Source organism: Methanococcus voltae (assembly GCF_024807655.1).
GTDB classification, from domain to species: Archaea; AGJL01; Methanococci; order Methanococcales; family Methanococcaceae; genus Methanococcus; species Methanococcus voltae_D.
The window spans coordinates 1-56,774 of the sequence record NZ_JANUCR010000006.1; the positions used below are offsets into that span (position 1 = coordinate 1).

Sequence of the window (56,774 nt, forward strand, 5' to 3'; positions counted from 1 at the left end):
TTTCTTGAATGTCCAGTTTCTTTTATCATTGAAGCCCGTAAATTTGTTATTGTTATTACTTTTTTGTAACGTCGCACTTGTGCTATCGCAGTTATCAAGTAAAAGGGTTATGCCTTCTTGTGTCGTGAGGTAACCGCGTAGCGGGGCGCGCTGTATATAACCTTTATTTTCTAATTTTAAAATCAATCTGTTAAGCGTTGAGTATGATTTATCGTATTTTTTGTTATTTATGAAAGCGTCATATAGTCCCTGTGCTAAAAAATTTTTATTTTTACAAAGTTTTAATATACTTATTACTATGTTTGCATCTTCTCCAAATTCTGCAAGTTCATTGTTGATGGTTGTATGTTGGGTAGGTTCTTCTACTGAAATCATTGTTACACCAAAGTGTAAAACAAACTATTTATAGTACATTTAATAGACTATAAATCGGAAAAGCTTGTTTTACTTTTTTTATTTTTTTGAAAAATTAGTTATTAAATTGTTAATTTGTTATTTAACGCGTTTTTTATATCGTCTAAGATTGATACGATTGCCAAAGTACAAACTACAATTATATCATTCGAATTTAAGCCAACGCCCCATATTTGAGTTATTATTTTACCGCCAAGCCATAAAAACAAAAGTATTATAAATAGGGCATAAAATCTATTATTAAATATATTCTCCATTGTTTAATCCTCCTTTTTAGGTTCCCAGCTTATTATATAGAGTTTATCGGCGTTAGATGTGTATAAGGTTGATACGTCGGTTATTTTTCTTTCAAAGTATTGTACTGTTTCTTTATCCACGATACGAATAAATAAACCTTGTTTATCGTATTCGCCCATCATAAAATCATCTAATACTTTAAACCTTATATCGTTCTCATTTTCTTTAAATTCTCTTATTGTGTTGTTTTTTAGTCCTGATACTTCATTACTCCAGTTTTTATGTTCTGAATTAAATTGTACCATTTTGTACATTTCTTGTACTGGTTCGGGGTTCAATAGTCTTTTAGCTTTCATTTTATGCCTCTGTTTCGTATATTGAGCTTATAGCGTTTTTTATTTCTGTTTTTTTAAATTTAGAATTCATCATTAGCATAAATAATATATCGTTAAATGTGCTTAGTTCTGAACTTTTAACATCTGTATCAAGCTTAGAATTGTACAATATGCTTAAAAAGTCTATAAATGAATTTCTAAGTTTTTCAACTTCTAAATCTTGTTTTTTTAAATATTTTTCCGGTTCTTCTTCGGATTTGAAAGCGTTTTCAAATTCTTCATTTATTTTAAATCCTTTCATTTTTTAGCCTCTTTTAATTCTTTACTTTTAAAATTATATTCTAAGCCGTAATAATCTAACAATGATAAAATACTACGACCTAAGGCGGTATTTTTCATAAAACACTCAAAAGAAGGCGGTTTTTCTACCTTCATTTTTTAACCCCTGTAGTTTTCAAAGTCACAAAATGCGTATGTTCCGTATTCCATTGTTGCTAAATTTGGCATATCTGGCTTATAGTCACCATAATTTACAATTTTTAATATATCCATATCCACAACTTGGTTATTTTCAACCAATACGCTAATATCTGCGGTTATTCCGTCTTCAAATTCATAATTATAAATAACGTGGTGTCCGTTAGGTATTTTAATCATTTTTTAACCTCTTTTATTAATTTTATAAATTTTAAATCCTTTACATACTGTTTACGTAAATAGTATTTTAAAGCCTCTTTAAGACTTTTAAACCTGTTAGGATTAGTTTTAAGCGTATGAACGATTGGTACATCGATATTATCCTTTTTACCTAAATATTCTTTTAAATATTCTGCTGGTGTTTTGTCATTTATTGTACAATTTGCGGTTATTTTCATTTTTTAACCTCTTTTTTTAAATTTGCATAAATAAAGCTTAACATAGCAAATAATACTATAATTTTATGGTCTTGAATTTTAAGCTTACAACCGTGATTATTACTCATTTTTTAACCTCTTTTTATAAATCTTTCATATTTGGGACTATTTCGCTTAATGTTAACTTTTTTGAACTTCTTTTTAATTTCGTTGTTTTCAAGTTCTACGACCTGAATTAGAACGGATTTTCCTATAAAACCCTTGGGAACTGCTACACCTCCGCTATTTCCCCATTTTTTAACGGTTTTTTTAATTTTACTAACTTGTATGTTATCACCTTTTAATTAACTAACATAAATGTGTGTTAAAAATTTTACTACACCTTATGTATGTTTAAACATTTTAGAAATAGTATTATAAATAAGTATCTTTTTTGTGTGTTATCCAAAATTTATATAGGATAAATTAATAATACCACAAAAATTATTGTACTAATATTTATGTTAATAAAAAGATAAGGTATAATATATAGAATAGGTGAAAATATGGAGCTATCACGGTTATTATTTAAAACAAATGTTAAGGAAATTTTATGTTTATTAAATCAAGAGGGAGAACTTTATTTTTCCGAAATATCCGATAGATTATTTATACAACATGGGAGTTTAAGCAGACTTTTAAAGCTCCTATATGATGCTAAATTAATTGATAAAAGAAAAGATGAGGAAGACGAGCGGATACTCCCAAAAATGTATTATAGCATAACTCCTTTAGGTGTGCGAATACTGGAAGTATACGAGGTTTTAAATTCAATAGAAAATGAAATGAAAAGAAAAAATAAACGTAAAAATTCTAAGGAACCTCAACCAAATAATAAAAATAAAAATTCAAACAATAACATTAATATTACTAATTCTAAAAATGAAAATGTAGAAAATAATTTAACATTTCAATAATTATTATAATTATAATTTTTATAATTATATTAAATTAAATTCTAAAAAAAAAGATAAATAAATTTTAAATTAATATTATTTTTACCTTCAGTATTTACCTTCAGTATTTACCTTCAGTATTTACCTTCAGTATTTACCTTCAGTATTTACCTTCAGTATTTACCTTCAGCAAAATTTACTAAAAAAAAGATAAATAAATTATATTAATTTTGTTTGTTTTGTTTTCTTAACTTTTTTAGTACTCTTTTTAGGTTTAGTACTCTTTTTACTCTCTGTTTTAGCTTTCTTTTTATCATTGAATACATATTTAACTATTTTTATCATTCTTGAACCTCTTCCGCCGGTTCTGGTACATAGTCCGTTATAGTCCCGTCTTCATTTAATTTTTGATATTTTTCAAGTTCATAATTATAATATATCATTCTACCACATCCACAAAGCTCACTATATCCGTATTAGCAGTTATTGCCGTGCCTATCTCTTTTCTAAACGTTCCGATGGCATAAACGCTAATGTTATGACCCACTAAATAATTTATTGTTTTTGCCGAGTTTTCCGTAAGGTCTGTTTTAATCCAATTTGAAGTATCCCATTTAATTAAATCCCTTGCCCCATCGTAATTAAACGTAGCTGTATAATTTCCCTGCTCTAATATAATATATAAACCCGCTGTGGGTGCTGTATTCGTATAAACTTGTGTACCGTCTTTATATATTGTTATAGTGCCCCCTTGACTGTTTAAATATATTAAATTAATAGTATCTTGTGTTAATGTACTAATATCTGTAATGGTTCCATCGTATGGTAAACTTAATGTACTCGTTTGTGTAGTCTTAGAGCCACTATAAACAGAACCGGAACCCCTTAAACATAATATGTCGGTAGGGTATGCTCCATCTTGTGCAATAAATGAAATTTCATTAAGTGTTATTTCTTCACAAGATACACGTTTATATTTATTTATAATCATTTTAACCCCTCCACTATTCCTATTATTTTAGTTGTTATACCGTTATTTTCTTCTAAAATTGTTAATTTATCGTTTATTGTCGCTATTTCTGTATTAATTGTATTAAGTGCGTCGGGGTCTCCTGTCGACGCTTCCAATGTTGTAATTTTTGTATTAAGTGTTTCAATGTTATTATTAATATTGTTTAGTTCGGTGTTTAACGTGTTTATTTCCTCACTTGTTGGGATAGTTATAAACCCGTCGCTAAAAGTTAGTTTTAACATATCTTAAACCCCCTTATATGCTCTCTAATGTAGGTATTTTACTTAATATATTTTGTTGAGTTTCTGCAATATTATTTAATAAAGTAACAATATTGTTAAGTACATTTATTACGTCCGTGTTATCTACCGTTATGCTTGCTAAATCTGCGGTAAATTGTTTCTCATTAATTGCTGTTTTTATTTCGCTTAAATTAGTTAATACATTGAATGTATTACTTGCGTTAGCTGTTTTTAAATCATTTACTTTATCAATCAAAGAACTATCATATACATTAAGCTTACCGGCGTACATAGTAAATGGTTTATACGTTGAACCCTCCAATCCTTGCACTTTAATAACCGAAAGGTCGCCAAGTTCTGGAACTTCCATAATAGTAGGGCTTAAACTCATTCTATCATTTACGGAGCTGGTTGGCATTTGGTCGCTTGCTAATTCACGTTTTAAGTTTATCCAATCTCGATAATTTATGTTCATTAAAATGAATTCCGTAAACTCTGCGTAAATAGCCGGACTTTCTTTATACTGATATTGCTTATTATTTAAATAGTCCCGTACTCTTGCCGTTTCTTTTGCTGGGCAATATATAAAACATCCCTCTACGTTATCCAAAGGGTTAATATTGCTTAAATCACTCGTTGAGCCTGTTAACATCTTTTAACACCTCATTTATTTTTAGTAAGTATTAATTCTAAATTGTGCATTATTCGAGATTCCATAATTTGCAAATCTTCTTTTAAAGTCTTTTTATTATCTTCGTTATTTTTCTGTAATTCTTTTCTAATCTCTTTTATCTCGTGTCTAATATCTTTTATATCTTCTTTAATTTCTTTATCCTCATTTTTAAGACTATCAATGTCTTTTTTAACAAATATGAAGTCATAAACGTTAGATACTATAAGCATAAAATTAGATATTATAGTTTTATTAATATTGTACATATTCCCACCGTGTTTTATTTGTTTTAAAAAAATAAGTAAAAAATAAATTATTTTATTTTGATTTCTTTTTCTTGTTATTAGTGAAGTAGTAGACCCCACCCACCAACAACAAGAGACCCGCCCCGTACATTATGTATTTTTTTGTTGGGTCTTCTTGTGGTTCTACTTGGGGTATTGTTGAGTCTTGGGGTTGGTATGGGTCGTATCCATAACCACCGCCCCCACCCCCTGAACCTCCATAATCGGAACTATCAGAACCGCCACCCGTTAACCATTCCCAAGGGTTCGGCTGTTCGGGTTGTGTCGGTGTCGTGTTTCCCCCGCCACTCCAAGGATTAAGCCAATCAGGTACTTTAAATAATTCTTCATATAATTTTTGATTCGCTCCTTCAAAAATATTATTGGGCGTAGGTGGTTTTGTAACGTTTCGCTCGTTTGCTGTCATTCCGTCGCTATTTGACACTTTTGAGCCATTCATTAAAGTATTTGCAAGACCTAACGCACTACTTCCCGCCATCGCTACTGGGGAGACATACGGAAGTACAGACATAGCAGTTTTTACCCCTGTGTCAATTAAAGAACCTGCCGTATTTGCAATAGCTCCCGCATTTTTAGTAAGCATTGCTACCGGCGAAACATAAGATAAAGCCCCAATAGCATTGCCTAACCAGTCATTTGATTGAGCTTGTTTTGTGGTTGTAGATACTGAACCATCAGCATTTAATACAGCCATAGGCGCATATGCACTAATATTTTGCTTAGAAGTATTTGTATTTATATTGTACAATTTATCTAAATTATTGTTAGATTTTTTATTAGTATCTACATTGAAAAATACGTCTAATTTAGAACTTCCGGAAGAGCTTGACGACTTTGTAGGGTTCGGGTTGGTATAACTTCCTGATGTGCTGTTTTTCCAACCTGTTTTACTACTTGCGGACGTTGTAGGGTCATAGCCTAATTTACCACCTGACGCCCACGTTTTTTTATCATTAAGGGTTTTAAAACTTAAATTATTACTTGAGGAACTTGTTTTATTACTTGTTTTATTTTTACTTTTAGAATTTCCAGAGCTTGAAGAAGAGGAAGAGCCGGAAGAAGTCTTTTTATCTTTTGAACTTGACGAGCTTTTTATACTACCGCTTGTACATCTGCCAAAACTTGGCGGAACATATCCCATTTTTATCCTCTCCTTTTAATAATAATTAAAATTACAAATAAAAGCACCAAAGCCCCGAATAGTAATAATAAATTCTTATTTTGTTGTTTTTTCTGATATTCTAAAAGTTGTTTTCGTGTTTCTTCCTGTTGTTTTTTCTGGTCTTCGTTTCCGAGCCATTGCAAGCCTAAACCGCCCGCAGTTCCACCCACCGCAGTAAGTGCCATAATCAATGGGAGAATGGGAAGTGGCATATTATCCCCTCCTTAATAAGTACATAACCACCGCTACGATTACCAAAATGATAATAATACCCATTGGGTTAATATTGCCCTCTTGGTCAATTGGATTAACTGCTTCGGTCATTTGACTATACAAACTTTGACCCGCAATAGTACCAACAGCACCGCCCCCAACTAAAGCCCCATTTCTTATTAAATTTGGATTACGTGCGATAATTCTCGAACCTTGATTGATGGCGTTTCCAAGTTGTTTGCTTAATAAAGAGATACTAAACATAATATCACCTTTAATCGTTTGTAGCTTCGGCGGTTAACTTTTCAGACTCTAACACTTGTTTAGCTTTTGGAGTAGCCATATGCTCAATTCTAATAACTCTTAATTTGCCGTTTGTTTTGTTATGTGTCGCTATTTGGAATTGGTCCTTAGTATAAAGATATTCCTTAAATCCTAACGATTGGTTAGTTATTTCGCTCTCCATATCAATTATTACAACACCCAAAAGTGGTTTTATATCATGTTCCACTGCGTCAAGATATTTCATAGTTAGGTAATCTTGTTTATAATATTCAATAGAGTTGACTGTATCCCTGACGGCTATTTCTGAGTTAATACCGTCGCTTCTTGCCCCTGTTGTATCTACAAAGGTACAGATTAATTTATCTAATATGTTACCAATTGGAAAAGCTTGTGTATCGTCTAAATTTGTATTTTCTGATAAATTAGACGTGAAAACCGTCACTTTTGGTTCTACATAAACATCTAAACCAGTACCATATTTAAAATAATAATCGTTCATCGTTTCGAATTTATCTTTATCCAATGTAACAGTTATTTCAATATCTGAAACCGTGACCCCGTCAATAGCTCCCAAATCATAATCAACATTTAACTCCAAAGCTTGTTTTTTAAATGCTAAGATATCCCCACAATCTAAAAGTAATAGAGTTTCGAACGTTGTTTCAGTTGTACCGATTGTAAATGTATCATCAAGCGAAACCGTACCATTTACGCTTAAATTTTTACCCCTATTCATATAGTGGTTGATTTTTAAAATGTCGTTCATTCCTACCGCATAATGTGAAATAGCGTTATCACTTAATACGTTAAATTGGGAAAATATTTTACCGATTTCTTCGATTTTAACCGTTTTATTAGCCGTAGCTTTTAACTTACATCTTACTAATAATACTATTTTATCGATAACGTGTTCAGTTGGCAAATCAATTTTTTTAAGTTCTTTCGTTAACTTTTGCCCCATGACCTGCTTACCAGACGTTATGTTTAATAATTTTTTTACAGTTTTTTTATCCATGTTTCCACCTAAAAAATTTAAAATTTAAATTTAAAAATTTACAATTTACCCGCAAGAACTTTATTATATACAATTAATGCTAATACCATTCCTACGAATACAGCTATTATTAAGTCTTTGTTCATGTTTCCACCGTGTTTTATTGTGTTTTAGTTTTCAGTTACGTAACTAAGATAGTATTATGAAAGTAAAAGAATATAAACCGGAATTACAGCTTTTTAAATTTAAAAATAAAAAATAATTTAATAAAAATATAAAATTAAAATAATTTAAAATAAAAAAATAGATTAGTCATATAATTTATATAAAATTCCGTCCTTTAAAACGGTGGTAACGTATTTATTTTTAGAGTCTTTTATTAAGTCTGATACGTGTTTATTTAGTTGGTTATAAACTTTATAGTCGTTTTCCCAACCTTGTTTTTTAAGTACATGAATTGTACAAGAGGATAATATAGTTTTTGAGATTAAAGAAGCCCTTTGACCTGCTACAATTATTTTAATACCTCTTTTACGCCCTCGAATAAAAAGGCGTTCTAAACTTGGGTTTAAACTCTTTTCTCTTCCACCTTGGCTATTTATTTCATCAATAACAAATATTATATTTTTAAGATTTTTAAACACAAAATCATAAATCATATTTTGTTTTTCTTTCTCTTCGGAACCTTGCACCCTTAAAACATTATGCCGTTTAAAGTCTTCTTTTAGGTTTTTAAGGTTAGTTCTTTTAATTCCTGTAAAATCTCCCTCTATATCCATTACTAAACATTTTACATTGAGTTTATCAAATTTTTTTAATTGTTGTTTTAAGTAGTAAGTTTTACCGGTTCCGGTTCTTCCGATAACTGCGGTATGTGATACCATTATTTAATCGCCACTATGTTAATAGATTTAGAAGTTTTTAAAAGCTGTTTAATAAAATTAATAATATCTCCAATATTGCCCGCTCCTGTAAATTTAGAAAATACCCCCATTGACTCAAACATATTAACAACAGAGTCGCCAACCTCCATAAAGTCCTTAACTTCTTCTTCTGCAAACTGTTTTTTAACTTCTTTCGTTCCTTTTTCTTCGTCATACTCAATGTATACTATTTTGCTCATAGTCGCACCCCTTATATGCTTGTAATTGTTCTTTTAATGATAAATTTTTATTATTTGGTTCCGGTTCTACTGTTGGAACTTCCAAGACCTGTGGAACTGGTTCCGGTTCTTTAATTTCATTTTGGATTTTAGTTTCTATATTAGTCATAAATGTTATTAAATCCATTAAAAAAACTATTTCTTGAAGATTTGAAGCCATTCCATTTATTAGTTTTGAACGTTGGCTATATTTATCAATTAATAGTTTTAACTTTTCAGCTATTCGCTCCAATATTTTTTTATTTTCGTTTTCTATCTCTTGAGCCAATTTATTTGCTTTTTCTAAGCTTTTTAAACGATAATAGATATAAACCGTTAGTACATACGATAATAAAACCATCACGCTATCTAATTCTATGTTTATATTAGGTAATTCGTTAAATTCTTCTATTTCTTCCGGTTCTTCTTCGATATATTCGACTTTTGGAACTTCTTCCGGAATTTCTTTAATTTCTTCGGTTCGTGTTAATTCTGCGATTTCTTCCAAATCTAATAAATCCAAGTTGTTATTATCGTTTTTAATTTCTTCTATTTCTTCCGGTTCTTCTTCGATATATTCGACTTTTGGAACTTCTTCCGGAATTTCTTTAATTTCTTGTATCTCTTCCGGTTCTTCTTTTTTCCTAAATCTCCGTTTATATTTGTTAACTTGTTTATATGCCATTGTTTAACCCGATTAATTTATTTTCTGCTTTTTCATATTCTAATACTTCGTAAAATTGACTAATCATAAACTTAATAGTTTCATTGTATGAAGAAGCTTTTAAAGCTGTTTTTATAAACTTTAATTTATTGGTATCCTCTTCATTTAATCTATAGGTCTTTTTTTTGTTATCGCTATTCATAGGTACCCCCGAATTAATACTAATAATAAATAGCATACTAAAAGCATATAAACCCGAATTACAGCTTTTTAAAATTTATAGTGCTTGTGTAAATTGTTGATATATTGTTAAAAAAGCGTCATTTCTTGCCTGCTAATCCCGTTGAGCTCTGCTCAACCCGCGTTCAAATCGCGGTCTCCGCGTTTTTTCTGTTTTAAAGGATTTTTAGAAGTTTAAATTTTTGTGATTTTTAAGAAATTAACGGGATAATTTTTGTAACTATTCCGTTTTTCATATAAGAAATAAGACTATATTAGGTTTATTATTGGATTTAAAAGGCATTTTACATTTTTCGTTTTCGGAAAAGTTCACGACAGTGCAACGGGATTAAGACGAAGTTCTCACTTTTATGTCTTATAAGAAAAAATAAAACTAGTAAATTTAATATATTTTTTTTAAATTAAAATATCCCTTAGTTTGAGGTTCTCGGGAAGTATAATAAAAACCTTCAATCTTATTTTCTGAAATTATTTTTAAAGTAGTAGTACCGTCATGAAATTGCATATCTTTTAAATCATGTCTTTTATTTTTATAACCATAGTAAAGAACTTTATGAAGTATATCTTCATTTCGAACATATGCAAAAGTACTTTCCGATTCTGAGTCATTAGCTCTTAAATGGATAGATATATCATTAAAATTTTGATTTATCTCAATATTTATACTATATTCTTTACGAGAACCATTTTCTTCATAAGAGGATATACCATTTCCTTTCCATACCCCTGTAAAATTAGGTATATTAGTAATTTTACTTACTATTTTATATTTCCAAATATGATTATTCCATAACCAAGAATAAATCTTATAAACTAGGGCTAAAGATACAACTACTGTAAGACATGGTATATCCCACGATCCTATTATATATTGTACAAATTCATTTAAAATATAACTGCTAATTACACTAGCAATAACTATGTAAAAATTAACTTGAGCACGTATATTGTTAGATAATCCGTAATTATGCATATTACACCTTTTTTGTAACTTGGTTATAAATATTATTTATAAAGTTTTTACAGTCTTCAGCATCCCAAACTGTAGAATCTTTATAACTATTACCAATTAATTGAGTAATTCCATTTTGACTTTTTAAATTACTAATATCTTTAGAATCTAAATCATGTAACCAAGTAATACAATTGTAGAATGTAGTTGTTAAATCACTCTTAAAGTTAGAATCTGGGACATTAGATAATAAACATTCTATAAAATATGAAGGTACATTTTGATTTTGAGGTTCCAATATTTTATAATTTACATTTTTGAAAATCCTAACTATTTGTTTATAATTTTTCCCAATAACATCTTGATTTTTCTCCCCACCGTTTTGTTTATGTAGTTTAGGATAATTAATAACCTTATTGCCACTAAGGTCCGTAATACAAATACCTTCAATAAAATTATTTGGGTTATGGGGATAATCTTTAGAACATTTTTTATATACTCTATATTCTATACACGGTACGATATCTACATTTAGATAATGATCTGGTAAAGTTAGTTTTAAGCATTTATTTCCTTCTTTTATAGGTATACTTTTATTCAAAAAAATAGTTTTTAATGTATTTTTTAAATCAACAGCTCCTATTGAGGATTGACCAGTATTGTTATTATATACTTCTTTATCGAAATATGATAATTTAGATATATCTGCATGCCATACGTCTTTTAGCATCACTACTACATCAATATCGCTATTTTCACGAATATTAGTGTGATTAGCATAAGAACCTTGTAAAAATATATCAAGTTTCTTATTATCTAGTTCTGATTTATCGTAATTATTAGTTATAATATTTTGGATATGGCTATACGTACGTTCAGATTTTTCTAATGCACCAGTATTACTCCACGTTTTTAATTGATCATCTGAGATCATGATATATCACCTCTTTAGAATAATAATATTTTAAAATTAACATTATATATTATTACTGTATAACTGTCGGAGTATAACTACAATATTGGGTGAAGAACTTACTTCAAAAGTGTAAATTTATAGGTCTGCAAAATGTTTGTGTGTATAAAATCTCAGGTTACCAAGTTACCAAAAAAATAATACTCAAAAAGGAAGACATATAATAGGGTAATCAAAAAAATAAGCGTAAATATAAAAAATAAAATGGTAACCTAAAGGTAACTTGGCGAAGTTACCATTTTTCTTGCATACTCCTATAAGAATATTATTAACAAAAATAATAATAAATGTGAATAATTAACGATTAGTATGACGAAAAGTAAAAAAGTAACTTGGTAGGTTACTATCTAAGTTACTATACAAGTTACTAAAATAAAGACATATAATAGAGATATAATTAATATATTAATAATATAATAATATAATATAAATGGTAACCTGGTAACCTGGAATTTTTGACTTTTTGATAAAAATATATTTTAGCTATTTTATGGTAACTTGGTAACTTGGTAACTTTAACATATCCTCTAAAAATACCCTATTATTAAAAATACATTTAAATGTATTGATATATTATTTTTTTAAAAAAAAATAAATAATTATTTGATGCATACATGAACTTCTCCAACTCTTGGTTGTGAGATATAACTTTTATAGTTCAGGTTCTTTATTGCAAGTAATACTTCATTATCTTCAATCTGAATATATTCTTTTACTTTTTCTATAATAATATCTATTTTCACATTGTCATTTTCATCTACATTTTCTAAAATTGTTTCGTACACTGTTACTGTTGTATCATTATATTCTACTTCAATATTCTTACTATGTTTATTTTTAGGTTCTGCTTTTTGTAGTGGCATCCATATTGCTTTTACTTTTCCTCGTCCTTTTATTGCAGTAGTTTTATAATCCCAGTAAGCTTTTAATTTACCAACTTCAGCAACATTGTATTTATCAATATCTAAAATATCATAAGCATCTTTTGATAATACCAAGTATATTGCCCCATCCCTTTCTTTTAAATCCATACCGTGAGCTCTAAGCTGTTTTTCTATATTTGATTTTACAGTTGGTTCTGGGTCGTACATTACGTCATATATATCATAGGTTTGTCCATTTATCGTATATTTTATGTTTCTTCTTACACTTTCAATAATACATTTTCTAATTGCTTTATCTGGTGTATTGACTGCTGAATAATTTTCAACTGGATAGTCTGAACTTTGTATGTATGATTCACCAAAGTTATGGAATACTGCTCCTAAAATTGCTCTACCTATTTTAATTACATTTTCTTTGGCTTTTTCCCTATCACCTGAGAATTTTAAATTCTCGATTTGCTCGCCAATCATTCCTAAATTATCATAAATCCATCTACCCAATAGATGGATTTTATCATATAACCATCTGTATTCGTCTATTGTATTAACGGTCTTAATATCATCGATATCTACAATAATACAACGTGATATTAAAGCCATATCATTAACATTTAAATCATTAGTTGTTATTAATAATGGTCTTATGACTGAAGAACCGTTCCATTCTCCATCTCTTCTATATCTTTGAGTAACATCTTCAGCACCAGTTCCAATTCTTTTAATCATACCTTCTAACTTTTTAGGAATCTCTTTTAATTCATCAAATAACATCGGTAAATTTACCCACTGTTCTTCTTCTAATCTTATACCTGTTCCTTGTGTAACTGCTTCCCCATATTGATATTCTGAATTTAATAATAATTTGCTAAATAATAAACGAACTCTTGCAGACTTACCCTGTGCATGAAGACCTGTCACTATCAAGTTGGGGAACATATCTATTTTTCTATTTGATAAAAAATAGTATCTAAATACTGAAGCCATTGTATATTCAAGAATCCATTTACTTACATCGTCTTGTAAGTAAAGTTTCAAATGTTTTACAATGTCTTTAATATCCTCTTCAGTATATTTTTCATTAAATAGTTTAATAAAGTCCCTTTTATAATGCAACATAGCTGTTTTACGTGGTAATTCCCATTCATTAGGTAGAATGATATGACTTTTATCAAAATACCCATACGATTTAGTAACTTTCTTGCATTCGTCTACTTCAAACTTTTTGAGAATCCATTTGTAAATTAAATCGTATTCATAAAGATATTTTTGATGTCCACCATTTCCACTTTTTGCAACTTCAACAAAATCATAAAATGCGTAATCGTCAAAAATGTCTATAAATTCCTTATTTATTTCCAACTCTTTCCCCTTCAGTACATCGTGCAAGTCAAAGAAGTGTTTATTAACTAATTTTGGTTTTGTAAAGTAAGCTAATGACCTTGTTCTTACTATTTCTTCACCATCACTATTGGTTCTTCTCTCAGTTTCTTTATTAATATTGTAAATTCCTCTGAAGCATTCCATTTCTAACTTACCAACGTTTCCCAACATTAAAGCTTCTAATTCATCGACGCTCTTTTCTTCTGCATTTATCTTTTTTACGTAGTAAGCTTTTAAAGGATTTCCTTTTTTCTTATTTGCTAACCAACAGGTTGAACACTCTTGTATTGGACAATTCATACAATTTGTTGGAGCTCGTCTACTATTGAACCACTCTTCTAAACTTCTTAGTGTCAAATCCTCATTAAAGTTATTTGAGTACTCTTTAAATATGCTTAAAGTCTTTGAAACGTCTTCTCCTTGCACTTGATTAAATATCATCATAAAGAAAGCTCTTAGAAATAATTGTATATCTCGATTAGCTTCTCCATTTTTTCTAAGCTCTAAAGCTTTTTTAACACACGGTGGTACATAATCCCAGTTTATCTCTTCAATGGATTTAAAATCTCTTTCTTCATAGTTTTCATTTAAAACATTATCTTTATAGTTTACATAATTCTTAAACTGATTAATAACAGCATTATAATCATATTTAACGTCGTTTATCTCTAAAACTCTTCCTTTTTTAGAAATATATTTTTTATTATCGCTGAATGGGATTCTTAAAACTCTTGCTAAATCATAAATGTTAGAATCTCCATTCACAATATAGTTATTTTTGTTATCAAATTCAATAAGTTTCTTAAACTTTAACAGTTCTTCTTCAGTAATTGAATTTTCCAATAAATAATATAATTGTATTCCGTGACCTGTAAAGAATGAGAAAGTTGGCTTTATGGGTAAATTTAAATTTTTATAATAGTCTTCAACTAACTTGTGAGCTTCCAAGTCAGTTATCTTAGTAATATCTTTTTCTAAAAACTTTTCATCTTTTTTAGGGTCTCCATAATTAAGAACATCTTTTAAAACATCTATATCAATAGGTATTATGGATATATTATCAAATGTAGCGTCCTTAGTACCTTTATGTTCTTTTCTCAATCCAATACCATAATATACACTCATTAAATTATTAAGTGTAACACTTTCCGCTAAAAACTTTGGTAATTCATTAGGATATTTAAAATATTTTTGAACTGGTTTACCATTGCTATTAAACGCTCTAAGTTCTATAAACTTATCTTCATCTATATTTTTAGATGCTACATCAAACACAGACCTGAAGAATACATTAACTGTATTGCTTAATTCTATTTTTCTTTCTTTTTTACCCATATTACCCCTATAAGATATTTTTTATATTATTTAAACTTTCATTTGTCCTTTCTCGATTGTGTGCGTAAATCATTGTAGTTTCTACCCTATTATGTCCCATATATCTACTTACTTCATCTAAATTAACCCCTTTCGTTAGTAGATTTACACAACAACCGTGTCTTATGGAATGTAACACAATTCTCCTATTTTTAGCAAGTTTACCTTCTGCCTTCAGTTCCTTAACACAAGCGTTAAAAACTCGATATATTGCATTTCTATTTATTTGCTCACCGTTAAGCTTCTGAAATAAGTAATCATTATCATTTTTATTTCTATTCTTTGTAATAATATAGTTTAAAGCTTCTTTGGTATCATTTGCTAATATTACCCTTCTTTCGGTGTAGTTCTTGGATTTAGTTATTACAATTACTCCATTTTTACTATCGTAATCTTTCAGTCTACTATTGAGAATTTCTGAAACTCTGCATCCAGTATCCCATAAAGTTCTTAGAAGAACTGCATCCCTATCCTGGGTGTAATTATTTTTATTATAGAGTTTTTGGAATATTAAGTCCATATCTTGAGTAGTTACATAATCGTAATGCTTCTTATCGAACTTTTTAAACCGTTTACGTTCTTTACACTCTGTTTCAAATTCTTCAAAGTTATCAAACTTCATAACTTTGTAAAACATCACTAAAAGGTTATAATACCTTATTTCTGTATTTTTAGCAATCTTTCGTTCATTTGATAAATACATAAAGAACTTTCCAAAATCTAATTTTGTTAGATTTTCAGGTTTTCGTTTTAATGTTAAGTTACAATACCTAAGGAATACTTTTAGTTTAGTTACATCGATTTGAAGTGTGCTTTTAGCAATACCGTCAAGTTCACGTTCATATTTGTATCTTTCCACGTATTCCTCGATATTATACTGTTCGTTTCTATTGAATGCGATTAATCGTTTTACCTCTTTCATACTATCTCCCAAGATTAAAAAAATATATTAATAAATTGTTAATTTTTGTAAATTTTAATTAATTATTCAGTTATTACATACCCTATTCTGTAATTGTAGCTTTTTATTTGCTTTAATGAGTATATCACGTTTTGAAACAATAATATCAAATATTTTAAGTTCTTCTTTTGAATATTGGGTAAATATTTCCCTTTTTATCGTTTCTTTAACGCTTTCTTGAAATTCTTTGTAATCTTCATCATCTTCTAAATCTAAATAATCTATAAAATCCTGTTCCGATTCCTTATACTCTATTACAGTATCTACAATCATATTAAGCCTCTAAAATAAAATCGCTATTATTTACATCGTTTGTTGATACAATTAACTCGATAACTTCATTTTTTGAGTTAGATTTATAACCAAAGTTACTACCCATTTCTAAATGAATCCCTAAATTTTTAGCTAATAAATTAACTTCTTCTTGGGTAATTCGTGGGATTTTGCACCATTCGTCGTACATTTCCTTTTCATATTTTGAAGGTCTAATATCGTAAGTATTTTCATACCAAACCCAGCCTTCAGGTTTTGTATCATTAATATTCAGCGCATAAACTGAAAAAGTGTTCATAAAATCATTTATTTTCATATCAATTTCTTGTTTAGGAATTTGTGGCAAATATTTTTCTACAAATTTTACTAATTCTCTTCCTACTCGTAACTTCTTAGATACATGTTCTGTTAACAATTTTTGAGATTCTGAACCTTCTATTACTTTATATCGTTTTATCATTTTCAGCCACCTCTTGCGGTTCTTCTGTAAATAACGCTAAGCTATCAATACTCCAACCTTTTACATTATTTGTAGCTACTTCTTGGACTTCCCACATCGGTTCGTCATTGTCAGGGTAGCTAATTACTGTTATAGGGAACCATTTACAGAGTTTTATCGTATTTATTAAAATACTATCTTTTAAGAAGTCTATTGTAGTTATTTCCCCTTTTTGAGATACGTTAACTTCTAAATTTGCCCTTTTACTAAATTTAATAGCTTTTATAATAATTTTATTAATTTCTTCTTCCCTTTGTTCAAGCTTTTTCATTACCTCACCTTTATTCCTAATCTTTTTCCTACTGCAACTATTTCCGATTTGTAAATCTTAAAAAACCTGTCGTCTAACTTTTTAGGTACTCTAAAATAATAAACGCCGTCTTCAATGAGGATAGTTTGTTCGTATACTAAGTCTTCGGGAATATTTGCATCTTTATAATTCTTTTCTTTTTCTTCATTTGATGGGATTGAATTTTCTATCTTTTTTAATTCTTTTTTGGTTTCTTCAGTTGTAGCTACTAACATATCATTTTCTATTTTAAAGCCATCTGGACACGTGAAATCATTATTATATACTCTAAATCCGTGCCAACACCATTGGCTAAATATTTTGTATACATCTGGTTTCACGTGCTTTGGAACCAATCCTTTTAAGTGCTTTTTAATTACGTAATTTATATTTCCTAAAAACTCATTATCAAGTTTTTTATTCTCTTCAACTGCTTTTATAACTCCTTCATCTTCAGTTTTATAATTGTAAATCATTTTAAACCTCCAATTCATAACCTAAGTTTATTAAGTCATTTTTTAACTTTTTAAGTTCGTTTTCATCTTCTAAAATAATTCCTATGCCTAATTTACCTAAATATTTACGAGATATTGCAATTTCTGCCCCGTTGCCCCTTGGTTTTATAAGTCTCTCTTTTGTTATTATTACCATTTTAAGCCTCTTCGGGTTCTTTTTCAACTAAAGACTCGATAATTCTATCTTTAAGGTATTGATTATCAGGTAATACGATTAAAATCGCTTCTTTATCAATTTCAGATTTTGGCATTGAAAATCTTGCAGAATTACCGTGTTGAGCAATTACTCCCCAGTAAACGTTAGCATCAATTTTTGATGTACTTGCCATTTTTTCACCTTTTATATATTTGTTATTTTTAACAAATTAATGGTTATATTTTACCACTAATTATATGTTTAATTATACGTCCTATATATAACTTTCTAAAAAATACCATTAATTGTTAAATAATCAAATGAATTGATTAAAATAACAATAATTTGTTAAATATTATTAGTACGAAAAATATAGTATTAAGGATTATTTGAGGGATTAATTTGTTATTAAAAATATTGACTAAAAAAAGTGTCAAAGAAATTTTATATTTAATAAATGATAATGAAGAAATGTATTGGGGACAAATTCAAGAATTATTAGGGGTAGATGGAAGTAATCTAAGTAAAGTACTTTCATTATTGGTTAAAAATGGCATACTATCTAAAAGAAGAATATTAAAAGGCGATAGTATGCCCTATTCATATTTTAAATTAACTAAAAAAGGTAAAACTGCACTTAAACTTTATGAAATTGGCGAGCTATTAGACGATAATCAAGATATAAAAATAGCCGTTTCAAACGCTGATGATGACGATTTATCAGATAATAAAAATAGTTCTATTTCAAATTCATATAATAACGTAGGAACTGAAAGCGTAATAGTTACAAACTCTAAAAACATAAATGTAAAAAAATAATTTCATCTTTTTTATAAATCTTAATTTAAATTTTAAATATTTTTTATTGCTAATTGTTGGGTTCCTATCCTCATTATATTTTTAATTCTAACTTATTATATAAAACTCTTTCTATTGGGATTATTTCGAAATTAATTAATATATGTTACAACACTTTTTTATTATTTATCATTAAAAGAGGGGATAAAATGAAAGAACCTAAAAGACCTACTATAAAAAAACCTAAAAGTCCATTAGATGGACCTAAAACAGCGAAAGGATTTAGAAACAAGTTATTAACTGGTGATGGAAGAAAAAACCCCAAATTACCTAAAATTTAAGTGATAATATGCAAAATAAAATTAACAATATCATAATAACTACAATATCCATATTAGTTGGAGTATATGTGGTATATCACGTAGCAACTACCTTATTTTTCCATTAATATTATGTTAAAAATAATTAATATTAATTAAAAAGAGGTTTTAATATGACTGAAGAATCTAATAAATTTGATAAAGGGTTTACTTATAGTATTATTAAGCGTTATACATCTAACATAGAAGGTCTTTACAATTTTGCATCAAAAAGACATACAATTGTTAAATATTTGATTTATATATTTTTAATACTATTTTCTATTGAAGGTATTATTATATTTGCAATTTCATTGGTAGTTTATATTTTTTGGTTATTGGCTATAATTGTCATCATTTTAAGGTCTATTGTAGGACCCTTTATATAACTAAAATGTATCTTTCTTTTTATTATTTTTCCAAATATCTATACAAAGTAGTTTTACTTACCCCAGTAATCTCTTTTATTTCTTTTAATGTACATTCACCCGAATTATAAAGTTTAATGGCCATTTCTACCTTACCTAAATCAACCTTCGGACGACCCCCAACTCTACCACGTGAACGTGCAACATCTAAACCGTTTTTAGTTCTTTCTTTTATTAATTTACGTTCAAATTCTGCCAAAGCGGAAAATATATTAAACATTAACTCACCCTGTGCAGTTGTTGTATCAATCCAAGCTTCTTTTAAACTTTTTAATTGAACACCTTTTGATTTAAAAAGCTCCATCGTAGTAATTAAATCTTTCATACTACGAGATAAACGAGTTAAATCAGAAACTACAACAATATCATTCTCCCTAATAGTTTCCATCATTTTATTGAATTCTGGACGTTCTGATTTACCTCCAGAAATCTTTTCAAAATAGATTTTTTCACAACCTACTTTTTTAAGTTCTTCAATATACTTTTCAATATTCTGTTCCTTGGTTGAAACTCTTGCATAACCAATTTTCATTTACTCACCCATTAATTAAAAAAATAAAATAAAAAAGATTCCCAAAACTCATAAAATTATTTACTAAAAATACTTTGATTTTGGCACGAGTTTTGGAACTGATTTTTAAACAAAAAATAACAATAATTTATAAAATAAAAATATTCCCAATAACGGTCGTTATTGGTACTAAAAAAATTATAATAAATTTTAATATAATTAAAAAATAAATGTATAAAATATTTTATTCAATAACGTATTTCAGTACTTTCCAACTTTTCAAACTCATCACGAGTCATCCCATATTTTTTTTTAAATTCTGCATCTGATTCTTCAATAAATAAATCTTTAAGTTTTTTTATACATTTTCTTTTTTCCTCATCCATAAAATCCCTCATTTTTTCTTAGTAGTATTTCTATTATTTTTACTATTTTTACCTTTTGATTTAACTTTTGAGGGAGTTTTAATATATTTACTTGTAACTTTTTTATCCACTTCTTTTAACCCTTTAATAAAATCTTTTTCTTGATTTTTAAAAATATTATAAAATGATTTACCTTTTTTTATTTTATTTTTATTAATTAATAATGTACCAAACCAGTCTGCAAATATTTCTTCATTAGATTGTCGGTAGTCTCTTTCATCCTTCCTTTTTTTATAACTTTTATTATTTTCACAAGTATAGGGATATATCTTTTTAGTTATTTTAATTACTTCATTTCTTAATTTTAATGGATTATTTCCTATTTTTCCAAAAAGATAATTCCCATCGGATATGTAATTTGATTTTATATTCCTATCATAAGCGTGTCCTAATTCGTGAGCAAAAGTTTTTTCAAATTCTACATCATCAATATTTTTATTAATATGTATAAATCCCTGTTTTGGAACTTCTTTTATATCATTGTTCCATTCAAAATATCCATATCTACCATCCTTTTTACCCTGCATTGCTTGGAGTTTTGGCTCACCAACATATTTATGAGTATAAAATAATCTTTTATTCATTAGTTCGGGCGGTTGTGTATCGACCCCCCTAATATCATACGCTTTCGGATTCTTTTTCCATTCATCAAGCTGTTTTTTATTTCCTTTTTTAATAACTCTTTTAGTGGTTAGTAAGTCTTTATGTTGATTATCTACAGACATACTGTGAAATATCCTTAATAATTTCTTTTTATCTTCTTTATTAGGAGTATATTCTTCATTAGATTTAGTTTTTTTAGTTCGTGCCAAGTAATCACCGTTTGATAATAAATTAATTAAATAAAAATAGTACTTGTAATAATTGTAATTGCAATAAAAGTTATAATTTGAACTATTTCCATAGTTTCACCTTAAAATAAAATGTAAAAAAATATTAATTAATTATAATATGTCCTTTAAATCAAACTCCCATTTTTTGGATTTTTTCTTTGTATTTCCATTAAATAAGTTATTCAGCATTGGTGAATCGCTTCCTTTTCCTTTCTTCCCTTTTTTAACTTTTTTTGGTTTAGGTTTTGGAGGGATTGGTTTAGGCGGTTCAGGTTCTGGGATTGTAGGATAAGGTGCTGTCAACCCAGTGGCTCCAAAACCTGAAAATAATAAACTCTTTTGTTTACTTTTTGTTTTTTGCAATGATATGGTTTTTGTACCTAGAATTTCCCCTACTTTTAAATTATTTGTAATATCTTGATTAAATGGATTATTTGTGAGAGTGCCAGTTTCTGAATTAGTTTTTAAATTATTTTCTGTAAATATTCCAACTTTGTTCTGATTCTTATTATTGTTCTGATTCTTATTATTGTTCTGATTCTTATTATTGTTCTGATTCTTATTATTGTTCTGATTCTTATTATTGTTCTGATTCTTAGCTCCTACTTTATTCGTAGTTACATCTTGCTTTGAAGTTTTAGTACTTGATTTATTCCTATTATTTCCTTTTTTAGTCGTTTTTCTACTATTTTTACTAACTACTTTACTATTTCCTTTTTTAGAAGCTTCCATATCATCAAAGATAGAAAAATCTGTTTTATCCCTCAAATTTTTTCTTTTGCTTTTGGAGGGATTTGTTTTATATTTACTCGGTGCTTTTGGACCTTTCCCTTTTAAACCAATTATTTCTTGAAACTCCATAACATTGGTGAATTCGCCGAATGGAGATTCTTTTAAATAACCACTATCTTTTACATTTATTTCATGTGTTGACCTGCTAAATTTACCATTTTCTTTTAAGTTTTTAGTCTTTTGTAATGATGTAGAACGATGACCTGTGCCCGTTTCTTTTTCAATAATACTATTACTCTTAAAAAATGTATTATCGGGCATTTCATTTATTTTGATTTCAGAAAACGGTTTATCACCAAATATAAAATTATCATTATAGCTTTTAATTTCAGAAAGCGGTTCAATATTCTTAATTGATTTTAAATCCATTACTATTTCAGATTCTGCATTATAGATGTTGGAATATTCTCGATTGTTTAAATCTTTTGCGTTAATTCCTTTTTTATATCTTGTTCCTTTTGAACCTACGCCATATTCTTCAAAAAAGTTAGTTCTTCCATAGTCTGCAGTACCATCGATTTTTTTAACATCATGCCATTTTTTAGTATATTTATTATAATATAAATTCCTTGTAGCACTAAAACTATTTTCATTATCAAATATGTTGAAATATTCATTATATGCTGTATTAAAATCATTATTTAACATATCTTTTCTATATTTGCTATTTTTAGTATTTTTTTCTAAAATATTACGTGTTCCACCATCAACCATATTATGTTTTGAAGTTCTTTTTGAATTGCTACCTTTTCCAAAAGTAGTATCATACACTTTACCATATAATGAATTATCTAAGTATCGACCTGAAAAGAAATTATCGCCAAAACTAATTTTAGAATTTAAATTCGTTGCAAAATTTGCTTTTGTAAAATCAAAAAAAGCTTCTGCTTTTCCAATATTTACATTAACTTCCCAGTTTTGTATCTTTGGATAGGAAGTTTTAGTTATTTCAAAATTGTTAGTTTTAATGTTAAAAGAGTCACTTTTTATAGTATTTTTTAGATTAACAAATCCATTATATTCGTTTTTTAATATATTTTTTCCAGAATTTATAGCCCCTTTTGGATTCCTTGCTATATTAATTCCTTTGGCAGTCATTGATTTACCCGTAGATAATCCCGATTTTATACTACCCACACCACCTTTTGCACCAAGAAGCATAATGGGTAAATTCATCATATCTGCAACGTTTTCAGCAGTATAGTCCCCCTGTATAGCTTTACCCCACGGCGTAACCGTTCCGTGATACATTCCATCAACGGTATAGCTTGCAAATTCATTAGACAAATTCCCAAAAGTTTTATCACCTGTGGCATATTTACAGGCTTCAACACCACCTGTTACCCCAATACTTCCAATAAAATCAGCTATACCACCCATTACATTACTGGTTACCCTTCTTCCAAATACTACTGGTGCAGTCTCATATAATGGATTTTTTGTAATATCGTTGTCAAAATGTCCCATGGCTGTGGTAGCCTGAGTAATTACAGGTACATTGTATATAAACGTTGGTAGAGCCGTATATATTGTTGCTTTAGCTCCTGCTTCATCGCCCCACTTAGATATTTCATTCACAGCCCAATTGACACCAATATTCTCTTTATACCAATCTAAAGTGTCAAATTCTGGTTTATTGGATTCTTCTAAAAACTTAGGTGGATTAGCATACTTTGCAACGTTATAAGATACATTAAAAGAATTTGGTGTATCGCTACCTTGTATATTATACGTTATCCCTTTATTTTTTAAAATAACTTTTTCATTTGAAGTTAAATCTTTTAAATCATTAATATTTATATTTCCATTTTGTATTTTATTTGTATCAACAGTTTTTAAAAAATCAATTTCTCCGTCGTTATTAATACTGTATAAAACAGTTTTACCATTATCTAATTTCTTTTTAGATGCACCTAATTCATTTATTGAAATTACATTCTTTTGAACTTGTTGACCAATGTTAAATGAATTATCTGCATTTTTAGTAATATTAACAACCTGTTCATTTCCATTTATATCCGTAAAATTAATTTTATTTTCTTTTAAATAAACTTCATTTTTATCTAAAATTATCCGAGTAGTTCCCCCATTAGTTTTATATTGTTGAATACTGCCTTTATTATAAACCCCTATCAAATTCCCTTTTTTATCGTAAACTACTTCATAATCAGAACCAGCATGAATTTCAACTTTATTAATATCATATGTATTTCTTTCATGAGTGGTTCGAGTAATATTTGGAGGTTTTGCATTATAGTTACCATGCCCATCGTTATAATACACTCGCCCATAATGAATTTCATCAGGATCTTTTTGTTGAACTGCACTTTTTCTAACTAATATATTTCCATCTTTAACAACTACATCATTTTTATTAAGCGTTATTCTTGAGTCCGTGTTTCTATCAATAATTGTTACTTTACCGTCATTTAATTCACTTCTTGAATAATTATTTACATTACCTATGGTATTATAAGTTGAACTATCGTTTTGGGTTGCAATACTTCTATTACTTAGTTTATTACCTTTTTTATCATATATGCCAAGTACTCGCCCTGATTCGTCAGCCATATAATTGCAATTGTTTTTAATATAAGGACTTAATTCACTCTTATCTTTACCAATATATTGGTCATAACCTTTTGAGTAGTAATTATCGGGTTTTTCAATGTTTGAATTATTACTTGAACCACTGCCTGAAGAACCGCCTGAACTACTTTTCCACCCCCCAGGTTCTGAAGGTTTAACTTTTGGGTCATAACCTAGTGAATCACCATTACCATTATGATATTTTTTAGCATCTTCATTATTTTTAAAATATAAATCCTGACTCTTAGATTTAGAACTACTACCTGAACCTGAAGAACCGCCACCACCTGAAGAACTGCTTGAACTACTTTTAGAACCTGAATTAAAATGTTCACTTCCTTCCCCATCACTATGCACCCATTTCCCAGAACCTGTTCTTCCAAAACTTCCTCCCATATTATCACCTATTATGGTTTTTGCATCTCTTTAATTGTTTCAGTTAACATCATAAGTGTAAAAACACCATTAACGATGAAAACCGTTGTAGAAATTGATTTTGAAAATATTACGTCGAGACCTATAAAAAAACTTATAAAAGTTATCATAATTAATTCGGAGACAAATACAATCATCGTATTTTTATTTGAAGATAAATAAATCGCAATATTTGCACCCAATAGAATAATAGAAACCGTTTCAGGATAAAGAGCTAATAAATATTTTAAAGTTTCAAAGATATTTGGATTTGATAATATTTCAAAATCCAATGATACTACACTTGTATTTACCATTATCTCCCCCCAAAAATATCCTTACCTGTGATTACATAGAACATCGTACTCCACGTTACAGTTCCACAAACTAATGAAAATAATTCGGAAAATGGATAGGGTATCCCGAAAGATTTCCAAACCATATAATTTCCAGATATTATATTGAATAAAGATGACAAGATGGTTGCACCAAAGAACCAATTACCAAAACCCATATCTCCAATAGTAGACGGGGTTGAAAGAGCTCCTAAACTCATTACACCCGTTCCAGTTGGAATATTTGAGGAAATTATAGGAATTTCGAAGTAATCACATACTGAAGGGAGTAATGCAATAGCAATATTCAAAGATAAAATAAAAACCATAATGTTCCAAACTTGTGTTTTAGCCATTTTCTGCACCCCTTTTAAAAACTGTCCATACCCACGCTAATATAGCAATAGATAAAAATAAACCGCTCGATATTTTACCAATAGTTCCAATATGAAATATATCTTGAACTACTGCAAAGATAACTGAAGACACCAACAAAGATAAATGCAAATTACCGCTTGAAGCTGATAAAATTACAAATAATATTGCAGATATCAAAAAGCATAGAACTAAATAAAAAGTAAATGTAAAATAAGGCGGTTCATAAGATTCAAAATAGATTTTTTTAGTTAATATTTGAAATTTAGTATATTTTGCTACATCATAATTTTGATAATTTTGATTTACAAATATATCATATAAAATTTCAGAATTTTCTTCACATCGATATATTGAAGCATCTAATTCGTTATATCCCTGAGTTAATGCAAAAGTGCTGTTTATTTCGTTATATGTAATGTATGTATCAGTATTTTTTTCAGTAACTACAATAACTTTACCCATTGCTTTATCTTTGTTTGATAAAACAACTAAATATTGTCCATACTGCCCGTTTGGTTGAATATTGTATTCAATTCTTTCAGATAATTTATTATCAAAAATACTTCCAATTTCTTGGTTTGCATTTTGATTAATATATATTGTATCAGGGTCTTTTGCAATTATTTGCTTATATAAATTGCCATTTACAAAAATATTATACGTTTTACCTTTCATTAAGTGAGCTACAACGTCTTTATTACCCACATTTATTGTTTTTAAATCAGTTGTTTTAACTTCTATTTTATCATCGGAATATGATATAATATTATATTGCACAACATAAGTATTTGCGGGCGGTAATAATATATCATAACTTGATAAATTGGTAGTTTCAACCTGTCTTATTAATCCGTCCGAAGATGTAAAAGTTATTATTGTGTATTCAGGGTAAGTTACATTATAACTTGTATTGTTTGATATATTTATTAAATAATTGTTGTTAGTAAATAAAACACCGTTTATCGATAAATTACTTGGAGCATTTCCTGTTAATTCATCTATAAAATTAATTTCGGCATTTGATATTTCATTCCCTACTATAACGTCAATAGTATTATATTTTACATCCCCATTTGTTAAAATAGCTTTACAAATAATTATATAATTTCCTGATTTTGCATAAGTATGAGATATAATATTTGAAGTAGTTGATTCAGTTGTCCCATCTCCAAAATCCCACTCATAATGGTCTATATTATAATTGGAACTTACCGAAAATTGTACCGAATCCCCTAAATTAATAACTTCTTTATCTTTTTGAATTTGTAGACCTTCGTCAATAATATAAGGCATATTAGTAATTTGAAAGTTATTGGATGTAGGGTACATATGTGGTATGTACATATCAATCTGGTAATCTGATAATCCAAAATCGTTATTATTTGTTATATTAACTCTTAATTTTCCATCTTCTAAAGTATTGGTAATTTCAACATTTTGATTAATCTTTTGAACTGCCATATATTTAAAAGATGTTGAAGAAAAAGCATCCAACCTATATATTACATATTGAGTATTTCCTATTGTTTTATCCTTATATACACTAATTTTATTCACTGAAGATACAATCTTATCAGGATACCAATCTATTGTAAACAAGCGGTCATTATTTTCATCTATCGCCCCCGTTATAAATTGTGTATATGCGCTTGATTCATAGTAAAACTGCCTAAATCTCGAATCATAACAGTCTGTGTAAATGTATTGATAGTTAGGTATAGTGCCAGCTTCTAATCTATAATCATTTATAAAACCAAAATATGTCCCAGAAATAATTTGTCCGTTCATTTTTAAACGAGTGTTAGGTGTATACATCGTTTTTGTGTGCATATTACCCTTTGCTTGATTTGAATGTAAATATACCCTACCACTTGCAATAGTTGTTGTTGCATCATAGCCTAAAGTCCAATCGTTTGCATCATAAGTATCTGCATCGCAGTAGAACTCATAAACCTCATTTGGGTTATTATAGTTAGCTGAATTTACATCTTCACTAACATAGTAAGTAACGTTACTATTTGCAGGAATAGAAGAGATTTTAAAAGTTAAAAGTTGATTATCCGAATCATAATGATAATAGCACTGTTCTGCGTTGCAGAAAGAAATTGAAAATAAAATTATCGTTAAAAATAGTAAACTTTTTAGTTTCATATTACCATCCTCTTGGATAATTATTCTCATATTCGTTTGAATTTCCTTTTTTATACATATAAATTAAAATAATAACAGCTAATTCAATAGGGAAAGCGTTCCACATCATAATATACGTTCCGTGCCAAGTCATCATCTGTGGAACGTTTGCAGTCATAGGGGTTATGATATTATCGACCATTCCAACGATATAAGTCATATAGCCCCACGCTATAAGCATCACTGCATAGGTTATCAAACCCTTTGCAATAACTATATATTTTCCGTCACTCATTTTTTCACCACATTACAGATAATGGTAATAGCATTATCGTGTAAATACTTACAATAGGGATAAAAGGGAAGCCTTTACGCTCTTCAATTAGAAATACAAATAAAGTAGAAACCAAAGAAGTAATTAATATTATATAAAACGCTAATGGGTTGAATATAAAAGAAATAGATATAAAATAAAGATAGTCGCCTTTTCCCATAAATTGAGATAAAACAAAGCATAATATCAATGAATGTAAAAAAGTAATAAAACCTAATTCTATAAAATTAGAATTCCAAGATATTGCAATAGATAATAAAAAATTAATTAACAATTGAATAATATATACATAATTATTTTTTAAATCACAATATGACATTAAAATAATATTAAAAAATAATAAAATGTATAAAATGAAATTAATCATATTTACACCTTATATTTAGTATATAGCGACTTTTTATGCTCTTTTAACTGTTCATGTATGAGATAATACGAAACAATGCATATTAATAACGCATTAGTAACTATGTTAAATTCAGCACTTAATGGAATCATTTTAAATGCTATTATATATACTAATGTAAGAAATAGTACAAAATCAAGACTTTTAAGTGCCGAATAAAATACAATTTCTAAAATAAAAGAAATGTCAAAAGATTTAATATATTTAAGAATTTTATGTTCTTTAATTAAAATATGATATGAACCAATAACTCCTATTGCTAAAAGTATAGGAACTGCTAATGTATTGGGTGTAATAATTAATACTTTTGAAATACCTATATGCCCTATGTATCCAATAACTAATATTAACCACATTAAATGAGTAGATATATCATCCAATACATCGGCTTTGTTTAAAAAATCAAGAACTTCTTTATCCATCATTACTATCACCAATTATCTTTTAGTAGTTTTAGTTTTTCTTTTAGTATTTCTTTTTTTATTACTTTTAGAACTATTTTTCTTTACAGTTCGCTTAGTAGTTTTTCTTTTAGTAGTTTTAGTTTTTTTAGATGTGGTCTTTTTAATTTTTTTATTAGTACTTTTTTTAACTCTTCTTTTAGGCTTTTCATCATCGTCTGAAACTGCAATTCTTACCATTTTTTTTAATTTTCCAAATATACTTCCCACATTCCCACCTTTTTTAATTCTTTACATTGTATTATCAATTATATTCGTTATTAACCCCATGTTTAATGCTTCATTTGACGAAATATAATTTAATTTTAAATTGTATTCTTTATTATCTTCTATCCATTTTTTTAAATCGTTAGATTCATTTTTTAGATATTTATTTGTAATATTATCATATAATTCCTTAAATTTCGCTAATGTTGAATATTCTTCTACTGTTCCACCGTTTTCATAACAGATGCCGTGTGTAAAGAATACTGTATTATCATATGCAAATCTTGCATCTTTTGGAAAAGATAATATTATATTTAATGCAGCACTCCCTACTTCTCCGGAACATACTACTTTTTTAAAAATCCCTGAGCTCTCTATTAAATTAATTACAGACATACTATGTGCAATACCGCCACCTTGTGAATGTAGCCACAAAGTGCATTCTTGTGCCACGTCATCGTTTTCAGCTATGAATTTTATTAATTTATCAACCATTTCTTCTTCAATCCTTCCGTTTAAAAAGAATGTTTTAGTCATTTAACCACCCAGTAATATTTTTTCCCATTGTTGATATGCCATAGTACTATATTTTTTATAATTTATTATCAAATGAAATGAAGAAAATAGTCCCAATAATCCTAATAGTACGCCCACATATCCATAAATATCAATTATAATATTGGAGGGGTAAGTGATTAGCATAATCCCTGCCAATATGCAAAATATGCCCATTGTAATAAGTATAGTAATTGAAAAAAATAAACTTGCATATATTCCAAGTTCTATTAATTGTAATTTTAAAGGTTGTCCCATTTAATCACCTAAGGCTTTAAAATTGTAGCATTTTGTACAACTGTTTGAGTTGCATTAGCTACATTTTGAGTATTTACACCGTTCATCTGTTGCATTACTTGTGATGCAATTGCAGTCGGGTCAGAACCCGAACTTAAAACAGATATTGCAATAATTCCAATAATTGCAAGTATTAAAATAAGCTGTAATGTAGTACCATTTATCAATTGGTTACTATTTGCAGTTTTTAAGCTTACAATGTGGTCAACATTTGCATCTATTGCTTGTGAGCTTACGCCCATCGCATATTGTTCAACAGCTCCATAATCCACAGGAGTCCAGAATGAAACAGTATCGCCTGCAACTTGATTTTCTAAAATAGCAAAGTTAATTGTTGGAAATCTTGATTTAAAAGAAAGTAATTGTTTTTTTAAGTCATTTAATCTTAATTCTCTAATTTCATTGTAATCTAAATTACTTTTAATTTTATTTAATTTATTAAAAAGAAGTTCATTATTATTTGCCCTATCTATTAGCTGATTATAAGCATTAGAATTTACAAATTCTTTTAATTTTAATTTGATTTTATCTTTTTGAGTATTTGGTTGATTTAATAATATTGCATATTCTGAAAATATATCAATATAATAATTAAATTCTGATTCATTACATAGTTTTTTAAGCTTTTCAAATTCTAAAATCGGTGATTGAGCTACAAAAGGTTCTAAGGCATTCTGTGAACTATTTTCAACTATTCCAAAATCTACATAATGACTATAACGATTTTTAACTTCGTTTATTTTTTGATATAAGTAATCCATTCTTTTTTGTTCGGGGTCTGTTTTGTATTCCCTTGAAGATAGTTCAAAGTATTCTTTTAACATACCCATAAATGTGTTAAATTTAGCCCTTCCAAGCATATCGTCTAATATTTTCAACTGTCTCGAGGTTTCGGAGTCATTTGCAATACCTGAATTTAGTGTTATTTTTACACAGGGCATCCCAAATCGTCTGTACCATTTTAAATTTGAGTTTAAAATATGTGTTCTTTTTCCTGCAATCATTACTTCAACGCCTGCAGTATCTCTATTACCTAAACATATCATATCTTCACTAATATGTTCTACAATAACTATATTTGGGTTTCTCATACGCTTTGTAAAAGCTGAAACGATTGTTTTTAGTTGAGCAGGCACAAAAGACCTATATTTTAACCAAAACCAAGCAAAATATAATGTTATACAAGTTATCCCACCATACAATCCCAATGATACTAAATCCATTTAATCACCTTTATTTTTTGAATATTCTATTAATAAATGACCTGTTTGGTGTAGGTTCTTCATCATCTACTTCATATTTAGCAATGTTATAATTCCTAAATACGTTATTTTGTAATTTTGCACCGATTGAATCGCTTAAATGTATTCTTAAGTAATTTTCTCGTTCAGATTCATATAATACAGATTTTGAACTAATTGCACAAGATGGTAAACCTACATTTTTATGAATATACCTTTTTAATTTAGTTTCAGCAATGATAATCTCTTTTTCCCATTCTGAAATATTACCTAATGTTGCACCTACACTCAAAAGCAAATCCTCTTCTGACGTACTTCGTGAAATTATATCTAAAACATCGTTTTTTACATTTTGAGAAATTGGTGTTTGTTGAATTGGTTGTTCATTGCCTTCAAAAAAGTCATCATAGTATTCATGTCGATTTTCATCTTCATTAGGTTCTTCTTCATAATATTCTTCGTCTTCGTCATTTTCTTCACGATTTTGATATTTCATAATTATTAGCCTTTGTAATTCTTCAGGCGATAATTCTTCATTGTATTGCACTATACTCACCTCTTTTTAAGTCTGTCCATTTTAATATCTTCTAAAAGCATTAAGAAATTACATATTACAGCAATTAATGATAAAAAGCCCAAAATTATAGCAATCGTATCAACATACCACAAATTAGAAGACATTAACATATAACTTAGTATTAAACTACTGCAAGATGTAAACAAAGCTAATATCTGATATTTTGCAAAATCTAAGTTAAAATAAGATATAATTAATAAAATAATAATTGTTAAAAATTCAGCAGTTATAAAATCCATCAAACCACCTATAAGATTAATTGATTAATTTTGTGAAAAAATAGATAAAAAAAGAATTGAGAGGGTATATTTTTAAAATATGATTTTTTACATTCCACCGCCTTGTTGTCTTCCACCGCCGAAGAAACCGAGAGATTGAAGCAAAATACCTGCACCCAATACCATTGGAATAATTACAAGTAAGTTAAATGTACTACCGGTTAAACTGGTTAACATTGTTGCTGCACCATAGAGTGGTGAAGTACTGTTTATCATTTGCATCATAATAGGTGAAATTTGTCCCAATATACCAATTACTATGAAAAGCATTATAATAACGCCTGCAATCGCATTAACTTGTGTTTGAACCCAACCATCACATTTAGAAGTTGCGATAAGTTTTGCATATTCTGCAATTTGTTTATAATTTATATTTCCTTCTTCTTCTAATTTTTGAAGCTTACCTAACATTTTTTTACCCCTTTAATTTTTTTAGTAATTAATAATTATTTTATATTATTATATAATAAGAAGTATTCTTGTTGTAATATAAAATACTGTTTAATGCGTACTTTTTTGAACATTTGTGAACTAATTTACAAGTATTTTAGTTTTTAAATTTAACATATATTTTGTAGTAATTAATTTATTTTCATAACAAGTATGAAGTTCTTTTAATGAAGTATCTATATCATACTCCTTTTTTAAAAATTCAAAGAATTCCCGTATTAATTTATAGTAATAACGTTTTGTTATTTCGTTATTGGCATATATTTGCTGTAAATAGGCTAAACATTGAGTACTATCTTTATCTTGATAGTATTTTGCAATAACTTTGTCTTTAAAGCCATGATTTGAAGAAATGGGTATTTTAGATTCTTCTTGTTCTTCTTCAGGATGTTTAATAGTTCTTATACTTGCACGTATCAAATAATCCCTTACTTTTAATTTTTTAAAGCTTTGAAATCCAAAATTACCATTTTCAATAAGATATTCCCCTTTTCTTAGTCTTTTAACAACTGATTTATCTATGTCACGGGAATTAGGAACAGAAGCAGCTTTTAAATAAATATAATATTGAAATTTACCTACAATATGATAATCTAAGTCAAAAGAGTTGTGAACTCCACAATAAAGAGATATCCAAGATTTCCTATAGTCTTTAAAATTCGTGGTAAATCGCTCTAATATCCTATATGCAATACCTTTAAATGTAGCAGGGAATAAATCGTCCGCTTCATCTATAAATATGCTCGTCCATTTTGCATAATCCAAAGTAAGATAATAATCAAAGAATTCAAACCAAAACAAGTTATTATTTTTAGTATTTTTTTCTTTATCGGAAAATGTAAGGGTATTGGTTGATTCAATAGTTTCAATTAGTTTGGGAGACACCTTATAAGTTGTAGGTGTATATACAACGTTTAAAACGCCTTTTTCAAAATTTGACACCAATTCTTTTATATTTTTGTATGATTTTTTATTTAAATCTGATTTAACCCGTGAATCCTCTGTAATTTTAAAAATATCAACTTCATCGTTAATATGATGATGAATTAAAACCTTTTCTTCCCAATCATCTAAATAATGATACGACTCAGTGTCCCTACCTCTCCATATTACAAATTCGTTATCCAATAATTGCATAGCAAATCTTAACATTAATGTTGATTTACCAGTCCCAGGCGGTCCAGTGATTAAACACTCTTTACCACCATCTGCATAGCTACGTTCTAATGATTTTTCAGTTAATTCCCAACCATTTTTTCGAGCTACGTCTCGACCATTTCCAAAGAATGCTCTTTTTAGATTCATAAGAAATACCTCCAAGATCGTGAACAAAAGTGAAATACCCCGAAGGGGGAGGGGTATACATATATATAATAGACTTACGAAATTACGAAAAAAAATTATTGCAAAAAGTTGCTTGGATGATTTGTTTTTTTTAAAAAAGAAAAAATAAATTTAATGTTCATCCAAAAATGATTGTTTTTCAAAAGCAACTTCATCAGCAATATTTAATAATAAATAATATAATCGATTATTAATTTTATTTAATTTATTAATTTTTGATTTATAAAGTTTATAATCTTCAGTTCCAAGAACTTCCTGACCCGAACGATAGCGATGATATAAATCAAAATTAGTAGATAAATTTATTTTATCAATTTTATTATGTAATTGGTAAAGTTCATCAGACGTATTCATTAATCGCATATAATATTCAGAGTATTCTGTTTTTAATCTCTTCTTTTTTTCTTGAACAATATATAATAAACTTGTAATTGCCAATTCGAGAGCTTTAATATTTAATTCAATATCATTACCCCTCGAATATTGAAGTATTAAAAAAATAGTGTTGTTTGCAACCATATCTAAATCAGCCATTATTCCACCTCAAAGTGAGCTACCTCAAAGTGAGCTGGTACTACTAACTTACGGGAAATCTTTATAAGTCCGATTTCTTTTGCCGTATTATATAGCAACTCTGAAAACATAATTAATAATTTAGGATTTGGTACAGTGTATTCACAAGATATATGAATTTTCTTTTGTGATCTTGTTTGTAGTTCGGTGATTCTTTTACTTTTTTCAATATGGGGTACAATTTCAACAAACGAAGATGCACCAATTTGATATTCAATTAAAATAAAGTAATCATTCATATTTTTAGACCATGATGAATAATATTTTTCAAAATAAGACATTAATTTTAAGTTATTGTCAGTTTTAGGAATATCTTCCTTCAGTTCAAAAAATATATTTGCAATAATTGCAATAACTTCAGAATAAGATTTTAATTTTAAGTTATTGGATAATTTTGTAGAAATAATAAATTCTTTTAAAAATAGTACTTTGGTTGCTAATTCTTCATTTAATTCCCTATTCTTTGATACTTGTTCCGTAATCATAACAACCCTCTGCAACTTTATTAATTGCAATTTCTATAACTTTATAATCAAGGTATTGAGGATGTCTTTGTTTAACTTTCTTTATTTCGTTAAAAAATAGTTTTTTCTTATTTTCTGATAAATTGTATTTCTTAGAAATCTTACCAGCTTTGCTTTTTACAGTGTTTAATGAACTACATTGAGCATTGTTCATAATTGCGTCATTTAACAAAGTTCCACATCCTGAATCATATATTACGGGAAATTTACCTGCTGCGTAATAATCCCTCTGACCATAATCTAAAAAAACTTCTTCACATCGTGGACATATTTTTAATTTCACAATATCACCAAAATATTATATATGATATATCGTATACAAAAGGACAATATTGACATTTAAAATATAGATATGTCATATATATCTGTAATCACAAGGTGTGTCCTTCATACAATATAGAAACTTCTTTGGGAGAAGTAATAATACATATAAATGTGGGTATATATTACGATTTCCTCGTTTTTTAATATTCTGCTAATCCCGTTGAGCTCTGCTCAACCCGCGTTCAAATCGCGGTCTCCGCGTATATTCTGTTTTAAAGTATTTTACGAAGTTTAAATTTTTACGATTTTTAAGAAATTAACGGGATAATTTTTGCAACTATTCCGTTTTTCTTATAAGAATCAAGCATTTATTAAGGTTATTATTGGATTTAAAAGGCATTTTACAATTTTCGTTTTCGGAAAAGTTCACGACAGTGCAACGGGATTAAGACGAAGTTCTCACTTTTATGTCTTAAAAGAAAAACATTATAATGTAATATTGGCTGGAGAATTTACTTCAAAATTGTAAATTTTGTATCTGCAAAATGTTTGTATGTATAAAATTTTCAGGTTAGGGTTAGGAAAAAGTAGTATTACTGGGTTTTTATGCTTCTTTTATATAATGGAGTATGTAAACGTCTCAAAAAACCTAACCTAAACCTAACTTGACAGGTTAGGTAATACTTATTATGAATAAAAAAAATAATGTAATAATTAATATGACAAATATATTATATAATATTATAAATCTTATAAATCCTAACTTACTAAGTTAGGTTTAGGTTAGGTTTCAGGTTAGGTTTTTAAGACGATTGAGAAGAGAATATAACAAAATAATAATATATATTATATATTTATATTTCCTAACCTACCTAACCTAACTTTTCAGGGTTATCAAACTTTTTTTTAAAGAAAAATAAAACCTAACCTGGGAACCTAACCTAACTTTTACATTTTTTAAGTTATGGTCATATTATTTTAAAAAATATCTCCTAATATATATTACATTTAGATGTATGGATATATTATTTTTTAAAAAAAATAAAGATGGCTATACACCACCTTTACAATATTTGTATTTTTCCAACTCTTGGATAATGAATATAACATTTATCTTCTAATAATTTAAATATGGATTTTACATCTCTCTCATCTCTGTCCAATGCAATACAAACTTTTGTTATTAATAAATATTCTTCAGTAGGTTCATTGTGATTCTTTTCAATTTCTTCTTTTATTAATGTAAAAGCAAGTGATGCATCTTTACCCAAGTTCCTTTTTACATTAATTTCTTTTTCAAAATCTTCATCCTGCCCAACTTCTTTTAATGGCATCCATATTGCCTTTTTTCCTCCGCATCCTTTTATCCAAGCTGTTTTATAGTCCCAATATGCTTTTAACTTACCAACTTCTGCAACGTTATATTTTTCAATATCTAAAATATCATAACTGTCTTTTGTAATTATTAAATAAGCCATTTTCTCTTGTATTTTAATATCTAATCCGTGTGACCTTAACATAGTGTATAAATTTTCTTCAACACCTGGTGATGCGTCATATAATAAATCATAAATGTCGTAGGTTCTACCATCTTGATTAAATCGTATGTTTCTTCTAACACTTTCAATAATACACTTTCTAATAGCTTTATCTGGTGTATTAACTGCTGAATAATTTTCAACTGGATAGTCTGAACTTGGTGTGTAGGATTCTTCAAAGTATGAAAATATTGCTCCTAAAATTGCTCTACCTATTTTAATTACATTTTCTTTGGCTTTTTCCCTATCTCCGCTAAATTCTAAATTCTCGATTTGCTTGCCAATCATACTCAAATTATCATAAATCCATCTACCCAATAGATGGATTTTATCATATAACCATCTGTATTCGTCTATTGTATTAACGGTTTTGATATCATCGATATCTACAATAATACAACGTGAAATTAAAGCCATATCATTAACATTTAAATCATTAGTTGTTATCAATAATGGTCTTATAACTGATGAACCGTTCCATTCCCCATCTCTTCTATATCTTTGTGTAACATCTTCAGCACCAGTTCCGATTCTTTTAATCATACCTTCAAGTTTCTTGGGAATCTCTTTTAATTCATCAAATAGCATCGGTAAATTTACCCACTGTTCTTCTTCTAATCTTATACCTGTCCCTTGTGTAACTGCTTCACCATACTGATATTCTGAATTTAATAATAATTTACTAAATAATAATCTAACTCTTGCAGATTTACCCTGTGCGTGGAGACCTGTCACAATTAAATTGGGGAACATATCTATTTTTCTATTTGATAAAAAATAATACCTAAATACTGAAGCCATTGTATATTCAAGAATCCATTTTGAAACATCATCTTGTAAGTAAAGTTTCAAATGTTTTACAATCTTTTTAATATCGTCTTCTTCATATTTTTCATTAAATAGCTTAATAAAGTCCCTTTTGTAATGCAACATAGCTGTTTTACGTGGTAGTTCCCATTCTGGTGGCAGTATTATTGTATCTTTATTATAATATCCCCATGCTTTAGTTACTTTCTTGCATTCGTCAACCTCAAACTTTTTGAGAATCCATTTGTAAATTAAATCGTATTCATAAAGATATTTTTGATGTCCACCATTTCCACTTTTTGCAACTTCAACAAAATCATAAAATGCGTAATCGTCAAAAATGTCTATAAATTCCTTATTTATTTCCAACTCTTTCCCCTTCAGTACATCGTGCAAGTCAAAGAAGTGTTTATTAACTAATTTGGGTTTTGTAAAGTAAGCTAATGACCTTGTTCTTACTATTTCTTCACCATCGCTATTGGTTCTTCGTTCAGTTTCTTTATTAATATTGTAAATTCCTCTGAAGCATTCCATTTCTAACTTACCAACGTTTCCCAACATTAAAGCTTCTAACTCTTCAACACTCTTTTCTTCAGCATTTATTTTTTTAATATAATATGCTTTAAGAGGATTACCTTTTTTCTTATTTGCTAACCAGCAAGAACTACATTCTTGTATTGGACAATTCATACAATTTGTTGGAGCTCGTCTACTATTGAACCACTCTTCTAAGCTTCTTAAGGTCAATTCTTCATTAAAGTTATTTGAGTACTCTTTAAATATGCTTAAAGTCTTTGAAACATCTTCTCCCTCGTCTTGATTGAAGACCTTCATAAAGAAAGCTCTTAAAAATAATTGTATATCTCGATTAGCTTCTCCTTTTTTTCTAAGTTCCAAAGCTTTTTTAACACAAGGTGGTACATAATCCCAGTTTATTTCCTCGATAGATTTAAAATCCCTTTCTTCATAGTCTTCTTTTAAAACTTCATCTTTATAATTTGTATAATTCTTAAACTGATTAATAACAGCATTATAATCATATTTAACGTCGTTTATCTCTAAAACTCTTCCTTTTTTAGAAATATACTTTTTATTATCGCTGAATGGGATTCTTAAAACTCTTGCTAAATCATAAATGTTAGAATCTCCATTTACAACTTTATTATTTTTATTGTCAAATTCAATGAGTTTTTTAAACTCTAATAATCCTTTTTCTCCTATTGGATAATCTAATAAATAATATAATTGTATTCCATGACCTGTAAAAAAACTAAATGTTGGCTTCAGGGGTAAATTTAAACTTTTATAATAATCTTCAACTAACTTGTGAGCTTCCAAGTCAGTTATCTTAGTAATATCTTTTTCTAAAAACTTTTCATCTTTTTTAAGGTCTCCATAGCCTAAAACGTCTTTAAGTACATCAATATCTATAGGGATTATGGATATATTATCAAATGTAGCGTCCTTAGTACCTTTATGTTCTTTTCTTAATCCAATACCATAATAAACACTCATTAGATTATTAAGTGTGATACTTTCCGCTAAAAACTTTGGTAATTCATTAGGATATTTAAAATATTTTTGAACTGGTTTACCATTGCTATTAAACGCTCTAAGCTCTATAAACTTATCTTCATCTATATTTTTAGATGCTATATCAAATACAGACCTGAAGAATACATTAACTGTATTGCTTAATTCAATTTTTCTTTCTTTTTTACCCATATTACCCCTATAAGATATTTTTTATATTATTTAAACTTTCATTTGTCCTTTCTCGATTGTGTGCATAAATCATTGTAGTTTCTACCCTATTATGTCCCATATATCTACTTACTTCATCTAAATTAACCCCTTTCGTTAGTAGATTTACACAACAACCGTGTCTTATGGAATGTAAAACAATTCTCCTATTTTTAGCAAGTTTACCTTCTGCTTTTAATTCTTTCACACAAGCGTTAAAAACTCGATATATTGCATTTCTATTTATTTGCTCACCGTTAAGCTTCTGAAATAAGTAATCATTATCATTTTTATTTCTATTCTTTGTAATAATATAGTTTAAAGCTTCTTTGGTATCATTTGCTAATATTACCCTTCTTTCGGTGTAGTTCTTGGATTTAGTTATTACAATTACTCCATTTTTACCATCGTAATCTTTTAATTTAGAATTTAAAATTTCTGAAACTCTGCAACCAGTATCCCATAAAGTTCTTAGAAGAACTGCATCTCTATCTTGGGTGTAATTATTTTTATTATAGAGTTTTTGGAATATTAAGTCCATATCTTGTGTAGTTACATAATCATAATGCTTTTTATCAAATTTTTTAAACCGTTTACGTTCTTTACACTCTGTTTCAAATTCTTCAAAGTTATCATAGTTCATAACCTTGTAGAACATCACTAAAAGGTTATAATACCTTATTTCTGTATTTTTAGCAATTCTTCTTTCATTTGCTAAGTACATAAAGAACTTTCCAAAATCTAATTTTGTTAGATTTTCAGGTCTTCTTTTAATAATCGAGTTACAATAAGTAAGAAATACTTTTAGTTTAGTTACATCGATTTGAAGTGTACTTTTAGCAATACCGTCAAGTTCACGTTCATATTTGTATTTTTCAACGTATTCTTCAGCGTTGAAACGTTCATCACTATTAAATGTAATTAGTCTTTTTACGTTTTTCATAACTATCTCCCAAGTAAAAAGTAAAATTAAATTATTCTTTAAACATTATTTCAGCATCAAACTCTTCATTTAACCGTTTACAACAAAAGTGGAAACCTTTCAAGGTTTCAAAAGGAATCGTTTGACAGAATTGAACCTCTGGACAAGACATATAGACCTTAGCTTCATTTGTAAATATATCTACAAATAAAACGGAATCATTTACTCGCCCGATTAAAGTTTTTATACCTTCAATCGCATTATCAATAACAAACTTATCTTTTCTAAAGCTAAAAGCGTTAAACTCTTCTTTTTTAACTTTTTTCAATAAAACTTTCTTACCATACTGTGTTTTATAGAACTGCTCTATTGATTCTTTATGTTCACTAAATAATTTGTTAAACTCTTTATTTTCATGATTAACCGATTCCCAATGTGCTTTATGTGAATCGTATTCTTCTCCATTTTCTCCCTGCATTATGTAGTATTCAACAGCTTCCATAGTTCCCCCACCTTAAAAAGTTATTTCCAACTAATAATATACAACCAGTCATTTTTAGAAGTTTTAAAAGCAGTTACATCTGTAACATACCTTTTAAAGCTCTCACCAGTTTCTTTGTTAATTATCTTAATTTTTAACTTATCATCGTAATAATCTCCGTTCATAAATCCAAGTAAGACATCTAACTTATATTCATCTCCCATACCTGCAATGAACTCCCTAACAGTATTATTTTTAATACCTGATTTCTCTTTTTCATAGTTTTCAGGAGTTGATTTAAATTCTATTTCTTTAATAATCATTTTCTCGCTCTTTCCTTTCTTTTTCTATAAATTTTTGACGAATTTGATAAAGTTCATATGATATACTATCGGTATTTTGATTACTTTCTTCAACGGCTTTTGTTAATTTAGATACTTCCAAAGCAATTAATGCAAATCCGTTTTGAACTACATTACATAAATCATCATTGTTCATTATCTTTTTATCAGAGATTGCGTCCTGATATTCTTTATATTTCCCATAATCTTCTCCATTCATATTCCCACCCATTTTATAATTCAAGAAGGTCATACCCTTCTAAGTCAATAGCTCTTATATTTCTTGGTTCGTCCCACTCATCCCATCCTACAATGTCTAAAACGTCCATTTTTGTAATTTCTTCGTCTTCAATTGTAGCTTCAACGTTTGCAACGATTCCGCAATCAAACATAAAACCTTCAATTCGATAAGTTCCATCAGGTAATATGGTTTTATAAATCATTTTTCCACTTCCAAATACATATACTTAAATAATGTATTTTTCAGTTTTTCCAAGATTGATAATTGTCTTTTTAAGCTTCTATTGTTTCCTGTAAAGTATAACCAGTACGTAAAAGATTTTTCAATTTGATTTGCTCTTTTTATGTTATACTTGGATATTTCTTCATCCGCCCTATTTTCGTTGTCTCTTATAACATAATTTTTAACATCTTTTAAATCCATTCTCGATACAACTGCATCTTCTATTTCAGATAGAATACATTTCCATTGTTTTAAACTCCTTTTGGATTTAAAAAAATGTGATTTAGTGCCCCTACTCACTTTAAATCTTGCCATATTCCCACTCTTTTATTTTTTTAATTTTAAATTTTAAAATGTTTATTGTATTGCTTTAAAAACTCTTCAATCTCTTCTTCATCTTCAACTAATATAATTAAAGCAAGTTTGCCCAAATATCTTTTAGATATATTGAGTTTAGCCCCAGAACCGTAAGGTTTTACCAACCTCTCTTTTAATAATATCATTATTCCTCCTCTTCTTCTACCAAAACAGATATTATTTTTTCTTTGATACTTTCATTGTCGGGTAATATTATTAATACGGCTTCTTTACCCAATTCCCCTTTAGGTAATGAAAATCTCGCTGAATTACCGTGTGGGGAAATAATGCCCCAGTATACGCCAGTATCGAGTTTAGCAGTATTTGCCATAAGCCACCCCTACTATTATATTATATATTCCAATATAGGTTTAAGTCCCTATATAGATGTATAATTTAACAAGTATATAAAGTTTTTGGATAATATGCCCATATATAAAAATAACCCTATAATAGTTAATATATCACATATTCATATATTATGCCATATAGCAAAGGGATATTATGATTGTAGATTTGATAAAAAAAAGACACGTGGATAGAATTTTAAAAACATTGAATAATAATGAACTTTATTTTGGACAGCTAAAAAATGAATTAAATGTTGATGCAGGTTCGTTAAATAAGTTATTAAGAGAAATGTGCGACGAAGGAGTTGTAAAAAAGCGTATTGAAGAGAAAACAAAATCTAATAAATTATCCAAGGTCTATTATTCTTTAACAGATTTGGGTACTGAACTTTTAGAAAAATATTTAGCCATTGAAAATCTTGATTTAAAAAATTTAAATTCTAATCTTGAGGATAATAAAAATATAGTCGATAATTCTAAAAATACTATCATAAATAATTCAGGAATAGTTTCAGGTAGTCATTCCACTAATATTAATATAAAAAAATGAGAAAGTCTATTTTATAGAAGTCATTATTAATTTTAATTTTTAACTTTTTTTTCGATTTTTTAAATAATTATACAAATATATATGTTTTAAGGACTCTAATTTGTAATATTTAACTCTTTTTATTAGGTTTATTTCAAAATCCATATATATAGATATATATACATATTTATTATTTAGTAAAAATGAGGGGTAAAATGGCAAAAGCTAAGAAAACTACAACTAAAAAGACTACAAAGAAAACCACTAAAAGACCTGAAACTCTATCAGAGTTTATAACTGGTAAACCTTCCAAAGGTCCTAAAACTATTCAAGGTGCTATGAATAAAATAATAACGGGCGATGGAAGGAAAAAACCAAAAGGATTTTTATAAGTGAGTGTTATGTATGGATATTATGATAAAGTTTACAGAGAAATAAGGAATTGGAAACCGTCTAAAAGATATAAATCTGAAAAAGGTTACCAAGAAGATTTGTTTAAGCATTTAAAAAAGAATTTAAACAACGGTCCTTTTACCTTGGGAAATACTTCTGTAAGAATGGAAGCAGGCAGGAACTTATGTGACATAGTGGTTGAAAAAAACATAGGTATAGAATTAAAAAAGGACTTAACCACCAAAGCTAAGGTCGATAGATTACTTGGTCAAGTTAATAGATACTTAGAGGAGTATCAGGAGGGGGTTATAATAGTTCTTGTAGGCAATACTAGCGAATCAAAGTTAGAAGATTTAAAATATGCTTTAAGACCTTTAACCACTTCGGGGTATGGATTCCCTAAATCTTTAAAGGTAGTGGCAGTACGCAACTAACAGTTAAATAACTTGATAAATAACTAAACTTATAAAAATAACAATACTTTTTTATCTTTATTTCATTCTAGTTTTTATATTCAATTATATTATTGATATTAATTAAATATAAGACTATTTTATATGACTAAGTTTAATAATTATACATATTATTATATGTTAGTATATATTGTTATAAAATTATTATAAAATTATTATAAAATTTTAATTTAGTGTATATTTAATTTTAGGTGTAAAAATGAATGGTTTTAATGATAAGGTAAATTTCATATGGAAAATAGCGGAGTTATTAAGGGGGGCTTATAAACCTGAGAAATATGGGGATGTTATATTACCAATGGCTGTTTTAAGGAGATTTGATTGTTTACTTGCAGATAAAAAAGAATCAGTTTTAGAAAGGGCTAAAGAAACAGATGTAGAAGCCATTTTAAACAATGTTGCAGGGTACGAATTTTCAAATAAATCAAAATTTGATTTTGAAAAACTTAAAAATGATTCTGATAACATAGAAACTAATTTTAAAGATTATATAAAAGGTTTTTCTTCAAATATTAGAACTATTATAGATAAATTTGAGTTTGATAAGGAGATAAAAAAATTAGAAGAAAATAATTTATTATATTTGGTTGTTAAGGAATTTAACAGTATTGATTTACACCCTAATGTGGTTAGTAATGTCGAAATGGGTTACATCTTTGAGGAATTAATAAGAAGATTTTCAGAAAATGCAGAAGCTGGTGACCACTATACGCCAAGAGAAGTTATTGAGTTAATGGTTAACTTAATATTTAATGGTTTAGAGGATGAAATAAGGGAAGAAGGTCGTATATTTACAGTTGGGGACTTTGCGTGTGGTACTGGCGGTATGCTTTCAGTAGCTACAAATTATATTAAAAAATTAAACCCCGGTGCAACTGTTGAATTATTCGGGCAAGAGCTTAATAATCAATCTTATGCGGTTTGCTGTTCAGATATGTTAATTAAAGGTCAAAGTGCGGGTAACATTGCATTTGGTAACTCACTCACCGCGGACAAACATGTTAATAGGGATGTACAATTTGCGCTTATGAATCCTCCTTTTGGTGTTGACTGGAAAAAAGATAAAGATGCAATAGACGAAGAAGCTAAAAAGGAATTTAATGGACGTTTTGGGGCAGGTTTACCGAGAACTTCTGATGGTTCATTATTATTTTTGCAACATATGGTTTCAAAAATGAGGCACGATGAAAAAGGTTCAAGAATGGCAATAATCTTTAACGGTTCACCGTTGTTCACGGGTGATGCAGGGTCGGGAGAATCAGAGATAAGGCGATGGATTATCGAGAATGATTTATTAGAGGGTATTATAGCACTTCCGACGGATTTATTCTATAACACAGGTATTGCCACGTACATATGGATTATTACAAACCGTAAAAACGATAACATTTTAAATGGACCGGTAAGAAGTGGGAAAATTCAATTGATTGATGCTACAAACTTTTATCATAAAATGAGAAAATCATTAGGTTCTAAAAGAAATAAAATAAGCGATTCCGATATTACGGAGATAACAAGACTTTACGGAGAATTTAAAGAAAATGAATATTGTAAAATTTTTGATAATAAAGACTTTGGATATTTAAAAGTTACAATTGAAAGACCTTTAAAATTAAATTTCCAAATTTCAGAAGAGAGAATTGAAAATATTTATTCGGAATCTGCGTTTTCTAAATTATACGACGAGGATAAAGTCGAAGAATTGGAATTAAAGAAACAGAAACAAATTATTAAAGCAAAAGAAAATACAGAATTGGAAAAACAGTATGTTGGGAAATCAATTCAAGATAATATTATCGATGTATTAAAAAATAATATTGATGAGAAAATCTATAAAAATAGGGAAGAATTTGACAAGGAATTAAGTAAAAAATTAAAAAGATTGGATTTAAGTAAGCCTGTGTATAAAGCGGTTTTAATGGGACTTTCTGAAAGGGATGAAACTGCAGATTACTGTTATAAAGGTAAAAGCAAGGAGGCAGATTCAGATTTAAGAGACACTGAAATGATACCTTTATCTATGGATGTGGAAGAATACAATAAAAAAGACTCTTCAAAGCACATTGCAAAGGAAAAGGAAAACATTTTAAACTACTTAGAGGCGGAAGTAAAACCACACGTTAACGAATACTGGATAGACGATAAAAAAACTAAAATAGGTTATGAAATTCCATTTACAAGACATTTCTATAAATTTGAAGAATTACGACCATTTGCGGAAATTATGAAAGAAGTTGAAGAGCTTGAAACTGAAATTCAAACTGATGTTAAAAAGGTGTTTGAATAATGAATGAATTAAAATATAGGAAAGCAGAAGAGCTAAAAGACAGCGGTGTTGAATGGATAGGGCAAATACCTAAAGATTGGGACATTATAAAAGGAAAAAATATATTTTATAATAAGAAAGTGAATAATAGGGGTATATTAAAAAATGTATTATCATTAACTCTAAACGGGGTTATTGATAGGGACCCTATGTCTAATGAAGGATTACAACCAAAAGATTTTAAAGGATATCAAGAATTTGAAAAAAATAATTTGGTTTTTAAATTAATCGACTTAGAAAACATAAATACAAGTAGGGTAGGAATTACACATAAAAGTGGATTAATGAGTCCCGCATATATTAGAATCATTAATAAATATCAAATCTGTGTTAAGTATTATTATTATACCTACTATTCATATTATCTTAAAAAAATATACAATAATCTTGGAAATAGTGGTGTAAGGTCTGCTATGAATTCATGTGATTTATTAAATTTGGAAGTTTTACAAACCTTTGAAAAAGAGCAAGAAAAAATAGCAAATTTCTTAGATATTAAAACAGAGGAAATCGAAAATATAATTTCTAAAAAAGAAAAACTTATTAATAAATTAGAAGAAGCTAAAAAAAGTTTAATTTCTGAAGTTGTGACGGGTAAATTTAAAATTATTGACGTAAAATTAATAAAAAGAGAAAAAGAAGAGCTAAAAGACAGCGGTGTTGAATGGATAGGGCAGATACCTAATGATTGGGACGTTAAAAAGTTAAAATATGAGGTTAGTCTCAGAAGTATAAAGGGTGAATATACTAAAAATTTAAAATACATCGGTTTAGAACATATTGAATCTTCAACTGGAAAATATATTAAAAATAGTGAAGAATTAAATATCGAAGGGATATGTAATAAATTTAAAAAGAATGATATATTATTTGGAAAATTAAGACCTTATTTAGCAAAATGTATTATAGCTAATTTTGATGGTGTTTGTTCATCTGAATTATTAGTTTTAAATACTCAGAGGATAAATAATATCTTTTTAAAATACGTCATTTTAAATAGTAAATTTATTAATTATATTAATTCATCCACCTATGGTGCAAAAATGCCCCGTACAAATTGGGATTTTGTAGGAAATATCAAAATACCGCACCCGAATATGCAAGAGCAAGAAACTATATCTAATTTCTTAGATACTAAAACAGAAGAAATCGACAATTTAATAAATAATACAAAATTACAGATAGAAAAATTAAAAGAAGCTAAACAATCTTTAATTTCAGAAGCTGTTACCGGAAAAATCGATTTAAGAGAATGGGAAATCATTAAAAAGGGAGGGGATTAATTTGATTACGCCGATTACAGATGATGATTTAAAAGAACGAAAATTTCAAACTATAATTAAAGAATATCTTACCAATGAAAATAACTACGTCGAATCATTTAATAAAAATTATGATAAACATTATGCTATTGATAAAGAATGTTTATTTAATTTTTTAGAACTTACCCAAAAAAATGAGCTCAAAGAATTAAACGAAATTTACGGCGATAATTACCGTTCAAAAATTATAGAAAATTTAGATAAGCAATTGCGAATAATGGGTATTATACATATTTTGAAGCATGGTTATAAAGATATGGGCGTAAAATTAAAACTTGCTTACTTTAAACCTGCAAATAATTTAAATGCGGACCAAAATAAATTATATGGGCAAAACATCGTTTCTGTAACTGAGGAATTAAATTATACCCAAGATAAAAGAATCGATTTAGTAATTTTCTTAAACGGCATGCCTATAACCACAATCGAAGTTAAAAACCCGTACACAGGTCAAACCTATAAAAATGCAATCAAACAATACAAAAAGACCCGATTTAACACGGAAAAATTATTCAAATTCAAAGAAAGAGCCATCATAAATTTTGCAATGGATGAAGACCAAGTTTATATGACAACCCAACTAAAAGGTGAAGATACCATATTTTTACCGTTTAATTTAGGCGTAGGCGACGGGGCAGGAAACCCCAATGTAACAGGTAAACTTAAAACTTACTATATGTGGGAAAACATCTTAACAAAAGATTCTTTACTTGAAATTATCGGCAAATTTGTATATGTTCAAAAACAAGAACACGAAGTTTTAGACGATAACGGAGACTATAAAATAATTACAACGGAAAAAACCATATTCCCAAGATACCACCAATTAGACTGTACAAGAGACATATTAAATCACGTAATACAAAATGGTTCGGGTCAAAAATATTTAATCCAACATTCCGCAGGCTCTGGAAAAACTAATTCTATAACCTGGCTTTCTCACCGATTGTCATCTTTGCACGATAAAAACGATAAAGTAATATTTGACGGGGTTATTGTAGTTACCGATAGAAAAGTTTTAGACAAACAATTGCAAGACTCTATTTATCAATTAGAACATAAAACAGGCGTAGTTGCTAAAATAGATAAAGATTCAAATCAATTAGCCAAAGAAATAGAAAAAGGTACTAAAATAATAATTAGCACTATTCAAAAATTCCCACACGTTTTAAAGAAATTAGCTGATACAAAAGGCAAAAAATATGCAATTGTTATCGATGAAGCTCATTCGTCAACATCTGGTAAAAATATGATGGCTTTAAAAGAATCTTTATCTTTAGACGAAGCAATCAAAATAGCAGAAGAAGAGGAAAGTCAAGAAATAGATTCAGAGGATAAAATAAATAAAGAACTAAAAAACTTTACTGACCAATCAAATGTTAGTTTCTTTGCATACACCGCTACACCCAAAGCCACCACTTTAAGGCTTTTTGGAACAAAATCGGACGATGATAACGATGATAAGTATTATCCTTTCCATATATACAGTATGAGGCAAGCAATAGAAGAAGGTTTTATATTAGACGTTCTAAAAAACTATATGACATATAAAATGTGCTACAAAGTCAGCAAAACAATTGAAGAAGACCCAGAATTTGATAAAGCACGTGCTACAAAGTCTATCATGCGATATGTTACATTACACCCGTGCAATATTTCCCAAAAAACAGAAATAATCATAGAACATTTTAGAAACTACACTATGAAGAAAATTGGGGGGCATGCAAAAGCAATGCTCATAACACCGTCAAGGCTACACGCAGTACGTTATAAATTAGAATTTGACAAATACATAAAAGAAAAAGGTTATGATGATTTAAAAACCTTAGTAGCATTTTCAGGAACTGTAAAAGATACTAATAGTTTAGAATATACCGAATCAGGTATGAATGAAATTTCTCAAGCTAATTTACCCGTTGAATTTGACAAAGAGGAATCAAAAATATTAATTGTAGCAAATAAGTATCAAACAGGTTTTGACCAGCCTAAATTACATACCATGTACATTGATAAAAAATTATTCGGTGTAAAAGCAGTTCAAACGCTTTCAAGGTTAAACAGAATTTACCCTGGAAAAGAAGATACATTTATCTTGGATTTTGTAAATGAACCTGAAGATATACAACGAGCTTTTATGCCATTTTATTCAATGACGACTCTTAACAATGACATAGACCCAAACGATATTTATACACTGGAAAATGAAATCTATGCAAAACAGGTAATTAATGAAGAAGATGTTAAAAAATTCACAGATTTATTTTATAAAGATAATCTTACAAATAGAGGAAGAGCCTTAGAATCAAATTATATCAATAATTCATTAAAAAGAATTGAAAAATTCACAACAGAAGAAACCATTGAATTTAAAAATCTTGCAAAAAAATTTATAAATTTATACAATTTAATAATTCAAATTTTTGCACTTAAAGATTCAGATATTCACCGATTAAATATTTATTTAAGATACTTACTTAAAAAAATTGAAATTGAAAATACTGGTGGTGTAGATTTAACAAATAAGGTTATCTTAGAATACTATTCCTTAAAAAAAGGTAAATTAGATGAAATTGAACTTAGAAGTTCTGACGGTGGTATAGACATACATATTTCAGAAGGTGGGACAAAAGGTGAAAATCCAGATTTATTGAGTAACATAATAAAAACGCTAAATGATAAATTTGGGACCGAATTTTCAGATTCTGAAAAATTAGCAGTTGAACAAATAAGTAATAATTTAAAAAGTAATGAAAAATTAAAACTTAATGCAACAGCTAATGATTATGAATTATTTAGACTCGCTTTCGATAAATCCTTTGAAGAAGGCGTAGTAAATGAATTTTCCAAAAATGAAATATTTTATGGAAAAATTTTAAAAGATAACGACTTTAAGAATAAATTAATTGATTTATTAGCTATGGATATATATAGATGGTTTAATAAAATAAACGGCTAATATTTTTACTTTCTTACTTTTTTATATTTTAATATTTTAATATTTTTAACGTAACTCATTATTCTTTGACCTAAAAGCTCGAATATTGATAATAAATTTTGTGGAATAGTTCTTTTATTTGTGTACGGATACTTACTTAAAAAGTTTGTGAATATATATATATATATATATATATATTTATAAATTCTTTAAAAAATACTGTTTTTCAATAATTTATGTAATATTTATGTAATTGCAATGTAATTCACAGTAAAATGGAATATTTACTTATTTTTAGGTTAAATAACTTACTTTTAAAATAGTAAGTTATTTAATTTTATGAAACTACTTTTCGATAAATCATTACATTCAATAATTGTTAGGTAGCATATAATTTAAATAAATCGTAATAATTATATGATATTAGGTATAATATTAAAAGTATAATACATTATTTATTTTAGGTTATAACTTTTAAGATAATATGGGGTAATAATATGGACAGATTTCCAATACTATATAATAAGTTTAATCCAGAACACTGGAAAAACTATTATGAATTACATACTAAAAATTTTAAAAAAGAGTTATCTGATAGTTATATTGACGGTATGGGGATTATTGGGGAAAATTTATTTGAAATTACCCTGGATAATCAAATATCTAACTCAAAATGCAATCTTACAAATGTAAGGTTTGGAATTTTAGAGTCAGAATGTTATTGTTTGATGTGTCCGGAGTTAGAATCATTTATATCATTGGTACTTTGGATGAATTATGAGAATGAATCAAATTATGAAAAAAAAGAGAAATACTATACCATATTAGAGGATTATTTATCAAAAAGTTCTAGTGAAGAAACGTGTGTTCTTACAGATAATTATCGGATAAGAACTGAAAATTTTGGAGATTTGGTACCATTTAAAGGTACAATTAAAAAAAGAGAAAAAAAGAAGTCATACTTTGATTGGGAACGAGTACCTTTTCTAAAAAGAAGTGCAGAAGTTAGTGCAATACATTCTTCACCACCGTTTATGCCAACATTTCCAGACTCTAAGACAAAAATACAAATCTTTACCATGCCTTTCAAAATTAATCAATATACAAAATACGATATGGAACTAATAATTCCTTCTGCAACTACATCTAAAACGGGAGTTTTAAATTTAGGTAAACCTTCAAATGAAGTGTATGATAAATTAAAATCTACTAAAACTGAGTGGTACATAGGCTTATTTATAGAAAAGATTATAAATATTAACGAAAATTACACTAGAAATTTTGAAATTATAGATATTTCATCAGCAGGGGTAATTGATGTAATAGGTCACTTAATTTCTCAGAAATTATATTATAATTATCTAAAAGAATTTAATTTAGAAATATGTTCCAATTATGAGTTGGAAAGATTATTTAAATTTCACGTACAAAAAATGTATGAACAATATAATGAAGATGTATGGGCGGACCTGGATACCTTTTATCGTATATATTTAGAAAAATATTTTCTCAAAATACATGGAAAAGTATATTATAAACCCTACATCTTTAAAGAATTAAATTTTAAAGAATATGGGGAATTTATTAAATATTTAAATGATAGTGAAGAATATCAAAAAAAAATATACGAAGATACAAATGTTATGGAAAACATTAACTTAGCAAAAAAATTTTCAAAAAATAAATCCTATTTTGAGTTTTTAAAGAAGTATTCAAAATATTCAAAATATGATTTGATAAATAGAATATTTAAAAATGGGGGAAGACAATGGAGAATTTAGGTTTAGAATATAATTACAACATATTAAACCAAGAATATTTAAAATTTATAGTTTCTACTATCTCTAGAAATAATGAAAAACTAAAAAATGAATTAAATGACTTATTTTCTAAAAATGAAGTTTTATTTAAAGATTTATTAGTTCAGGCGTTGCCAGAATATGAAATTGATAAAAGAGGGATAGAAGAAGCAGGTTTTAACCCTCAATTTAAAGATTTTTTGGACAAAACTGATGTCTATAATCCCTATATCCATCAATTTGAAGGTTGGAAAAAAATAAATGATGGGAAAAATTGTGTTATAGCAACAGGAACTGGTAGTGGTAAAACAGAAACTTTTTTGATGCCGATATTTAACCACTGTATTCAAAATAAACATAACGGTGTACAAACAATATTAATATATCCATTAAAAGCATTAGCAAAAGACCAAAAAGAGCGAATCGATAATTATCTAAAAATATTAAACAAAAAATATCGTTCAAATATATCTTGCGGAGTTTTTGATGGAGATTTGAGTAGTGGTGAAAAAAATAAGATGATTGATTCCCCCCCTAATATATTACTTACAAATTATGTGATGCTTGAAAGAATACTTTTAAATCCTAACTACATAAAGCTTTTAAACAACGCTGAAGTAAAATTTATCGTATTAGATGAAATACATTATTATAGTGGTGCTCAGGGTATTGACGTTTCACTACTTATAAGAAGACTTCAATTTTACTTATCTACTATACAAGCAAATAAATATATTCAATATATTGGTACAAGTGCTACGTTAGGAAAACCTGACTCTAAAGAAGTATTAAATTTCTTAAAAAAACTTTTTAACAAGGATTTTGAATACGAAAACATTATTTTTCCACAATATTCTGAAAAGTACTTGAAGAATCCATTGAAGAATCCTGTAAAGATTAAAGATTTAAAGAATTTACCTGAAGAATCCTTAGGGGAGCTACGAACACATGCATTTTATAGGGGACCTCCAAAAATTTACCGATGTTTAGAATGTGGGAAATTACATATGTTGGATGTTGATAAGTGTGATTGTGGTTCTAATCTTGTTTTTGAGATATATACTTGTAGAAATTGTGGCGAGGAATACATAAATTATGAATATATTGAAAAAGGTGCTATGACCTATAAGTCTCTCCGCAGAAAACCTTTGGAAAAATATTCAGTATATAAAAATTACGAAGATAAAAAATTAAAAATTAGAGAAATCATTTTATCAAAAGAAAATTACAACAATGAAACTGCGTTACCTGTAAAATTATGTAAACAATGTCATAGTTTACATCATGAATCTCAATCAACTTGTAAATGCGGTAACTCTAAAAATTTTTATGATTTGTATATAAATATAACTAATAAAAATAAGGAATTATCTTCAAAAAATGATAAATATTGTCCAAAATGTGATTATAATGGATATGCATATCGTATTATAAAAGGAGCTTCTGAAATATCTGATGAATTTTGTGCTCAAAGTTTATTTGATGAATTATTTATTACATTGCCAGATCATCCAAAAAGAAAGGTTTTAATATTTACCGACAATGTACAAAGGGCATCCAGATTTGCTAGAAATATAGAGGAATATCATTTTGAAAAAATTATTCGCAAAAAGCTATTAGAAAATATTTCTAAGGTAGAAAAACCCATAAAAATTAAAAAATTAATGGAAGAAACATTGGACGAATTAGATGAATTTAGGGATATTTCAGAATATAAAAATAGACTTCAACAGTGTATATATGAGGAGTTATTTGCAAAAGGTAGTAATGTAACTTCACTAGCAAATAAAAATATTTTTGAAATTTCTATGGATACGCCAAAAATATCTAATATCGAAGTTAAAGAAAAATATAATAAATTTATAAAAATATTCTTTAAAAATAGACAAATATCAGAATATTATGATTTATTAATGGATACTGAAGATAATTTGCATAAAAAAATTTTTTTAAGTAATGAAGATATAAAGAAAAATGCATATAATAAAATGTATGGGATACCTTATTCAAGGGACAAAACGTCAGAAAAAGATTTAAAAATGAAAAAAATAGAAAAAATGATTAATATACTATCCCAAAATGAAGTTATCATTTTAAAAGATAATAAATACTTTTTAAGAATAATCAATTTATATATCAAAAAAAATCAAAAAACAATGCCCAAACATCTAAATAATCATATTGAAAATAATGAAATGCCATTTTTAATATCCGATACGGATACTGGAAAAAAAGATGCTAAAAAAAGAGCTGAAACAGAAAATAGTTTCAAAAATGAATCGGAAAATAAAGTTAATTTTTTAGTGGCTACACCTACATTAGAATTGGGCATAGATATCGGAACTTTGAATGCAATAGGTTTATTGTATGCACCGCCTAGTCCTGCACAATATGTCCAAAGAATGGGCCGAGGGGGTAGAAGAGGTTCTTCAACATTGGGTGTTACTTACCTATCAACTTCTGCACTTGATACGATGTACTATCATGATGTAGAAAGTTTAACAAATGGACTTATAAAACCACCAGCATTCTCTATTGATTTAGAATTACCCTTATCAAAAGCATTATTCAGTTTATTCTTGCATTATATATTAACAAACACAGATTTTGAGTTTAAACTTCCAGGAGATTGGAAAAAATTAGCAACTTGGAAAAACAACTTAGATTGTATTATAATATTATGGAAAAAATATGAAGAAGGATATTTTAAATATTTAAAGAAGTATTTAAAAGATTCTGGATTGGATTACCCCAATTATAAAAATTTAATAGAGGAATGGTCTTATAAAATAAAAGAATATGCGGAAATTGAAGCTTCACTTAGGACCAATGGCGATATAGAAACTAGTTCAAAAGGAGTATTTAATTATTTTCAAGAAGCGGGTTTACTACCCGATTATGCTTTTGGAGTTTCAGGCAGTAAATTAATAATTCGTAGTAAAAATGAAGAATCTACAAGATCCATAATAACAGGCTACGGTCTTGAAGAGATATGTCCTCCATCTACATTAGATCATGATAAAAAAAGATATTTTTGTGAAAGGTTGCGTGGAGGTACTGCATTAAAAACGTTGGCCCTAAACTATTATAAGTGTACAAATACAGAATGTAATGATAAAGAAATATATTATACAAATAATCAAAATATATGTCCAATATGTGGGAATCCATTATCAAAAATGGATTGCAAAATTTTAGAACCAAAAGTTGTTTATGCTAAAAAATCTTATGTTAAAAAATTAAAAGGAACAATTTTTGAACCTTGTATATTTAATATGCCCCAAATAGAAAAATTTAATAAAGTTTCAAAGCCTTTTGAGTGTGAAATAGGTCACATTTTAAAAGCGGGGCATATTCAAAAAAATATTAAGGAATTGATTTATTGCAAAAACTGTAATAAAATAACTTATAAAGATAATAAAGATAAATGTTGCAATAATCCATTGTTAACTAATTTATCTACGGGTAATCAAAATATTGGTTCGGGAACTAAACTCAAATTTGGAACTAAATTTAAAACAAAAGGGGTACTTTTAAAAATACCTCCCAAGTGTAATAAAAAGACAATGTTAAATACCATAATTTCTGCAATAATACTCGAAGCGGGCTGTGAAGATGGAGAGGTTAGTGGTATGTTAGATGTTATAGACAATACATTATTGTTTTACGATAATGTAGAGGGAGGGGTAGGTTTTGTAGATGTGTTATATACCAGATATTCTGAGATACTAAAAACCGCAGAAAAATTATGTAAAATGGATTGTTGTGTAAAAGGTTGTGTAAAATGTATCGGTAGTTACCGTAGACAGTTTGATTTACCATATTTAAATAAGGAATCAATAATTGAAGTACTTGAAAATATGAATAATATTTAATTTTTTTATATTTTTAAATACTCATTAAGAATTAAAAAAAATAAATAACTATTTCCCTAAATACCTATACAAAGTACTCTTACTAACTCCTGTAATTTCTTTTATTTCTTTTAATGTACAATCACCAGTATTATATAACTTAATGGCCATTTCTAATTTATCTTTTTTAACTCGTGGACGACCGCCAACACGACCACGTGAACGTGCAACGTCTAAACCGTTTTTAGTTCTTTCTTTTATTAGTTTTCTCTCAAATTCTGCCAAAGCGGAAAAAATATTAAACATTAGTTCGCCCTGTGCAGTTGTTGTATCAATCCAGCTTTCTTTTAAACTTTTTAACTGAACACCTTTCGATTTAAATAACTCCATCGTAGTAATTAAATCTTTCATACTACGAGATAAACGAGTTAAATCAGAAACTACAACAATATCATTCTCCCTAATAGTTTCCATCATTTTATTGAATTCTGGACGTTCTGATTTACCTCCAGAAATCTTTTCAAAATAGATTTTTTCACAACCTACTTTTTTAAGTTCTTCAATATACTTTTCAATATTCTGTTCCTTGGTTGAAACTCTTGCATAACCAATTTTCATTTACTCACCCATTAATTAAAAAAATAAAATAAAAAAGATTCCCAAAACTCATAAAATTATTTACTAAAAATACTTTGA

74 protein-coding genes are annotated in these 56,774 nt (G+C 28.0%); 13 read left to right on the forward strand and 61 right to left on the reverse strand.

Annotated features, from left to right (window positions below):
- The 8 genes from J3E06_RS06995 to J3E06_RS08520 all read right to left on the reverse strand — a co-directional run.
- The coding region (locus tag J3E06_RS06995) for a hypothetical protein (RefSeq protein ID WP_259164858.1) at positions 1-375 on the reverse strand (375 nt) is incomplete at its 3' end.
- Between the two features lie 101 nt (positions 376-476).
- Positions 477-671 (reverse strand): hypothetical protein, encoded by a 195-nt coding sequence (locus tag J3E06_RS07000; RefSeq protein ID WP_013179834.1) that lies wholly within the window; start codon positions 669-671, stop codon positions 477-479.
- 3 nt (positions 672-674) lie between these two features.
- A complete protein-coding gene (locus tag J3E06_RS07005) occupies positions 675-1,007 on the reverse strand; it encodes a hypothetical protein (RefSeq protein ID WP_013179835.1) in 333 nt (110 codons plus the stop codon).
- Between the two features lies 1 nt (position 1,008).
- Positions 1,009-1,287, reverse strand: a complete 279-nt coding sequence (locus J3E06_RS07010) for a hypothetical protein (protein WP_013179836.1) — start codon at positions 1,285-1,287, stop codon at positions 1,009-1,011.
- The gene (locus J3E06_RS07015; protein ID WP_013179837.1) at positions 1,284-1,421 is read right to left on the reverse strand and encodes a hypothetical protein; all 138 of its coding nucleotides are present in this window, start codon (positions 1,419-1,421) and stop codon (positions 1,284-1,286) included. The genes J3E06_RS07010 and J3E06_RS07015 overlap by 4 nt, the downstream gene beginning before the upstream one ends.
- A 3-nt stretch (positions 1,422-1,424) precedes the next feature.
- On the reverse strand, positions 1,425-1,643 hold the full coding sequence (locus J3E06_RS07020) for a hypothetical protein (protein WP_013179838.1): 219 nt from the start codon (positions 1,641-1,643) through the stop codon (positions 1,425-1,427).
- Entirely contained in the window at positions 1,640-1,861 is a 222-nt protein-coding gene (locus J3E06_RS07025) for a hypothetical protein (protein ID WP_013179839.1), read from the reverse strand. The genes J3E06_RS07020 and J3E06_RS07025 overlap by 4 nt, the downstream gene beginning before the upstream one ends.
- Before the next feature lie 110 nt (positions 1,862-1,971).
- Positions 1,972-2,169, reverse strand: coding sequence for a DUF2080 family transposase-associated protein (locus J3E06_RS08520; protein WP_083807451.1), 198 nt, complete (start codon positions 2,167-2,169; stop codon positions 1,972-1,974).
- Positions 2,170-2,385: 216 nt separating this feature from the next.
- Between J3E06_RS08520 and J3E06_RS07030 the strand changes: the two genes are divergently transcribed.
- Complete coding sequence (locus tag J3E06_RS07030; RefSeq protein WP_013179841.1) at positions 2,386-2,796, forward strand: MarR family winged helix-turn-helix transcriptional regulator; 411 nt, start codon at positions 2,386-2,388, stop codon at positions 2,794-2,796.
- Between the two features lie 198 nt (positions 2,797-2,994).
- Here J3E06_RS07030 and J3E06_RS07035 read toward each other — a convergent pair whose 3' ends face one another.
- From J3E06_RS07035 to J3E06_RS07145, 23 genes are all read right to left on the reverse strand, one after another.
- Positions 2,995-3,120, reverse strand: a complete 126-nt coding sequence (locus J3E06_RS07035; RefSeq protein WP_013179842.1) for a hypothetical protein — start codon at positions 3,118-3,120, stop codon at positions 2,995-2,997.
- A 94-nt stretch (positions 3,121-3,214) separates the two neighbouring features.
- The gene (locus tag J3E06_RS07040) at positions 3,215-3,766 is read right to left on the reverse strand and encodes a hypothetical protein (RefSeq protein WP_013179844.1); all 552 of its coding nucleotides are present in this window, start codon (positions 3,764-3,766) and stop codon (positions 3,215-3,217) included.
- Positions 3,763-4,029, reverse strand: a complete 267-nt coding sequence (locus J3E06_RS07045) for a hypothetical protein (RefSeq protein WP_013179845.1) — start codon at positions 4,027-4,029, stop codon at positions 3,763-3,765. The genes J3E06_RS07040 and J3E06_RS07045 overlap by 4 nt, the downstream gene beginning before the upstream one ends.
- Before the next feature lie 13 nt (positions 4,030-4,042).
- Positions 4,043-4,681, reverse strand: a complete 639-nt coding sequence (locus J3E06_RS07050) for a hypothetical protein (RefSeq protein WP_013179846.1) — start codon at positions 4,679-4,681, stop codon at positions 4,043-4,045.
- An 11-nt stretch (positions 4,682-4,692) separates the two neighbouring features.
- A complete protein-coding gene (locus J3E06_RS07055) occupies positions 4,693-4,968 on the reverse strand; it encodes a hypothetical protein (protein WP_013179847.1) in 276 nt (91 codons plus the stop codon).
- Positions 4,969-5,020: 52 nt separating this feature from the next.
- Positions 5,021-6,148 (reverse strand): hypothetical protein, encoded by a 1,128-nt coding sequence (locus tag J3E06_RS07060; RefSeq protein WP_013179848.1) that lies wholly within the window; start codon positions 6,146-6,148, stop codon positions 5,021-5,023.
- 2 nt (positions 6,149-6,150) lie between these two features.
- Entirely contained in the window at positions 6,151-6,381 is a 231-nt protein-coding gene (locus J3E06_RS07065; protein WP_013179849.1) for a hypothetical protein, read from the reverse strand.
- 1 nt (position 6,382) lies between these two features.
- Positions 6,383-6,646 (reverse strand): hypothetical protein, encoded by a 264-nt coding sequence (locus tag J3E06_RS07070; protein WP_013179850.1) that lies wholly within the window; start codon positions 6,644-6,646, stop codon positions 6,383-6,385.
- Between the two features lie 10 nt (positions 6,647-6,656).
- Positions 6,657-7,682 carry a hypothetical protein gene (locus J3E06_RS07075; RefSeq protein ID WP_013179851.1) on the reverse strand — a complete coding sequence of 342 codons (1,026 nt, stop codon included), beginning with the start codon at positions 7,680-7,682 and terminating at the stop codon, positions 6,657-6,659.
- A gap of 287 nt (positions 7,683-7,969) precedes the next feature.
- Positions 7,970-8,545, reverse strand: a complete 576-nt coding sequence (locus J3E06_RS07080) for an ATP-binding protein (RefSeq protein WP_013179852.1) — start codon at positions 8,543-8,545, stop codon at positions 7,970-7,972.
- Complete coding sequence (locus tag J3E06_RS07085; RefSeq protein ID WP_013179853.1) at positions 8,545-8,784, reverse strand: hypothetical protein; 240 nt, start codon at positions 8,782-8,784, stop codon at positions 8,545-8,547. Before J3E06_RS07085 ends, J3E06_RS07080 begins: the two co-directional genes overlap by 1 nt.
- Positions 8,762-9,487, reverse strand: coding sequence for a hypothetical protein (locus J3E06_RS07090; RefSeq protein WP_013179854.1), 726 nt, complete (start codon positions 9,485-9,487; stop codon positions 8,762-8,764). The genes J3E06_RS07085 and J3E06_RS07090 overlap by 23 nt, the downstream gene beginning before the upstream one ends.
- Positions 9,477-9,668, reverse strand: coding sequence for a hypothetical protein (locus tag J3E06_RS07095; RefSeq protein ID WP_013179855.1), 192 nt, complete (start codon positions 9,666-9,668; stop codon positions 9,477-9,479). Before J3E06_RS07095 ends, J3E06_RS07090 begins: the two co-directional genes overlap by 11 nt.
- A 420-nt stretch (positions 9,669-10,088) precedes the next feature.
- Positions 10,089-10,679: a hypothetical protein gene (locus tag J3E06_RS07100; RefSeq protein WP_013179856.1), complete on the reverse strand. Its 591-nt coding sequence runs from the start codon at positions 10,677-10,679 to the stop codon at positions 10,089-10,091.
- Position 10,680: 1 nt separating this feature from the next.
- A complete protein-coding gene (locus J3E06_RS07105) occupies positions 10,681-11,592 on the reverse strand; it encodes a nucleotidyltransferase (protein WP_013179857.1) in 912 nt (303 codons plus the stop codon).
- A 638-nt stretch (positions 11,593-12,230) separates the two neighbouring features.
- Positions 12,231-15,230 (reverse strand): hypothetical protein, encoded by a 3,000-nt coding sequence (locus J3E06_RS07110; RefSeq protein WP_013179858.1) that lies wholly within the window; start codon positions 15,228-15,230, stop codon positions 12,231-12,233.
- Between the two features lie 7 nt (positions 15,231-15,237).
- Positions 15,238-16,191 (reverse strand): tyrosine-type recombinase/integrase, encoded by a 954-nt coding sequence (locus J3E06_RS07115; protein WP_013179859.1) that lies wholly within the window; start codon positions 16,189-16,191, stop codon positions 15,238-15,240.
- A gap of 66 nt (positions 16,192-16,257) precedes the next feature.
- Positions 16,258-16,503, reverse strand: a complete 246-nt coding sequence (locus J3E06_RS07120; protein ID WP_013179860.1) for a hypothetical protein — start codon at positions 16,501-16,503, stop codon at positions 16,258-16,260.
- Position 16,504: 1 nt separating this feature from the next.
- Positions 16,505-16,963: a hypothetical protein gene (locus tag J3E06_RS07125; RefSeq protein ID WP_013179861.1), complete on the reverse strand. Its 459-nt coding sequence runs from the start codon at positions 16,961-16,963 to the stop codon at positions 16,505-16,507.
- Positions 16,947-17,273 (reverse strand): hypothetical protein, encoded by a 327-nt coding sequence (locus tag J3E06_RS07130; protein WP_013179862.1) that lies wholly within the window; start codon positions 17,271-17,273, stop codon positions 16,947-16,949. Before J3E06_RS07130 ends, J3E06_RS07125 begins: the two co-directional genes overlap by 17 nt.
- Positions 17,273-17,767, reverse strand: a complete 495-nt coding sequence (locus J3E06_RS07135) for a hypothetical protein (RefSeq protein ID WP_013179863.1) — start codon at positions 17,765-17,767, stop codon at positions 17,273-17,275. The genes J3E06_RS07130 and J3E06_RS07135 overlap by 1 nt, the downstream gene beginning before the upstream one ends.
- A gap of 1 nt (position 17,768) precedes the next feature.
- Entirely contained in the window at positions 17,769-17,942 is a 174-nt protein-coding gene (locus J3E06_RS07140) for a DUF2080 family transposase-associated protein (RefSeq protein WP_013179864.1), read from the reverse strand.
- A gap of 1 nt (position 17,943) precedes the next feature.
- Positions 17,944-18,135: a DUF2080 family transposase-associated protein gene (locus tag J3E06_RS07145; RefSeq protein WP_013179865.1), complete on the reverse strand. Its 192-nt coding sequence runs from the start codon at positions 18,133-18,135 to the stop codon at positions 17,944-17,946.
- 209 nt (positions 18,136-18,344) lie between these two features.
- Between J3E06_RS07145 and J3E06_RS07150 the strand changes: the two genes are divergently transcribed.
- The 3 genes from J3E06_RS07150 (at position 18,345) to J3E06_RS07160 (ending at position 19,488) form a co-directional block, all read left to right on the forward strand.
- Positions 18,345-18,761, forward strand: coding sequence for an ArsR family transcriptional regulator (locus J3E06_RS07150; RefSeq protein ID WP_013179866.1), 417 nt, complete (start codon positions 18,345-18,347; stop codon positions 18,759-18,761).
- Between the two features lie 188 nt (positions 18,762-18,949).
- Positions 18,950-19,081 (forward strand): hypothetical protein, encoded by a 132-nt coding sequence (locus J3E06_RS07155; RefSeq protein ID WP_013179867.1) that lies wholly within the window; start codon positions 18,950-18,952, stop codon positions 19,079-19,081.
- Positions 19,082-19,233: 152 nt separating this feature from the next.
- Complete coding sequence (locus tag J3E06_RS07160) at positions 19,234-19,488, forward strand: hypothetical protein (RefSeq protein WP_013179868.1); 255 nt, start codon at positions 19,234-19,236, stop codon at positions 19,486-19,488.
- Positions 19,489-19,510: 22 nt separating this feature from the next.
- Here the strand turns inward: J3E06_RS07160 and J3E06_RS07165 are convergent, their stop codons facing one another.
- The 20 genes from J3E06_RS07165 to J3E06_RS07260 all read right to left on the reverse strand — a co-directional run bounded on the left by J3E06_RS07165 (position 19,511) and on the right by J3E06_RS07260 (position 35,464).
- Positions 19,511-20,059: a recombinase family protein gene (locus J3E06_RS07165; RefSeq protein WP_013179869.1), complete on the reverse strand. Its 549-nt coding sequence runs from the start codon at positions 20,057-20,059 to the stop codon at positions 19,511-19,513.
- Positions 20,060-20,286: 227 nt separating this feature from the next.
- On the reverse strand, positions 20,287-20,424 hold the full coding sequence (locus J3E06_RS07170; RefSeq protein WP_013179870.1) for a hypothetical protein: 138 nt from the start codon (positions 20,422-20,424) through the stop codon (positions 20,287-20,289).
- Between the two features lie 8 nt (positions 20,425-20,432).
- A complete protein-coding gene (locus J3E06_RS07175) occupies positions 20,433-21,275 on the reverse strand; it encodes a hypothetical protein (protein WP_013179871.1) in 843 nt (280 codons plus the stop codon).
- A 132-nt stretch (positions 21,276-21,407) separates the two neighbouring features.
- Positions 21,408-25,073, reverse strand: a complete 3,666-nt coding sequence (locus tag J3E06_RS07180) for a hypothetical protein (protein WP_259164884.1) — start codon at positions 25,071-25,073, stop codon at positions 21,408-21,410.
- Positions 25,074-25,084: 11 nt separating this feature from the next.
- Positions 25,085-25,408, reverse strand: a complete 324-nt coding sequence (locus J3E06_RS07185; protein WP_013179873.1) for a hypothetical protein — start codon at positions 25,406-25,408, stop codon at positions 25,085-25,087.
- Positions 25,408-25,782: a hypothetical protein gene (locus J3E06_RS07190; protein WP_013179874.1), complete on the reverse strand. Its 375-nt coding sequence runs from the start codon at positions 25,780-25,782 to the stop codon at positions 25,408-25,410. The genes J3E06_RS07185 and J3E06_RS07190 overlap by 1 nt, the downstream gene beginning before the upstream one ends.
- Positions 25,775-27,955: a PKD domain-containing protein gene (locus J3E06_RS07195; RefSeq protein WP_013179875.1), complete on the reverse strand. Its 2,181-nt coding sequence runs from the start codon at positions 27,953-27,955 to the stop codon at positions 25,775-25,777. The genes J3E06_RS07190 and J3E06_RS07195 overlap by 8 nt, the downstream gene beginning before the upstream one ends.
- Position 27,956: 1 nt before the next feature.
- A complete protein-coding gene (locus J3E06_RS07200; protein ID WP_013179876.1) occupies positions 27,957-28,229 on the reverse strand; it encodes a hypothetical protein in 273 nt (90 codons plus the stop codon).
- Positions 28,230-28,637: 408 nt separating this feature from the next.
- The gene (locus tag J3E06_RS07205) at positions 28,638-29,099 is read right to left on the reverse strand and encodes a hypothetical protein (RefSeq protein WP_013179878.1); all 462 of its coding nucleotides are present in this window, start codon (positions 29,097-29,099) and stop codon (positions 28,638-28,640) included.
- Positions 29,100-29,111: 12 nt separating this feature from the next.
- Entirely contained in the window at positions 29,112-29,345 is a 234-nt protein-coding gene (locus J3E06_RS07210) for a hypothetical protein (protein WP_013179879.1), read from the reverse strand.
- Between the two features lie 21 nt (positions 29,346-29,366).
- The gene (locus tag J3E06_RS07215) at positions 29,367-29,879 is read right to left on the reverse strand and encodes an ATP-dependent Clp protease proteolytic subunit (protein ID WP_013179880.1); all 513 of its coding nucleotides are present in this window, start codon (positions 29,877-29,879) and stop codon (positions 29,367-29,369) included.
- Positions 29,880-30,155, reverse strand: a complete 276-nt coding sequence (locus tag J3E06_RS07220) for a hypothetical protein (RefSeq protein ID WP_013179881.1) — start codon at positions 30,153-30,155, stop codon at positions 29,880-29,882.
- Positions 30,156-30,163: 8 nt separating this feature from the next.
- On the reverse strand, positions 30,164-31,417 hold the full coding sequence (locus J3E06_RS07225) for a hypothetical protein (RefSeq protein WP_013179882.1): 1,254 nt from the start codon (positions 31,415-31,417) through the stop codon (positions 30,164-30,166).
- Positions 31,418-31,427: 10 nt separating this feature from the next.
- A complete protein-coding gene (locus tag J3E06_RS07230; RefSeq protein WP_013179883.1) occupies positions 31,428-31,982 on the reverse strand; it encodes a hypothetical protein in 555 nt (184 codons plus the stop codon).
- Positions 31,983-31,987: 5 nt separating this feature from the next.
- Complete coding sequence (locus J3E06_RS07235; RefSeq protein WP_013179884.1) at positions 31,988-32,251, reverse strand: hypothetical protein; 264 nt, start codon at positions 32,249-32,251, stop codon at positions 31,988-31,990.
- A gap of 87 nt (positions 32,252-32,338) precedes the next feature.
- Positions 32,339-32,701 (reverse strand): hypothetical protein, encoded by a 363-nt coding sequence (locus tag J3E06_RS07240; RefSeq protein WP_013179885.1) that lies wholly within the window; start codon positions 32,699-32,701, stop codon positions 32,339-32,341.
- A gap of 120 nt (positions 32,702-32,821) precedes the next feature.
- The gene (locus tag J3E06_RS07245) at positions 32,822-34,045 is read right to left on the reverse strand and encodes an ATP-binding protein (protein WP_013179886.1); all 1,224 of its coding nucleotides are present in this window, start codon (positions 34,043-34,045) and stop codon (positions 32,822-32,824) included.
- Positions 34,046-34,195: 150 nt separating this feature from the next.
- Positions 34,196-34,618 carry a hypothetical protein gene (locus tag J3E06_RS07250; protein WP_013179887.1) on the reverse strand — a complete coding sequence of 141 codons (423 nt, stop codon included), beginning with the start codon at positions 34,616-34,618 and terminating at the stop codon, positions 34,196-34,198.
- On the reverse strand, positions 34,618-35,142 hold the full coding sequence (locus J3E06_RS07255; protein ID WP_013179888.1) for a hypothetical protein: 525 nt from the start codon (positions 35,140-35,142) through the stop codon (positions 34,618-34,620). Before J3E06_RS07255 ends, J3E06_RS07250 begins: the two co-directional genes overlap by 1 nt.
- Complete coding sequence (locus tag J3E06_RS07260; RefSeq protein WP_013179889.1) at positions 35,114-35,464, reverse strand: hypothetical protein; 351 nt, start codon at positions 35,462-35,464, stop codon at positions 35,114-35,116. The genes J3E06_RS07255 and J3E06_RS07260 overlap by 29 nt, the downstream gene beginning before the upstream one ends.
- Before the next feature lie 312 nt (positions 35,465-35,776).
- Between J3E06_RS07260 and J3E06_RS07265 the strand changes: the two genes are divergently transcribed.
- A complete protein-coding gene (locus J3E06_RS07265) occupies positions 35,777-35,974 on the forward strand; it encodes a hypothetical protein (RefSeq protein WP_157209399.1) in 198 nt (65 codons plus the stop codon).
- 535 nt (positions 35,975-36,509) lie between these two features.
- Here J3E06_RS07265 and J3E06_RS07270 read toward each other — a convergent pair.
- Genes J3E06_RS07270 through J3E06_RS07310 form a run of 9 tightly spaced genes read right to left on the reverse strand, consistent with a single transcriptional unit; the run spans position 36,510 to position 42,428 of the window.
- On the reverse strand, positions 36,510-39,515 hold the full coding sequence (locus J3E06_RS07270) for a hypothetical protein (protein ID WP_013179890.1): 3,006 nt from the start codon (positions 39,513-39,515) through the stop codon (positions 36,510-36,512).
- A gap of 7 nt (positions 39,516-39,522) precedes the next feature.
- Positions 39,523-40,476, reverse strand: coding sequence for a tyrosine-type recombinase/integrase (locus J3E06_RS07275; protein WP_013179891.1), 954 nt, complete (start codon positions 40,474-40,476; stop codon positions 39,523-39,525).
- 31 nt (positions 40,477-40,507) lie between these two features.
- Entirely contained in the window at positions 40,508-40,957 is a 450-nt protein-coding gene (locus J3E06_RS07280; protein ID WP_013179892.1) for a hypothetical protein, read from the reverse strand.
- Between the two features lie 20 nt (positions 40,958-40,977).
- The gene (locus tag J3E06_RS07285) at positions 40,978-41,259 is read right to left on the reverse strand and encodes a hypothetical protein (RefSeq protein ID WP_013179893.1); all 282 of its coding nucleotides are present in this window, start codon (positions 41,257-41,259) and stop codon (positions 40,978-40,980) included.
- Positions 41,249-41,497, reverse strand: a complete 249-nt coding sequence (locus J3E06_RS07290; protein WP_013179894.1) for a hypothetical protein — start codon at positions 41,495-41,497, stop codon at positions 41,249-41,251. The genes J3E06_RS07285 and J3E06_RS07290 overlap by 11 nt, the downstream gene beginning before the upstream one ends.
- A 13-nt stretch (positions 41,498-41,510) precedes the next feature.
- Positions 41,511-41,720, reverse strand: a complete 210-nt coding sequence (locus J3E06_RS07295) for a hypothetical protein (protein WP_013179895.1) — start codon at positions 41,718-41,720, stop codon at positions 41,511-41,513.
- Entirely contained in the window at positions 41,717-42,055 is a 339-nt protein-coding gene (locus J3E06_RS07300) for a hypothetical protein (protein ID WP_013179896.1), read from the reverse strand. Before J3E06_RS07300 ends, J3E06_RS07295 begins: the two co-directional genes overlap by 4 nt.
- Positions 42,056-42,081: 26 nt before the next feature.
- Complete coding sequence (locus J3E06_RS07305) at positions 42,082-42,243, reverse strand: DUF2080 family transposase-associated protein (RefSeq protein ID WP_013179897.1); 162 nt, start codon at positions 42,241-42,243, stop codon at positions 42,082-42,084.
- The gene (locus J3E06_RS07310) at positions 42,243-42,428 is read right to left on the reverse strand and encodes a DUF2080 family transposase-associated protein (protein WP_013179898.1); all 186 of its coding nucleotides are present in this window, start codon (positions 42,426-42,428) and stop codon (positions 42,243-42,245) included. Before J3E06_RS07310 ends, J3E06_RS07305 begins: the two co-directional genes overlap by 1 nt.
- A gap of 173 nt (positions 42,429-42,601) precedes the next feature.
- Here J3E06_RS07310 and J3E06_RS07315 point away from each other — a divergent pair, with 173 nt between their 5' ends.
- The 8 genes from J3E06_RS07315 (at position 42,602) to J3E06_RS07350 (ending at position 56,099) form a co-directional block, all read left to right on the forward strand.
- Positions 42,602-42,997 (forward strand): winged helix-turn-helix transcriptional regulator, encoded by a 396-nt coding sequence (locus J3E06_RS07315; RefSeq protein ID WP_013179899.1) that lies wholly within the window; start codon positions 42,602-42,604, stop codon positions 42,995-42,997.
- Between the two features lie 194 nt (positions 42,998-43,191).
- The gene (locus tag J3E06_RS07320; protein ID WP_013179900.1) at positions 43,192-43,368 is read left to right on the forward strand and encodes a hypothetical protein; all 177 of its coding nucleotides are present in this window, start codon (positions 43,192-43,194) and stop codon (positions 43,366-43,368) included.
- A 9-nt stretch (positions 43,369-43,377) separates the two neighbouring features.
- Complete coding sequence (locus J3E06_RS07325) at positions 43,378-43,803, forward strand: hypothetical protein (RefSeq protein ID WP_013179901.1); 426 nt, start codon at positions 43,378-43,380, stop codon at positions 43,801-43,803.
- A gap of 238 nt (positions 43,804-44,041) precedes the next feature.
- Positions 44,042-46,129, forward strand: coding sequence for a type I restriction-modification system subunit M (locus tag J3E06_RS07330; RefSeq protein WP_013179902.1), 2,088 nt, complete (start codon positions 44,042-44,044; stop codon positions 46,127-46,129).
- Complete coding sequence (locus J3E06_RS07335) at positions 46,129-47,451, forward strand: restriction endonuclease subunit S (protein WP_013179903.1); 1,323 nt, start codon at positions 46,129-46,131, stop codon at positions 47,449-47,451. The genes J3E06_RS07330 and J3E06_RS07335 overlap by 1 nt, the downstream gene beginning before the upstream one ends.
- Before the next feature lies 1 nt (position 47,452).
- Entirely contained in the window at positions 47,453-50,446 is a 2,994-nt protein-coding gene (locus tag J3E06_RS07340; protein WP_013179904.1) for a type I restriction endonuclease subunit R, read from the forward strand.
- 476 nt (positions 50,447-50,922) lie between these two features.
- A complete protein-coding gene (locus J3E06_RS07345) occupies positions 50,923-52,206 on the forward strand; it encodes a hypothetical protein (protein WP_013179905.1) in 1,284 nt (427 codons plus the stop codon).
- Complete coding sequence (locus tag J3E06_RS07350) at positions 52,194-56,099, forward strand: DEAD/DEAH box helicase (RefSeq protein WP_013179906.1); 3,906 nt, start codon at positions 52,194-52,196, stop codon at positions 56,097-56,099. Before J3E06_RS07345 ends, J3E06_RS07350 begins: the two co-directional genes overlap by 13 nt.
- Positions 56,100-56,147: 48 nt before the next feature.
- On the opposite strand, the gene J3E06_RS07355 is transcribed toward J3E06_RS07350, so the two are convergent.
- Entirely contained in the window at positions 56,148-56,696 is a 549-nt protein-coding gene (locus J3E06_RS07355) for a recombinase family protein (RefSeq protein ID WP_013179907.1), read from the reverse strand.
- Between the last annotated feature and the right edge of the window lie 78 nt (positions 56,697-56,774).

Bases quoted from the DNA above. Each gene is read 5' to 3' on its own strand.
- J3E06_RS07295 (WP_013179895.1), bottom strand. From the start codon at position 41,720: ATGATTTATAAAACCATATTACCTGATGGAACTTATCGAATTGAAGGT.
- J3E06_RS07130 (WP_013179862.1), bottom strand. From the start codon at position 17,273: ATGAAAAAGCTTGAACAAAGGGAAGAAGAAATTAATAAAATTATTATA.
- J3E06_RS07070 (WP_013179850.1), bottom strand. From the start codon at position 6,646: ATGTTTAGTATCTCTTTATTAAGCAAACAACTTGGAAACGCCATCAAT.
- J3E06_RS07350 (WP_013179906.1), top strand. From the start codon at position 52,194: ATGGAGAATTTAGGTTTAGAATATAATTACAACATATTAAACCAAGAA.
- J3E06_RS07160 (WP_013179868.1), top strand. From the start codon at position 19,234: ATGACTGAAGAATCTAATAAATTTGATAAAGGGTTTACTTATAGTATT.
- J3E06_RS07225 (WP_013179882.1), bottom strand. From the start codon at position 31,417: ATGGATTTAGTATCATTGGGATTGTATGGTGGGATAACTTGTATAACA.
- J3E06_RS07045 (WP_013179845.1), bottom strand. From the start codon at position 4,029: ATGTTAAAACTAACTTTTAGCGACGGGTTTATAACTATCCCAACAAGT.
- J3E06_RS07125 (WP_013179861.1), bottom strand. From the start codon at position 16,963: ATGATAAAACGATATAAAGTAATAGAAGGTTCAGAATCTCAAAAATTG.
- J3E06_RS07020 (WP_013179838.1), bottom strand. From the start codon at position 1,643: ATGATTAAAATACCTAACGGACACCACGTTATTTATAATTATGAATTT.
- J3E06_RS07055 (WP_013179847.1), bottom strand. From the start codon at position 4,968: ATGTACAATATTAATAAAACTATAATATCTAATTTTATGCTTATAGTA.
- J3E06_RS07280 (WP_013179892.1), bottom strand. From the start codon at position 40,957: ATGGAAGCTGTTGAATACTACATAATGCAGGGAGAAAATGGAGAAGAA.
- J3E06_RS07305 (WP_013179897.1), bottom strand. From the start codon at position 42,243: ATGATATTATTAAAAGAGAGGTTGGTAAAACCTTACGGTTCTGGGGCT.
- J3E06_RS07035 (WP_013179842.1), bottom strand. From the start codon at position 3,120: ATGATAAAAATAGTTAAATATGTATTCAATGATAAAAAGAAAGCTAAA.
- J3E06_RS07290 (WP_013179894.1), bottom strand. From the start codon at position 41,497: ATGAATGGAGAAGATTATGGGAAATATAAAGAATATCAGGACGCAATC.
- J3E06_RS07145 (WP_013179865.1), bottom strand. From the start codon at position 18,135: ATGGCAAGTACATCAAAAATTGATGCTAACGTTTACTGGGGAGTAATT.
- J3E06_RS07065 (WP_013179849.1), bottom strand. From the start codon at position 6,381: ATGCCACTTCCCATTCTCCCATTGATTATGGCACTTACTGCGGTGGGT.
- J3E06_RS07185 (WP_013179873.1), bottom strand. From the start codon at position 25,408: ATGGTAAATACAAGTGTAGTATCATTGGATTTTGAAATATTATCAAAT.
- J3E06_RS07285 (WP_013179893.1), bottom strand. From the start codon at position 41,259: ATGATTATTAAAGAAATAGAATTTAAATCAACTCCTGAAAACTATGAA.
- J3E06_RS07315 (WP_013179899.1), top strand. From the start codon at position 42,602: ATGATTGTAGATTTGATAAAAAAAAGACACGTGGATAGAATTTTAAAA.
- J3E06_RS07355 (WP_013179907.1), bottom strand. From the start codon at position 56,696: ATGAAAATTGGTTATGCAAGAGTTTCAACCAAGGAACAGAATATTGAA.
- J3E06_RS07215 (WP_013179880.1), bottom strand. From the start codon at position 29,879: ATGACTAAAACATTCTTTTTAAACGGAAGGATTGAAGAAGAAATGGTT.
- J3E06_RS07100 (WP_013179856.1), bottom strand. From the start codon at position 10,679: ATGCATAATTACGGATTATCTAACAATATACGTGCTCAAGTTAATTTT.
- J3E06_RS07200 (WP_013179876.1), bottom strand. From the start codon at position 28,229: ATGAGTGACGGAAAATATATAGTTATTGCAAAGGGTTTGATAACCTAT.
- J3E06_RS07155 (WP_013179867.1), top strand. From the start codon at position 18,950: ATGAAAGAACCTAAAAGACCTACTATAAAAAAACCTAAAAGTCCATTA.
- J3E06_RS07030 (WP_013179841.1), top strand. From the start codon at position 2,386: ATGGAGCTATCACGGTTATTATTTAAAACAAATGTTAAGGAAATTTTA.
- J3E06_RS07270 (WP_013179890.1), bottom strand. From the start codon at position 39,515: ATGGGTAAAAAAGAAAGAAAAATTGAATTAAGCAATACAGTTAATGTA.
- J3E06_RS07240 (WP_013179885.1), bottom strand. From the start codon at position 32,701: ATGTTAGGTAAGCTTCAAAAATTAGAAGAAGAAGGAAATATAAATTAT.
- J3E06_RS07110 (WP_013179858.1), bottom strand. From the start codon at position 15,230: ATGGGTAAAAAAGAAAGAAAAATAGAATTAAGCAATACAGTTAATGTA.
- J3E06_RS07345 (WP_013179905.1), top strand. From the start codon at position 50,923: ATGGACAGATTTCCAATACTATATAATAAGTTTAATCCAGAACACTGG.
- J3E06_RS07205 (WP_013179878.1), bottom strand. From the start codon at position 29,099: ATGATGGATAAAGAAGTTCTTGATTTTTTAAACAAAGCCGATGTATTG.
- J3E06_RS07330 (WP_013179902.1), top strand. From the start codon at position 44,042: ATGAATGGTTTTAATGATAAGGTAAATTTCATATGGAAAATAGCGGAG.
- J3E06_RS07135 (WP_013179863.1), bottom strand. From the start codon at position 17,767: ATGATTTACAATTATAAAACTGAAGATGAAGGAGTTATAAAAGCAGTT.
- J3E06_RS07060 (WP_013179848.1), bottom strand. From the start codon at position 6,148: ATGGGATATGTTCCGCCAAGTTTTGGCAGATGTACAAGCGGTAGTATA.
- J3E06_RS07275 (WP_013179891.1), bottom strand. From the start codon at position 40,476: ATGAAAAACGTAAAAAGACTAATTACATTTAATAGTGATGAACGTTTC.
- J3E06_RS07040 (WP_013179844.1), bottom strand. From the start codon at position 3,766: ATGATTATAAATAAATATAAACGTGTATCTTGTGAAGAAATAACACTT.
- J3E06_RS07195 (WP_013179875.1), bottom strand. From the start codon at position 27,955: ATGAAACTAAAAAGTTTACTATTTTTAACGATAATTTTATTTTCAATT.
- J3E06_RS07085 (WP_013179853.1), bottom strand. From the start codon at position 8,784: ATGAGCAAAATAGTATACATTGAGTATGACGAAGAAAAAGGAACGAAA.
- J3E06_RS07180 (WP_259164884.1), bottom strand. From the start codon at position 25,073: ATGGGAGGAAGTTTTGGAAGAACAGGTTCTGGGAAATGGGTGCATAGT.
- J3E06_RS07010 (WP_013179836.1), bottom strand. From the start codon at position 1,287: ATGAAAGGATTTAAAATAAATGAAGAATTTGAAAACGCTTTCAAATCC.
- J3E06_RS07075 (WP_013179851.1), bottom strand. From the start codon at position 7,682: ATGGATAAAAAAACTGTAAAAAAATTATTAAACATAACGTCTGGTAAG.
- J3E06_RS07105 (WP_013179857.1), bottom strand. From the start codon at position 11,592: ATGATCTCAGATGATCAATTAAAAACGTGGAGTAATACTGGTGCATTA.
- J3E06_RS07250 (WP_013179887.1), bottom strand. From the start codon at position 34,618: ATGGCTGATTTAGATATGGTTGCAAACAACACTATTTTTTTAATACTT.
- J3E06_RS07190 (WP_013179874.1), bottom strand. From the start codon at position 25,782: ATGGCTAAAACACAAGTTTGGAACATTATGGTTTTTATTTTATCTTTG.
- J3E06_RS07015 (WP_013179837.1), bottom strand. From the start codon at position 1,421: ATGAAGGTAGAAAAACCGCCTTCTTTTGAGTGTTTTATGAAAAATACC.
- J3E06_RS07325 (WP_013179901.1), top strand. From the start codon at position 43,378: ATGTATGGATATTATGATAAAGTTTACAGAGAAATAAGGAATTGGAAA.
- J3E06_RS07115 (WP_013179859.1), bottom strand. From the start codon at position 16,191: ATGAAAGAGGTAAAACGATTAATCGCATTCAATAGAAACGAACAGTAT.
- J3E06_RS07245 (WP_013179886.1), bottom strand. From the start codon at position 34,045: ATGAATCTAAAAAGAGCATTCTTTGGAAATGGTCGAGACGTAGCTCGA.
- J3E06_RS07335 (WP_013179903.1), top strand. From the start codon at position 46,129: ATGAATGAATTAAAATATAGGAAAGCAGAAGAGCTAAAAGACAGCGGT.
- J3E06_RS07220 (WP_013179881.1), bottom strand. From the start codon at position 30,155: ATGGGACAACCTTTAAAATTACAATTAATAGAACTTGGAATATATGCA.
- J3E06_RS07005 (WP_013179835.1), bottom strand. From the start codon at position 1,007: ATGAAAGCTAAAAGACTATTGAACCCCGAACCAGTACAAGAAATGTAC.
- J3E06_RS07165 (WP_013179869.1), bottom strand. From the start codon at position 20,059: ATGAAAATTGGTTATGCAAGAGTTTCAACCAAGGAACAGAATATTGAA.
- J3E06_RS07050 (WP_013179846.1), bottom strand. From the start codon at position 4,681: ATGTTAACAGGCTCAACGAGTGATTTAAGCAATATTAACCCTTTGGAT.
- J3E06_RS07025 (WP_013179839.1), bottom strand. From the start codon at position 1,861: ATGAAAATAACCGCAAATTGTACAATAAATGACAAAACACCAGCAGAA.
- J3E06_RS07170 (WP_013179870.1), bottom strand. From the start codon at position 20,424: ATGGATGAGGAAAAAAGAAAATGTATAAAAAAACTTAAAGATTTATTT.
- J3E06_RS07255 (WP_013179888.1), bottom strand. From the start codon at position 35,142: ATGATTACGGAACAAGTATCAAAGAATAGGGAATTAAATGAAGAATTA.
- J3E06_RS07120 (WP_013179860.1), bottom strand. From the start codon at position 16,503: ATGATTGTAGATACTGTAATAGAGTATAAGGAATCGGAACAGGATTTT.
- J3E06_RS07140 (WP_013179864.1), bottom strand. From the start codon at position 17,942: ATGGTAATAATAACAAAAGAGAGACTTATAAAACCAAGGGGCAACGGG.
- J3E06_RS07080 (WP_013179852.1), bottom strand. From the start codon at position 8,545: ATGGTATCACATACCGCAGTTATCGGAAGAACCGGAACCGGTAAAACT.
- J3E06_RS07090 (WP_013179854.1), bottom strand. From the start codon at position 9,487: ATGGCATATAAACAAGTTAACAAATATAAACGGAGATTTAGGAAAAAA.
- J3E06_RS07300 (WP_013179896.1), bottom strand. From the start codon at position 42,055: ATGGCAAGATTTAAAGTGAGTAGGGGCACTAAATCACATTTTTTTAAA.
- J3E06_RS07000 (WP_013179834.1), bottom strand. From the start codon at position 671: ATGGAGAATATATTTAATAATAGATTTTATGCCCTATTTATAATACTT.
- J3E06_RS07310 (WP_013179898.1), bottom strand. From the start codon at position 42,428: ATGGCAAATACTGCTAAACTCGATACTGGCGTATACTGGGGCATTATT.
- J3E06_RS07235 (WP_013179884.1), bottom strand. From the start codon at position 32,251: ATGGATTTTATAACTGCTGAATTTTTAACAATTATTATTTTATTAATT.
- J3E06_RS07320 (WP_013179900.1), top strand. From the start codon at position 43,192: ATGGCAAAAGCTAAGAAAACTACAACTAAAAAGACTACAAAGAAAACC.
- J3E06_RS07095 (WP_013179855.1), bottom strand. From the start codon at position 9,668: ATGAATAGCGATAACAAAAAAAAGACCTATAGATTAAATGAAGAGGAT.